55 protein-coding genes (2 of these 55 running past the window's edge) are annotated in these 55692 nt (G+C 62.1%); 35 read left to right on the forward strand and 20 right to left on the reverse strand.

Annotated features, from left to right (window positions below; translation table 11 throughout):
* The 3 genes from AC1DIJ_RS25575 to AC1DIJ_RS25585 form a co-directional block, all read left to right on the forward strand.
* Positions 1–192, forward strand: partial view of a nitrate reductase gene (locus AC1DIJ_RS25575; RefSeq protein ID WP_112388221.1) — the 3' portion only. It extends 2463 nt beyond the left edge of the window; the window shows 192 of its 2655 coding nt (coding positions 2464–2655); its start codon lies off the left edge, out of view; the stop codon is at positions 190–192.
* Positions 193–337: 145 nt separating this feature from the next.
* Positions 338–1369, forward strand: coding sequence for a CorA family divalent cation transporter (locus AC1DIJ_RS25580; protein WP_112388222.1), 1032 nt, complete (start codon positions 338–340; stop codon positions 1367–1369).
* A 69-nt stretch (positions 1370–1438) separates the two neighbouring features.
* Positions 1439–1945 carry a hypothetical protein gene (locus AC1DIJ_RS25585; RefSeq protein ID WP_112388987.1) on the forward strand — a complete coding sequence of 169 codons (507 nt, stop codon included), beginning with the start codon at positions 1439–1441 and terminating at the stop codon, positions 1943–1945.
* A 3-nt stretch (positions 1946–1948) separates the two neighbouring features.
* On the opposite strand, the gene AC1DIJ_RS25590 is transcribed toward AC1DIJ_RS25585, so the two are convergent.
* Positions 1949–2272, reverse strand: coding sequence for a DUF6074 family protein (locus AC1DIJ_RS25590; RefSeq protein ID WP_112388988.1), 324 nt, complete (start codon positions 2270–2272; stop codon positions 1949–1951).
* 194 nt (positions 2273–2466) lie between these two features.
* Between AC1DIJ_RS25590 and AC1DIJ_RS25595 the strand changes: the two genes are divergently transcribed.
* The 5 genes from AC1DIJ_RS25595 to AC1DIJ_RS25615 all read left to right on the forward strand — a co-directional run bounded on the left by AC1DIJ_RS25595 (position 2467) and on the right by AC1DIJ_RS25615 (position 6964).
* The gene (locus AC1DIJ_RS25595) at positions 2467–2961 is read left to right on the forward strand and encodes an Lrp/AsnC family transcriptional regulator (protein ID WP_112388989.1); all 495 of its coding nucleotides are present in this window, start codon (positions 2467–2469) and stop codon (positions 2959–2961) included.
* Between the two features lie 118 nt (positions 2962–3079).
* The gene (locus AC1DIJ_RS25600; protein ID WP_112388223.1) at positions 3080–4576 is read left to right on the forward strand and encodes an NAD-dependent succinate-semialdehyde dehydrogenase; all 1497 of its coding nucleotides are present in this window, start codon (positions 3080–3082) and stop codon (positions 4574–4576) included.
* 37 nt (positions 4577–4613) lie between these two features.
* Positions 4614–5993 (forward strand): aspartate aminotransferase family protein, encoded by a 1380-nt coding sequence (locus tag AC1DIJ_RS25605; protein ID WP_112388224.1) that lies wholly within the window; start codon positions 4614–4616, stop codon positions 5991–5993.
* 94 nt (positions 5994–6087) lie between these two features.
* Positions 6088–6285 (forward strand): hypothetical protein, encoded by a 198-nt coding sequence (locus AC1DIJ_RS25610; RefSeq protein ID WP_112388225.1) that lies wholly within the window; start codon positions 6088–6090, stop codon positions 6283–6285.
* A 40-nt stretch (positions 6286–6325) separates the two neighbouring features.
* Positions 6326–6964: an alpha/beta hydrolase family protein gene (locus AC1DIJ_RS25615; RefSeq protein ID WP_112388226.1), complete on the forward strand. Its 639-nt coding sequence runs from the start codon at positions 6326–6328 to the stop codon at positions 6962–6964.
* Positions 6965–7630: 666 nt separating this feature from the next.
* Here AC1DIJ_RS25615 and AC1DIJ_RS25620 read toward each other — a convergent pair.
* Positions 7631–9682 carry an FAD-binding oxidoreductase gene (locus AC1DIJ_RS25620; RefSeq protein ID WP_112388227.1) on the reverse strand — a complete coding sequence of 684 codons (2052 nt, stop codon included), beginning with the start codon at positions 9680–9682 and terminating at the stop codon, positions 7631–7633.
* A 50-nt stretch (positions 9683–9732) separates the two neighbouring features.
* Positions 9733–10344 carry a glutathione S-transferase family protein gene (locus tag AC1DIJ_RS25625; protein WP_112388228.1) on the reverse strand — a complete coding sequence of 204 codons (612 nt, stop codon included), beginning with the start codon at positions 10342–10344 and terminating at the stop codon, positions 9733–9735.
* A 126-nt stretch (positions 10345–10470) separates the two neighbouring features.
* Between AC1DIJ_RS25625 and AC1DIJ_RS25630 the strand changes: the two genes are divergently transcribed.
* The 9 genes from AC1DIJ_RS25630 to AC1DIJ_RS25670 all read left to right on the forward strand — a co-directional run bounded on the left by AC1DIJ_RS25630 (position 10471) and on the right by AC1DIJ_RS25670 (position 20408).
* Complete coding sequence (locus tag AC1DIJ_RS25630) at positions 10471–11364, forward strand: LysR family transcriptional regulator (RefSeq protein WP_112388229.1); 894 nt, start codon at positions 10471–10473, stop codon at positions 11362–11364.
* 75 nt (positions 11365–11439) lie between these two features.
* Positions 11440–12672 carry a peptidase T gene (gene pepT / locus AC1DIJ_RS25635; RefSeq protein ID WP_112388230.1) on the forward strand — a complete coding sequence of 411 codons (1233 nt, stop codon included), beginning with the start codon at positions 11440–11442 and terminating at the stop codon, positions 12670–12672.
* A gap of 193 nt (positions 12673–12865) precedes the next feature.
* The gene (glpD, locus tag AC1DIJ_RS25640; protein ID WP_112388231.1) at positions 12866–14395 is read left to right on the forward strand and encodes a glycerol-3-phosphate dehydrogenase; all 1530 of its coding nucleotides are present in this window, start codon (positions 12866–12868) and stop codon (positions 14393–14395) included.
* Between the two features lie 42 nt (positions 14396–14437).
* Positions 14438–15517, forward strand: a complete 1080-nt coding sequence (locus tag AC1DIJ_RS25645; protein ID WP_112388232.1) for an ABC transporter ATP-binding protein — start codon at positions 14438–14440, stop codon at positions 15515–15517.
* A 9-nt stretch (positions 15518–15526) separates the two neighbouring features.
* On the forward strand, positions 15527–16597 hold the full coding sequence (locus AC1DIJ_RS25650) for an ABC transporter ATP-binding protein (protein ID WP_112388233.1): 1071 nt from the start codon (positions 15527–15529) through the stop codon (positions 16595–16597).
* Positions 16598–16600: 3 nt separating this feature from the next.
* Complete coding sequence (locus tag AC1DIJ_RS25655; protein ID WP_112388234.1) at positions 16601–17467, forward strand: carbohydrate ABC transporter permease; 867 nt, start codon at positions 16601–16603, stop codon at positions 17465–17467.
* Positions 17468–17481: 14 nt separating this feature from the next.
* Entirely contained in the window at positions 17482–18309 is an 828-nt protein-coding gene (locus AC1DIJ_RS25660) for a carbohydrate ABC transporter permease (protein WP_112388235.1), read from the forward strand.
* A gap of 13 nt (positions 18310–18322) precedes the next feature.
* Positions 18323–18604, forward strand: coding sequence for a DUF2160 domain-containing protein (locus tag AC1DIJ_RS25665; RefSeq protein WP_112388236.1), 282 nt, complete (start codon positions 18323–18325; stop codon positions 18602–18604).
* A gap of 79 nt (positions 18605–18683) precedes the next feature.
* The gene (locus AC1DIJ_RS25670) at positions 18684–20408 is read left to right on the forward strand and encodes an ABC transporter substrate-binding protein (RefSeq protein WP_112388237.1); all 1725 of its coding nucleotides are present in this window, start codon (positions 18684–18686) and stop codon (positions 20406–20408) included.
* A 49-nt stretch (positions 20409–20457) separates the two neighbouring features.
* On the opposite strand, the gene AC1DIJ_RS25675 is transcribed toward AC1DIJ_RS25670, so the two are convergent.
* On the reverse strand, positions 20458–21093 hold the full coding sequence (locus AC1DIJ_RS25675; protein ID WP_112388238.1) for a GntR family transcriptional regulator: 636 nt from the start codon (positions 21091–21093) through the stop codon (positions 20458–20460).
* Positions 21094–21268: 175 nt separating this feature from the next.
* On the opposite strand from AC1DIJ_RS25675, the gene AC1DIJ_RS25680 reads away from it, so the two are divergent.
* The 6 genes from AC1DIJ_RS25680 (at position 21269) to AC1DIJ_RS25705 (ending at position 27780) form a co-directional block, all read left to right on the forward strand.
* Positions 21269–22690, forward strand: a complete 1422-nt coding sequence (locus tag AC1DIJ_RS25680; RefSeq protein WP_112388239.1) for a M20 family metallopeptidase — start codon at positions 21269–21271, stop codon at positions 22688–22690.
* The gene (locus tag AC1DIJ_RS25685) at positions 22690–23409 is read left to right on the forward strand and encodes an ABC transporter permease (protein ID WP_112388990.1); all 720 of its coding nucleotides are present in this window, start codon (positions 22690–22692) and stop codon (positions 23407–23409) included. The genes AC1DIJ_RS25680 and AC1DIJ_RS25685 overlap by 1 nt, the downstream gene beginning before the upstream one ends.
* A complete protein-coding gene (locus AC1DIJ_RS25690; RefSeq protein WP_112388240.1) occupies positions 23409–24149 on the forward strand; it encodes an ABC transporter permease in 741 nt (246 codons plus the stop codon). The genes AC1DIJ_RS25685 and AC1DIJ_RS25690 overlap by 1 nt, the downstream gene beginning before the upstream one ends.
* A complete protein-coding gene (locus AC1DIJ_RS25695) occupies positions 24146–24919 on the forward strand; it encodes an ABC transporter ATP-binding protein (protein ID WP_112388241.1) in 774 nt (257 codons plus the stop codon). Before AC1DIJ_RS25690 ends, AC1DIJ_RS25695 begins: the two co-directional genes overlap by 4 nt.
* 34 nt (positions 24920–24953) lie before the next feature.
* Positions 24954–25811, forward strand: a complete 858-nt coding sequence (locus AC1DIJ_RS25700) for a transporter substrate-binding domain-containing protein (RefSeq protein ID WP_112388242.1) — start codon at positions 24954–24956, stop codon at positions 25809–25811.
* Between the two features lie 247 nt (positions 25812–26058).
* On the forward strand, positions 26059–27780 hold the full coding sequence (locus AC1DIJ_RS25705; protein WP_112388243.1) for an ABC transporter ATP-binding protein: 1722 nt from the start codon (positions 26059–26061) through the stop codon (positions 27778–27780).
* 18 nt (positions 27781–27798) lie between these two features.
* Here the strand turns inward: AC1DIJ_RS25705 and AC1DIJ_RS25710 are convergent, their stop codons facing one another.
* A complete protein-coding gene (locus AC1DIJ_RS25710) occupies positions 27799–28713 on the reverse strand; it encodes an AraC family transcriptional regulator (protein ID WP_112388244.1) in 915 nt (304 codons plus the stop codon).
* Between the two features lie 116 nt (positions 28714–28829).
* Here AC1DIJ_RS25710 and AC1DIJ_RS25715 point away from each other — a divergent pair, with 116 nt between their 5' ends.
* The 5 genes from AC1DIJ_RS25715 (at position 28830) to AC1DIJ_RS25735 (ending at position 33555) form a co-directional block, all read left to right on the forward strand.
* Entirely contained in the window at positions 28830–29168 is a 339-nt protein-coding gene (locus tag AC1DIJ_RS25715) for a carboxymuconolactone decarboxylase family protein (protein WP_112388245.1), read from the forward strand.
* Positions 29169–29224: 56 nt separating this feature from the next.
* Positions 29225–30226, forward strand: coding sequence for a dicarboxylate transporter/tellurite-resistance protein TehA (tehA, locus tag AC1DIJ_RS25720; protein WP_112388246.1), 1002 nt, complete (start codon positions 29225–29227; stop codon positions 30224–30226).
* A gap of 125 nt (positions 30227–30351) precedes the next feature.
* Positions 30352–31314, forward strand: a complete 963-nt coding sequence (locus AC1DIJ_RS25725; protein WP_112388247.1) for a helix-turn-helix domain-containing protein — start codon at positions 30352–30354, stop codon at positions 31312–31314.
* Positions 31315–31449: 135 nt separating this feature from the next.
* Entirely contained in the window at positions 31450–32958 is a 1509-nt protein-coding gene (gene adh, locus AC1DIJ_RS25730; protein ID WP_112388248.1) for an aldehyde dehydrogenase, read from the forward strand.
* A gap of 204 nt (positions 32959–33162) precedes the next feature.
* Positions 33163–33555 carry a DUF779 domain-containing protein gene (locus AC1DIJ_RS25735; RefSeq protein WP_112388249.1) on the forward strand — a complete coding sequence of 131 codons (393 nt, stop codon included), beginning with the start codon at positions 33163–33165 and terminating at the stop codon, positions 33553–33555.
* Here AC1DIJ_RS25735 and AC1DIJ_RS25740 read toward each other — a convergent pair.
* From AC1DIJ_RS25740 to AC1DIJ_RS25770, 7 genes are all read right to left on the reverse strand, one after another.
* Entirely contained in the window at positions 33548–34315 is a 768-nt protein-coding gene (locus AC1DIJ_RS25740; protein ID WP_310291159.1) for a FadR/GntR family transcriptional regulator, read from the reverse strand. The two genes, AC1DIJ_RS25735 and AC1DIJ_RS25740, sit on opposite strands and share 8 nt — an antisense overlap.
* 26 nt (positions 34316–34341) lie before the next feature.
* Positions 34342–35403: a four-carbon acid sugar kinase family protein gene (locus AC1DIJ_RS25745; protein ID WP_477831664.1), complete on the reverse strand. Its 1062-nt coding sequence runs from the start codon at positions 35401–35403 to the stop codon at positions 34342–34344.
* The gene (locus AC1DIJ_RS25750) at positions 35400–36392 is read right to left on the reverse strand and encodes an ABC transporter ATP-binding protein (protein WP_112388252.1); all 993 of its coding nucleotides are present in this window, start codon (positions 36390–36392) and stop codon (positions 35400–35402) included. Before AC1DIJ_RS25750 ends, AC1DIJ_RS25745 begins: the two co-directional genes overlap by 4 nt.
* On the reverse strand, positions 36392–37396 hold the full coding sequence (locus AC1DIJ_RS25755) for an ABC transporter ATP-binding protein (protein ID WP_112388253.1): 1005 nt from the start codon (positions 37394–37396) through the stop codon (positions 36392–36394). Before AC1DIJ_RS25755 ends, AC1DIJ_RS25750 begins: the two co-directional genes overlap by 1 nt.
* Positions 37396–38355, reverse strand: coding sequence for an ABC transporter permease (locus AC1DIJ_RS25760; RefSeq protein WP_112388254.1), 960 nt, complete (start codon positions 38353–38355; stop codon positions 37396–37398). The genes AC1DIJ_RS25755 and AC1DIJ_RS25760 overlap by 1 nt, the downstream gene beginning before the upstream one ends.
* A gap of 2 nt (positions 38356–38357) precedes the next feature.
* Positions 38358–39314 (reverse strand): ABC transporter permease, encoded by a 957-nt coding sequence (locus tag AC1DIJ_RS25765; RefSeq protein WP_112388991.1) that lies wholly within the window; start codon positions 39312–39314, stop codon positions 38358–38360.
* A gap of 136 nt (positions 39315–39450) precedes the next feature.
* Complete coding sequence (locus AC1DIJ_RS25770) at positions 39451–41091, reverse strand: ABC transporter substrate-binding protein (protein WP_112388255.1); 1641 nt, start codon at positions 41089–41091, stop codon at positions 39451–39453.
* Positions 41092–41374: 283 nt separating this feature from the next.
* Between AC1DIJ_RS25770 and AC1DIJ_RS25775 the strand changes: the two genes are divergently transcribed.
* The 6 genes from AC1DIJ_RS25775 (at position 41375) to AC1DIJ_RS25800 (ending at position 47997) form a co-directional block, all read left to right on the forward strand.
* The gene (locus AC1DIJ_RS25775; RefSeq protein ID WP_112388256.1) at positions 41375–42280 is read left to right on the forward strand and encodes a dihydrodipicolinate synthase family protein; all 906 of its coding nucleotides are present in this window, start codon (positions 41375–41377) and stop codon (positions 42278–42280) included.
* 10 nt (positions 42281–42290) lie between these two features.
* Entirely contained in the window at positions 42291–43481 is a 1191-nt protein-coding gene (locus tag AC1DIJ_RS25780) for a sialidase family protein (RefSeq protein WP_477831665.1), read from the forward strand.
* A gap of 297 nt (positions 43482–43778) precedes the next feature.
* Entirely contained in the window at positions 43779–44912 is a 1134-nt protein-coding gene (locus AC1DIJ_RS25785) for an iron-containing alcohol dehydrogenase (RefSeq protein ID WP_112388258.1), read from the forward strand.
* Between the two features lie 12 nt (positions 44913–44924).
* Positions 44925–45911: a 4-hydroxythreonine-4-phosphate dehydrogenase PdxA gene (pdxA, locus tag AC1DIJ_RS25790; protein WP_112388259.1), complete on the forward strand. Its 987-nt coding sequence runs from the start codon at positions 44925–44927 to the stop codon at positions 45909–45911.
* A 52-nt stretch (positions 45912–45963) separates the two neighbouring features.
* Positions 45964–46926, forward strand: a complete 963-nt coding sequence (locus AC1DIJ_RS25795; RefSeq protein ID WP_112388260.1) for a hydroxyacid dehydrogenase — start codon at positions 45964–45966, stop codon at positions 46924–46926.
* Positions 46927–46944: 18 nt separating this feature from the next.
* A complete protein-coding gene (locus AC1DIJ_RS25800; protein WP_112388261.1) occupies positions 46945–47997 on the forward strand; it encodes an Ldh family oxidoreductase in 1053 nt (350 codons plus the stop codon).
* Here AC1DIJ_RS25800 and AC1DIJ_RS25805 read toward each other — a convergent pair.
* From AC1DIJ_RS25805 to AC1DIJ_RS25840, 8 genes are all read right to left on the reverse strand, one after another.
* Entirely contained in the window at positions 47994–49028 is a 1035-nt protein-coding gene (locus AC1DIJ_RS25805; protein WP_112388262.1) for an L-idonate 5-dehydrogenase, read from the reverse strand. The genes AC1DIJ_RS25800 and AC1DIJ_RS25805 overlap by 4 nt on opposite strands.
* Before the next feature lie 10 nt (positions 49029–49038).
* The gene (locus tag AC1DIJ_RS25810) at positions 49039–50445 is read right to left on the reverse strand and encodes a TRAP transporter large permease (protein ID WP_112388263.1); all 1407 of its coding nucleotides are present in this window, start codon (positions 50443–50445) and stop codon (positions 49039–49041) included.
* Between the two features lie 4 nt (positions 50446–50449).
* The gene (locus tag AC1DIJ_RS25815; protein ID WP_112388264.1) at positions 50450–51022 is read right to left on the reverse strand and encodes a TRAP transporter small permease; all 573 of its coding nucleotides are present in this window, start codon (positions 51020–51022) and stop codon (positions 50450–50452) included.
* A gap of 63 nt (positions 51023–51085) precedes the next feature.
* Complete coding sequence (locus AC1DIJ_RS25820) at positions 51086–52060, reverse strand: sialic acid TRAP transporter substrate-binding protein SiaP (RefSeq protein ID WP_112446004.1); 975 nt, start codon at positions 52058–52060, stop codon at positions 51086–51088.
* 23 nt (positions 52061–52083) lie between these two features.
* Positions 52084–52842, reverse strand: a complete 759-nt coding sequence (locus tag AC1DIJ_RS25825) for a FadR/GntR family transcriptional regulator (protein WP_112388266.1) — start codon at positions 52840–52842, stop codon at positions 52084–52086.
* Between the two features lie 109 nt (positions 52843–52951).
* Entirely contained in the window at positions 52952–54022 is a 1071-nt protein-coding gene (locus tag AC1DIJ_RS25830; protein ID WP_112388267.1) for an Ldh family oxidoreductase, read from the reverse strand.
* An 86-nt stretch (positions 54023–54108) separates the two neighbouring features.
* Positions 54109–54420, reverse strand: a complete 312-nt coding sequence (locus AC1DIJ_RS25835) for a hypothetical protein (protein ID WP_148654897.1) — start codon at positions 54418–54420, stop codon at positions 54109–54111.
* A gap of 145 nt (positions 54421–54565) precedes the next feature.
* Positions 54566–55114, reverse strand: coding sequence for a carboxymuconolactone decarboxylase family protein (locus AC1DIJ_RS25840; protein ID WP_112388269.1), 549 nt, complete (start codon positions 55112–55114; stop codon positions 54566–54568).
* A gap of 132 nt (positions 55115–55246) precedes the next feature.
* Here AC1DIJ_RS25840 and AC1DIJ_RS25845 point away from each other — a divergent pair, with 132 nt between their 5' ends.
* On the forward strand, positions 55247–55692 hold the 5' portion of the coding sequence (locus AC1DIJ_RS25845) for a cupin domain-containing protein (RefSeq protein ID WP_112388270.1). The gene runs 49 nt beyond the window's last position; only the first 446 of its 495 coding nucleotides appear in the window; its start codon is at positions 55247–55249; the stop codon falls past the right edge of the window.

Raw genomic sequence — 55692 nt, forward strand, 5'->3', positions numbered from 1 at the left:
AAGCCGGATCCGGGCGCCACCGTCTGCTCCTGCTTCGGCGTCGGGGTCAACCAGATCATCGGCGCGATCCGCGGCGGCTGTCACAGCGTCGAAGCGGTCGGCAAGGAGCTGAATGCTGGAACCAATTGCGGCTCCTGCCGCGCCGAAATCCGCACGATCATCGACGGATGTCTTGCGGCTGCAGCGGAGTGATCGGCTCGGCCGAACAGGCCGTAAAGCATGCGATCATTGATCAGAAACTGTAGTTCCGCCGCCCTTCGCGAAGTGCTAAACCATGCCGAAATAGCCGCATGATTTCGCTTTCTTTTTTGCACTTTCGACGGGAGGATGGGCACGGATGGAGGTCGCAGGCCAGAAGATCCAGCTAAGCTATGGCGTGGAACCCGGCATACGTTTTGCCGTCATTCTCGATGGCAAGGGCGGCTGCCGCGAAATCGGCGCGGCCGGTCTTCGTGACTGGAAGCCTGCTGATGGCATTCTCTGGGTCCACCTGGAACGCGATCACGACGCCGCAGCCGCCTGGGTCGCCAGCAACGGTGGCTTCGATCCGCTCGTTGCCGATGCCTTGCTGGAGGACGAATCCCGTCCACGCGTCGAGCCCGTCGACGACGGTCTGCTGATCATCCTGCGCGGCGTCTGCGCGGCGCCACCCGAGGAAGCCGGGGACGCCACCATCGAGATCGATCTCGTTCCCCTCCATGCCTGGGTGGATGAAAATCGCGTCGTGACGCTACGCGACAGCGGCCACTACATCACAGCGCTGCGCGATATCCGGCAGGCGCTCGAAAAGGGCAAAGGGCCGAAGCGGACAGGCGAGTTGCTCGCCCTCGTCAGCGACAAGCTTGTCAGGGACCTGGAGCCGGTTCTTGACCAGATGGACGAGGAAGTCGACGAACTCGACGAATTGATCTTTCATGGTGAGGCCGCCGAGGTCCGGGAGCGTCTGAAGCTGTTGCGCCGGCGGTCCGTACAGTTGCGCCGCTACCTCGCACCACAGCGCGACGCGCTGAACCGCATCGAGCATGACGACGCGCCCTGGCTTGCCGAGCGCGACAAGCTCCGGATGCGCGAGGTCATCGACAAGCTGATGCGCTTCATCGAATATCTGGATGCGATCCGCGACCGCACCGGCATCCTGCATGACGACTTGTCGACCGTGATCAGTGAGCGCATCGCCCGCAATTCCAACCGGCTTGCCGCCCTTGCGGCGCTACTGCTGCCGCCGAGCGTCGTCGCCGGCCTGTTCGGCATGAATGTCGGCGGCATTCCTGGCGTCAACGACACCTGGGCCTTCATCATCATCGTCGCCTTCGTGGCGGCAACCTCGATCGCGACCCTCTATATCCTCAAACGCATCAACTGGCTCTGATGCCATTGGGCGGAACCGTCGCCGCTTTCACTGCGTTCTGTGTCAATTCCGCTCATGGGGATTGAGATCATGCGTATTCAGGCACGCCTCTTTGCAATTCTTGCCGGACTTTGCGTTGCGGCACCGGCCGCCGCTGACGAAGCGGGCTTCCTGCAGCCGCTCAGCGGCAACTGGACCGGGACCGGCAAGGTCACCCGCAAGATCGGCAGCTCGCCGATCAATGTCTCTTGCAAGTTCAATATCAACGCGCCGGGCGCTTCGATCTCTATGCGCGGAAATTGCCGCGGGCTTCTGGTGATCAACCGCGCCATATCAGCCGACCTGACGGCACGGGGCACGCGCTATTCCGGAACCTATGTCGGCCCGTCAGGGGCGCCCTCGCAGCTTTCGGGAAGTCGTCAGGGCGATGTGATCAATCTCGCGGTCCGCTGGGCGCGTCTGATCAATGGCGACCGCAATGCCAACATGACGATCAGCAAGCGCGGTAATAGCCAGTTGTCGATCCAGACGGTCGACAGGGATCCGGCATCCGGCAAGACCGTGGTCACCAGCGAGATCAGCCTGCGCCGGCTCTGACAATCAGGCGATACGGCGCTTCTTCTGCTGTTCGGCGCGCGTTGCGGCCAAGGCCCGGGCCTGGTGGCGCTGGACGAGTACCGTCTGGACGGTTGCCTGAAAATCGAGAACGCGCTCGCTGATCGCTTCGCTTGCCAGTCCGCACTGTGCCAATTCATCCGCCAGCCGGCGGCACTCAGCCTTCCAGAATGTCACGGCTGCCTCGCCATGCAGGTTGTCGAGCGTTTCGGCGCAACGATCGACATCGCCTGCCTTGCTCACATCGCGCACGATCAAAAGTTCACTGTTCTTAAGAGCGGCAAGAAGCGCCGCAGGAGAGGCATCCATCGAATCATCCCGGTTCACGAACTCAATCGTTAGACCGGCGATGGTTAACGACTGCTTGCGCATCGAAGAGATCGCGTCCCGATCTGCCTTGCGGCGTTATTCAGGTATCCTGGAGGTCACCTCGATTGACGCCAGCCAAATGCGCTTCCATTGTCGCGCTCGCTTTTGAAATGATTTGGACGGCCGGAACGATCATGAAACTTGATGCCATCGACCTCAGAATTCTCGATGCGATTCAGCGGGATGGCCGCATTACCAAACTTGCTTTGGCAGAAAAGGCCGGGCTTTCGCCGACGCCCTGCTGGATGCGGCTGCGCAAGCTGGAAAAGGCAGGCATCGTCACCGGTTATCATGCGCGCATCGCCCTGCGCAAAATCGCCCCGGTCGCCAGCGTGATGGTAGAAGTGACGCTCGCCAATCACCGGCAGAGCGATTTCGAACGCTTCGAGCGGGCGGTCACCGGCGTCCCGGAAATCGTCGGCTGCTGGTCGGTTGGTGGTGGCGTCGATTACTTCCTCAAGGTCGCAGCTCCTGACATCGATGCCTACCAGCGGCTGATCGATGGTCTGCTCGATCGCGAGCTCGGGATCGAGCGCTATTTCACCTATATCGTCACCAAGACCGTCAAGGATGAGACGGTCTTGCCGGTCGCAGCCCTGGTGCAGACAGAGACCCCATCCGCGCCATAGACAGATCGTGTGGCCTGCCGCGAAGCCTTAGACAATCTCTCTCTTTAAAGCGCCCTCAAAGGACAAAATCTCGCCTCCTCCCGTGAAAGACTTCGCCGTCGGTAACGAGGAGACAGACATGACTGCGGTTTTTGCCCGCCCCGATTTTCATCAGGCGCTGTCGCGCCTCAAGGACAGGCATCTGCTGCGCGACCTCGCCTATTGCGATGGCCGCTGGTCTGCAGGCACCGACGGCAAAAGCTTCGAGGTTGCCGATCCCGCAAGCGGCGCGACCATCGCCTGGGTGGCGAGCCTTGGCGCTGAAGAGACCACGGCGACCATCGATTCCGCTGCCCGCGCCATGCCCGCCTGGCGGGCGATGCTGCCGCAGGAGCGGGCCCGGATTCTTCGCAAATGGCACGACCTGATGCTGGAAGCCAAGGACGATCTGGCTCTGATCATGACGCTGGAGCAAGGCAAGCCGCTGTCGGAATCGCTCGGCGAAATCGACTATGCCGCCTCCTTCGTCGAATGGTATGCCGAAGAGGGCAAGCGGCTGAATGCCGAAAACGTCACCAGCCATCTGCCGGGCGCCGAGATGATCGTTCGCCGCGAAGCGCTTGGTGTCGTCGGCATCGTCACGCCTTGGAATTTTCCGTCCGCGATGATCACCCGCAAGGCGGCCGCCGCCCTTGCCGCCGGCTGCAGCGTCGTTGCCCACCCCTCTTCCGAAACGCCGCTCTCTGCGCTGGCTCTTGCCGAACTCGGCGAGCGTGCCGGGCTTCCCGCCGGGGTCTTCAACGTCGTGACCGGCGATGCTGCGACCATCGTCGGCCGCCTTTGCGAAGACGAGCGCATCCGGGCAATCAGCTTTACCGGCTCGACCGGTATCGGTAGGCTGATCGCGGGCCAATGCGCGCCAACCATGAAGCGGCTCGTCATGGAGCTCGGCGGCCACGCCCCTCTGATCATCTTCGATGATGCCGATGTCGCGCAGGCGGTGAAGATCGCCATCGATGCGAAGTTTGCGACCTCCGGCCAGGACTGCCTCGCCGCCAACCGCATCTTCGTGCATCGCTCGATCGCCGCCCGGTTTGAAGCGTCATTTGCCGAGCGTATCCGCGAACTGAAGGTCGGCGACGGCCTGTCCACCGGTGCCGAAATCGGCCCGCTGATGCATGAGCGGGCTATCGCCAAGGTCGAGGAGCAGGTCGAGGATGCGCTGAAGCGCGGCGCCAGGCTCGTCACCGGCGGCAAGCGGCACAAGGCGGGCAAACTGTTTTTCGAGCCGACGCTGCTCTCCAATGTTCCCGCCGATGCGCTGATCATGCGCGAGGAAACCTTCGGCCCGGTCGCGGGCATCACCGTCTTCGATACCGAAGAGGAAGTCGTCGCCAAGGCGAACGACACCGAATACGGGCTCGTCGCCTATGTCGTGACCGCCAATGGTGCGCGGCAGATGCGGCTCGGACGGGCGCTCGAATACGGCATGGTGGCGATCAACCGCGTCAAGATCACGGGCGGTCCGATCCCCTTCGGCGGCTGGAAGCAATCCGGCCTCGGCCGCGAAGGTTCGCGCCACGGCATCGAGGCCTTCACCGAGCTCAAATATCTCTGCATCGACACCGCCGCCTGACGCGGCACTCACACTCACCACATCAAGGACATCTGCCATGCTCGACAGAAGCAACGAACTCAACGCCTGGGACCGCGACCACTTCTTCCATCCCTCGACGCACATGGGCATGCATGCCCGCGGCGAAACGCCGACCCGCGTCATCTCGTCGGGCGAAGGCGCCTACATCACCGACACCAACGGCCGCACCAGCCTGGATGCCTTTGCCGGTCTCTACTGCGTCAATGTCGGCTACGGTCGGCAGAAGATCGCCGACGCGATCGCCAATCAGGCGAAGAACCTCGCCTACTACCATTCTTATGTCGGTCACGGCACGGAAGCCTCCATCACGCTGTCGAAGATGATCATCGACCGGGCACCCGAAGGCATGAGCCGCGTCTATTTCGGCCTGTCCGGCTCGGATGCGAACGAGACCAACATCAAGCTGATCTGGTACTACAACAACATTCTCGGCCGCCCGGAAAAGAAGAAGATCATCTCGCGCTGGCGCGGCTATCACGGCTCCGGTGTCATGACCGGCTCGCTGACCGGGCTTGAGCTCTTCCACAAGGCCTTCGACCTGCCGCGAGCGCCCGTCCTCCACACCGAGGCACCGTACTATTTCCGCCGCCCGGACCGCTCGATGGACGAGGAGCAGTTCTCGCAATATTGCGCCGACAAGCTGGAGGAGATGATTCTCGCCGAAGGCCCGGATACGGTTGCAGCCTTCATCGGCGAGCCGATCCTCGGGACCGGTGGCATCGTGCCGCCGCCGAAGGGATACTGGCAGAAGATTCAAGCCGTGCTCGACAAGTATGACGTCATGCTTGTCGCCGACGAAGTGGTCACCGGCTTCGGCCGCCTCGGCACCATGTTCGGCTCCGATCACTACGGCATGAAGCCGGGTCTCATCACCATCGCCAAGGGCCTGACCTCGGCCTACGCGCCGCTCTCCGGCACCATCGTCTCCGACAAAGTCTGGCAGGTGCTGGTTCAGGGGTCGGATCAAATGGGCGCGATAGGTCATGGCTGGACCTATGCGGCGCACCCCATTTGCGCGGCAGCCGGCATTGCCAATCTCGAACTGATCGACGAGCTGGATCTCGTCAAGAATGCCGGCGAGACCGGCGCCTATTTCCGCAGCGAGCTTGCCAAGGCTGTCGGCTCCCACAAGCATGTCGGCGAAGTGCGCGGCGACGGCCTCATGGCGGCGATCGAATTTGTCGAGGACAAGGACGACCGCAAATTCTTCGACGTTTCCCGCAAGATCGGCCCGCAGATCTCTGCTGCCCTTCTCGAGCGCGGCGTCATCGGCCGGGCCATGCCGCAGGGTGATATCCTCGGCTTTGCGCCGCCGCTCTGCCTCACCCGCGAAGAGGCCGATATCGTTGTCAAGGCGGCCGCCGGCGCCATCGATACGGTGTTCAAGTCGGTTTGATGGATCAGGGAGCCCGCAATAGCGGGCTCCCCTCCACCGGTTGCGGAACCAATTGTTTGCTCGCCAGTTTGCCTTGTGCAGAAGGAGCAAAACCATGCTGACACTTGAAGACGCACTGATGGTCTCCGCCGAGCGCGTCGCTCATTGCCGTGGAGAGGTCGAACTCGACATCGTCGATATCATCGACAGGTTCGAGGCAGTCGGCTTTTCCCGCAAGGAAGTGCTGGTGGCGCTCAGCGAAATTCTGACGGAGCAATTCGCCGGTCTGCCGGATCTGCCGCGTTTCCATTAAGGCGCTGGCGGCAACCGCGGTCAGCCTGTAGAAAGCAGCGATGGACAGCCGCTTCCTGATAACAGGCGCCGATGACGCCGGAACCACTATTCTTCTCGCCCATGGCGCGGGCGCCCCAATGGATTCCAAATCGATGAATGCTGTATCTGCAGCACTCGCCGACGCGGGTTTCCGCGTCGCCCGGTTCGAATTCGGCTATATGTCTGCCCGCCGGACATCCGGCCAGCGCCGCCCTCCACCGAAGGCCGAGACGCTGCAGTCGGAATATCGTGACGCCGTCGAGGCTCTCAATTGCCAAGGCAGGCTGATCATCGGCGGCAAGTCGATGGGCGGGCGGGTCGCCAGCATGGTGGCCGATGACCTTTTCGCGGCCGGTCAGATCGCCGGGCTTCTCTGCCTCGGCTATCCCTTCCATCCGCCGGAGAAACCAGCGCAGCTGCGCACCGCCCATCTGGAAGGATTACGCACGCCAACCTTGATCGTGCAGGGTACGCGCGACGAATTCGGCACCCGGCCCGAGGTCGAGGGCTATAGGCTTTCGGCAGCGATCCGGATCCTGTGGCTGGAAGACGGCGACCATGACCTGGTCCCGCGCAAGAAGCTTTCCGGCTTCTCGGCGTCCGACCATCTGAAGACAACAGGCACAAAAGTCGCAGCCTGGGCTGCAACGCTGACATAGAGCCGAAAAAGAAAAAGGTGCTCTACCCTTTCGGGGAGCACCTTTTCTTTATTGCCCGGACGGCAAACGCTTGGCTGACCAGAGGTCGGCTTCGCAGGCCATCGATACGGGTGGTGAGCGCTAAATAGCTTCACGCCCCCGCGATTTCAAGGGTTCGATGGGCATTTTCTGCAATTTATTGATCGGCGTCCCCACGACGCTTAAAGGACACCCGCCTCCCATCAGGGCTGGGAGGCGGGCGTACTAGAAAGCCGGTACGCAATACTTGAACCGGCTCGTGTGGCCACGGCCGGAGAATGCCTTGAAATGGGGCGTATTCAAGTGAATGCTGATGTGGTGGTTACGGGGTAAGCTTAACGAGGCCGGGGAGAAGCCTTCGCCAAGCGCCTTATGAGATTTGGCGCGATATGACATGGTCTGTCTGACTCACGCGGCGTAAGTCAAAACGGCGGCAGCTATAACGATCATTGTTACGCTGACCAGACCTATCAGACCGTAATTTGGTGCAGCGTTCATGCTGTCCCTCCTGTTTGATAGTGGGACAGATTTTCCTATAAGGTGTGCCACTTGGTAAAGAACGCAAAACGAGCATCATATTTCATGGTATAGGCGCCGTTAACGGCTGTATTCAGCCAGTTTTTCCGCCTGTTCGACGCCCATTTTGCATCAGATGTCGAGTAGCAGATCGCCACCTTCTGCAGGCACCGAACAGCAGATCAACGCCTCGCCGCCTTCGACTGGATAGCTGGGCTCCGAGATGTAGCTGACAGCGCCTTTGACGATGCGCGTTCTGCAGTCGCCGCAGTTCCCGGCACGGCAGCCATATGCCGGGGAAAGCCCGCGTGCTTCGGCAAATTCAAGCAGTGAACCATCCCCCGGCTTCCATCGCGCTTCCTTGGCAGACTGCGTGAAGATTACCTTCGCAGGCGTTGTCGCAGCAGGAACCGACGGCGGTGTGTTGGGTTGTCCTGCCAAGGTATCGCGCTTCAGGGCCGAGGGACCGAAGGCTTCGGCATGGATGCGCTCTTCCGCGATGTTCAATCCACGCAAACCATCATGAATCGATTGCATGAAGGCGCCGGGGCCGCAGAGATAGAAGTCATAGTCGCCGAATGGCAGATGCGCCTTCAGGAGATTCATGTCGATGCGGCCCGCCGCATCGTAATTTCCCGCATCTTCGGCAGCCGGGGAACTCAGCACTCGGATATCGTGGACCGAGCCATTTGCGCGCTCGACCAGCCCGGCAATTTCCTGATCGAAGGCGCGCTCGCCCACTGTGCGTGACGACCGGAACAGCCAGATCGGCCGGCGGTGACGTGTGCGGTCGCCTTCATGAACCACATGGCGTAGCATCGATAGCATGGGCGTGATGCCGATGCCGGCGGCCAGCAGAACCGCGGGCCGCTTGCGCTCCATCGCCTCGATGGTGAAGGCACCGCCAGGCGCACGTGCCTCGATCTCGTCGCCAGGCTGCATCCGGTGCAGCAGGTTCGATGCCTTGCCCTCCCGCTTGACGCTCAGCCGGTAGTGGCCGTCCGATGGCGCGCTCGATATCGTATAGCTCCGGCGGATATGCTGATCGCCGTCGGCGATGCGGATCGGCAGGTGCTGACCCGCAAGATGCGGGATGAGCGCCTCGCCATCGACGGGTGCCAGTGTCAGCGAACGGATCGTCTCGCTCTCATCGACAGCCTTCTCGATGCGGAAACGCCGCCAGTTGTTGGCCCTTTCGGCGGCCTGCAGGCGGCGCTCCGCCTGCGCCCAGCTGCCGGTCATCAGGCTGCTCGGAGAGAAGCCGTTTTCGGCAAAGGTCCAGCGCAGCGGCAAGGCCTCCGGCCGCAGCACGATCTTCTCCGGTGTGAAGCGCCAGAGGCGCTCGGCACCATCGAACGCTGCGATCTCCGGCGAATCCAGGACGACCTCGACCGCTCCCGTCAACTGCAGCAGGCCGCCGCTTTCGTGATCGACGAACACCAGCCCTGCACGCGGGTTGATCATGAAATTGCCAAGTGTGCTGAAGAACAGGTTGCCGTTGAAATCCGGCACGGTCAGGCTGCCATCGGCATTGATGCGAACGAAGCTCGGCTTGCCGCCGCGGTGGGAAACGTCCACTTCCCGGCCCGCACCGCGATCGGCATAAGAGGCGACGAAGAACGTATCGGCTTCCTCGATGATCTTCCGTGCCTCGCCTTCCAGCCGGTCCGAGACGATTGCCGCGGGAGTGGAGCTTGCAGCCGGATCACGGATGAACGCAAACTGGCGGTTCTGGATATAGCGCGGGCAGTTGCCGAAGCTCTGGCCGACGGTGACGGAAAAGCGGTCATCTGCGCTGCGGCTGACCGTGCCGTTCAGCCGGTTTCTGCGGCGGGTGATCAGATCGACACCAACCATACCGATCGGATCGCCGTCCTCCATGCCGCGCTCGGCCGGATCACTACGATCACGCGCCGCCTCGACATCGAGCGTCAGCGGGTCCGGAGAATGCAGGAAACCGGGCTGCCCGGCGCGGATCGTCGCCCAAGGGGCGCCATCCGGATCGACCGCGCCGATGACGATGAACGGCAGCAGCGGGTAGAACTCGCGATGCTGGTCGAGCAGATAGGTGCGCAGCACCTTGCGGCCGACAGGATCCATCTGCTCGGCCATCCCGACGCTGCGCTGCAGTTCGAGTTCGCCTTCGTGCCAGGGCGAAGCTGGTATTTCGGCACTATCAAGCATGGGAGCCTCCAATGGAGAAGCGGCCGGATGTCTCCGGCCGCGGTTTGCCGCTAGGCGGCAAGGCCAGCCGCTGTCTTCTGGAACGGCACGAAGCCCGGAAGCGCCTCGATCCGGGCCAGCCAGTGGCGAACCTCGGGATAGGCCGCGAGGTCGACGTTCCCCTCAGGTGCGTTGACGATGTAGCTGTAGAGCGAGACGTCGGCGATCGTCGGCCGGTCGCCGATGATGAAACGATGCGTCTCAAGCTCGGCATTGATCAGCGTCAGAATGCGGTGGGCGCGGGCAATCACTTCCTCGGCGCGGAAATTGGCACCGAAGACGGTGATCAGGCGCGCCGCTGCTGGGCCGTAGGCGATTTCGCCTGCAGCCACCGAAAGCCACTTCTGCACCTTCGCCGCCGTTGCAGCATCATCCGGCAGCCAATCCTTGCGGCCAAGTTTCGTGGCGACATAAACGAGGATGGCGTTGGAATCGCTGACCGCCACGTCGCCATCTTCCAGAACCGGCACCTGGCCGAACGGATTGAGCTTTAGATAGTCAGGCGACTTATGTGCGCCGCCGGGGATATCGACTTCGACAAGCTCAGCCTTGACGCCGAGGAGCGAGAGAAACAGGACGGCGCGGTGCGCGTGGCCGGAAAGCGGGAAGTGGTGGAGTTTCATTGGGGTGCCTTTCGCAGCGGGTTGAAATCCGTTGGTCCGAAGACCTGCGAAGAAACCTAGTGATTTCCGCTTTTCTGTAGTAGATAGCGATCTTGATAGTTATCCTCTCGTTTTTCGGAAGGTCAGATGGATCGTCTTGATGCGATGAGCGTGCTTTTGGCGGTGGTCGAGAATGGCAGCCTGTCGGCGGCCTCGCGCGCCCTGCACTCGCCTCTACCGACTGTCAGCCGCAAGATATCGGAGCTGGAGGCCCATCTCGGCATCCGGCTGATCAGGCGCACCAACCGCCGCATTTCGCTGACCGAAGCAGGCGAAGGCTATGTCAGTGCGGCGCGCGAAATCCTCGGACGCGTCGAGGAGGCGGAACGGCGAGCCACCGGCGAATATCTGGCGCCCAAGGGCGACCTGACGATGACAGCGCCGATCGTATTCGGACGGCTGCACGTCCTGCCTGTCATCACCGATTTCCTGAAAGCCTTCCCTGACATCAACATGCGGCTGGTGATGAGCGACCGGCCGGTCAGCCTGGCCGACGAGCACATCGACGTGGCGCTGCGCATCCGCCACCTCTCGGAAAACAACCTGATTGCGACCCGGCTCGGCACCGTCAGGCGAACGGCCTATGCCAGCCCGGATTATCTGCGGCGGCACGGCACGCCCCTTGATCCGCAGCAGCTTGCCGATCACGCCTGCATTTCCTTCGAAGGGGTCACACCGGCCCAGTTATGGGTCTTTCGCCAGGATGGTCAGGATGTCTCCACGCCGATCCATCCCCGGCTTTCCGTCAACACCGCCGAAGCTGCGGTCGATGCGGCGGTCTCCGGTCTCGGCATCACCCGGACGCTCTCCTACCAGGCAAAACGCGCCGTCGAGGACGGGCTGCTGGTGCCGCTACTGGAAGAATTCGAACAGCCACCCTCCCCCGTCAGTCTCGTGCATCTGTCACAGGGCGTCCTGCCGCTGAAGCTCCGGGCCTTTCTCGACTTTGCCGCGCCGCGGCTTCGCGCTGTCTTGCGATAGGCGCCGAAACGCCGTTCACCTTGGCGCCGTCAGCGGCTATACCGGTCTTTTCGCCACGCCATACCGGATGATCCCATGACCCCCACCGTTCTCGACCGCTTCCTGCGCTACGCCGTCATCGACACCCAGTCAGACCCGGCATCGAAAAGCCAGCCCTCGACCGAGAAGCAGAAGAATCTCGGCCGGGTCCTCGTTGAAGAGCTGCTGGAGATCGGCCTTGCCGACGCGCATCTCGACGAGCACGGCTATGTCTACACGACCATTCCCGCAAACACCGCCAAGACCGTTCCGGTGATCTGCTTCTGCTCGCATATGGACACCGCGCCCGACTTTACCGGGACGAACGTCAAGCCGCAGATCGTCAGGAATTACCAGGGCGGCGATATCAGGCTGACGGGCGATCCGCAGCAGGTGATCCGTGTCGCGGATCATCCCGAGCTGAAGAACCAGATCGGCAACGACATCATCACCACCGACGGAACGACGCTGCTCGGCGCCGACGACAAGGCGGGGCTCGCCGAAATCATGACGGCGGCGAAATTCCTGATCGATAATCCCGATATCAAGCACGGGACGATCAAACTGCTGCTTACACCAGACGAGGAAATCGGCCGCGGCGTCGACAAGGCGGATCTCAAGAAGCTTGGCGCCGAGTTCGCCTACACGGTCGACGGCTCGACGGCCGGCGAAATCGAGGACGAGACCTTTTCCGCCGACGGCGTCGAGATCGTCATCCAGGGCCTCGCCATGCATCCGGGCTTTGCCAAGGGCAAGATGGAGAACGCCATCAAGATCGCCGGCGATATCATCGCCCGGCTGCCGAAAGAGATCGCGCCGGAAACGACCTCAGGGCGCGACGGCTTCATTCACCCGACCGGCGTCAGCGGTTCGATGGAGAAGGCCGAGCTCGGCTTCATCATCCGCGATTTCGTCGATGACGGCCTTGCCGCCAAGGAAGCCCTGCTCGAGGGGATCGTCAAGGATGTCATGAAAGCCTATCCCGGCTCCTCCTACACATTCAGCGTCAAGCACCAGTACCGTAACATGAAGGCCGTGCTCGACCGCAATCCGGAGATCGTCGACCACGCGATCGAGGCGATCAGGCGTGCAGGCATGACCCCGCTGCGCGGCAGCATCCGTGGCGGGACGGACGGTTCGCGGCTTTCCTTCATGGGCCTGCCGACCGCCAACATCTTCGACGGCGGACATGCCTTCCACTCGCCGCTGGAGTGGGTGAGCCTGCAGGATATGGAAAAGGCCGTGGCGACGATCGTCGAAATCGCCAGGATCTGGGAGGAGCGGGCTTGAGCCACCGCATGCGGCGGCAAAGCGAAAGTGCGGTTTTCAGTCATTGCACAGCTGAGCAATGATTTGCCTCTGATCTTCCGGTTTTAGATGCCCGAAACATTCGTTTGACATTCGCTTCGTCTTCACTTCTAGTCTGCGTAGTTTCGGTTTGCCGGGGAGGGTAACCGAGACAAAAGGCACACGGGAGGGGAATGTGGGCCAGGCACTTCACGACCTATTCGTGATCGGCGGCGGTATCAACGGCTGCGGGATCGCCCGGGATGCGGCTGGACGCGGCTATTCGGTGGCGCTGGCCGAGATGAACGACTTCGCCTCCGGCACGTCGTCGGGTGCCACCAAGCTGATCCATGGCGGTCTGCGCTATCTCGAACATTACGAATTCCGCCTGGTGCGTGAATCGCTAATGGAGCGCGAGGTGCTCTGGGCAATGGCCCCGCACATCATCTGGCCGATGCGCTTCGTGCTACCCTATCACAAGGGCGGCATCCGGCCTGCCTGGCTGATCCGTCTCGGGCTGTTCCTCTATGATCACCTCGGTGGCCGCAAGCTGCTGCCGCCGACGGCGACGCTCGACATGCGAACCGATCCGGCCGGCAAGCCGCTGAAGGCGCTGTTTACGAAAGCCTTCGAATATTCCGACGGCTGGGTCGACGACGCCCGCATGGTGGTGCTCAATGCCAGGGATGCCAGCGACCGCGGCGCGCTGATCATGCCGCGCACGAAAGTCGTCTCCGCACGGCGCGAGAATGGCCTCTGGACCATCGAGACGGTCGATACGCTGTCGGGACGCAGTTCAACGCATCAGGCCCGCATGCTGGTCAATGCCGCCGGTCCCTGGGTCGATCATGTGATCCGCGCCGCCTTCGGCGAGAACGAGGCACGCCATGTCCGCCTCGTCCAGGGCAGCCATATCATCGTCCGGAAGAAGTTCGAGGGGCCGAAGGCCTATTTCTTCCAGAACCCCGACAACCGCATCATCTTCGCCATTCCCTATGAGAGCGACTTCACGCTGATCGGCACCACCGACCGCGATTACACCGGCGACCCCAAGGATGTCAGAATCTCCGGCGAAGAGACCACCTATCTCTGCAACGCGGCCTCCGAGTATTTCAAGGAGCCGGTGAAGCCCGAGGATATCGTCTGGACCTATTCGGCGGTTCGCCCGCTGTTCGACGATGGCGCCTCGAAGGCGCAGGAGGCGACCCGCGATTACGTGCTGAAGCTCGAAGGCAAGGACGGGACCGAAGTCAACAACGCACCACTGCTGAACGTCTTCGGCGGCAAGCTCACCACCTACCGGCGTCTGTCGGAACATGCGCTGGATAAGATCGGCGAGGCGATCGGCGTCAAGGGCCGTCCGTGGACGGCGAAAAGCCATATGCCCGGCGGAGATTTTCCGGTGAAGGGATATGAGGGCGAGGTTGGCAAGCTGAAGGCAGCCTATCCGTTCCTCGCCGACAGCCATGCCCGCCGGCTGACGCGACGCTATGGCACCAAGGCCAATGTGCTGCTCGGCAAGGCCGCGTCCACGGCTGATCTCGGCAGGCATTTCGGATCGGATCTCTATGAGGCCGAGGTGCGCTATCTCATGCAGAATGAATGGGCCTTCACCGCCGAGGATGTTCTCTGGCGGAGAACGAAGGCCGGATTGCACATGACGACGGAACAGATGCAGACACTGGAGGAGTACATCGCCGCCCTGCCCGCGCAAATGGCCGGATAGAGCGGCATGTGGTCCCCGTCTTGAGGAGGCACGGGAGCCGGAATGCTGGAACTGCGCAATGCCGCAAAGATGGTCGGCGGTGAGTATCACATTCACCCGACCAACCTGACTTTCGAACGGGGAACGCTGAACGTCCTGCTGGGGCCGACGCTGTCAGGCAAGACGTCGCTGATGCGCCTGATGGCCGGCCTCGACAAGCCGACCAGCGGCTCCGTCTATTTCGACGGCGCCGACGTCACCGGCATGCCGGTGCAGAAGCGCCAGGTGGCGATGGTCTACCAGCAGTTCATCAATTACCCGGCGCTCTCGGTCTATGAGAACATCGCCTCGCCGATGCGCATTGCAGGTCACGACGCCAAGACCATCGACGCCGAGGTGCGCAAGGCGGCCGAGCTGATGAAGCTGACGCCGTATCTCGATCGCACGCCGCTCAATCTCTCCGGTGGCCAGCAGCAGCGCACGGCCCTTGCCCGAGCCCTCGTCAAGAACGCCAGCCTGGTGCTGCTCGACGAGCCGCTCGCCAACCTGGACTACAAGCTGCGCGAAGAACTGCGCGAGGAACTGCCGCGCATCTTCGCCGCCTCGGGCGCGATCTTCGTCTATGCTACGACGGAGCCCTCGGAAGCGCTGCTTCTCGGCGGCAACACGGTTACCCTCAGCGAAGGCCGCGTCACTCAGTTCGGCAAGACGATCGAGGTCTATCGCCGCCCAGCCGATCTGATCACCGCCAAGACCTTCGCCGACCCGCCGCTGAACTTCATCGAGGTGACCAAGCGCGCAGCAAGCTTCCAGCATGCAAGCGGTGCGGAGATACCCGTGCCCCGGCATCTCGCCGGCATGGCGGATGGCGTCGTGACCATCGCCTTCCACCCTCACCATCTGGCGCTTTCGCAGCAGACCGGCGCCTCGCCGAAGCTTTCGGCACGCACGCTGATATCTGAGATCACCGGGTCGGAGAGCTTCGTCCATCTGGATTTCAACGGCGTGCGCTGGGTGATGCTGGCGCATGGCATTCACGACATCGACCCGGACACTGAGGTCGCTGTCTTCCTCGATACCCGCCATCTGATGGCCTTCGGGCCGGGTGGACGAGCGATCGCAACCGGCAACCACGCGGCTTAGGAGGCTCACATGGCACGCATCACGCTCGACCATATCCGCCACGCCTACGGGCCGGATCCGAAATCCGACAAGGATTACGCCCTGAAGGAAGTCGATCACGAATGGACCGATGGCGGCGCCTATGCGCTGCTCGGCCCTTCCGGCTGTGGAAAGACCACGCTTCTCAACATCATATCCGGGCTTCTTCAGCCATCGCATGGACGCATCCTGTTCGACGGCAAGGATGTCACCAACCTGTCGACGCAAGCGCGAAACATCGCCCAGGTATTCCAGTTCCCGGTCATCTACGACACGATGACCGTCTACGACAATCTGGCCTTCCCGCTACGCAACCGCGGCGTCGCCGAGCCCGAAGTCGACAGGCGCGTCCGCGAAATCCTCGAGATGATCGATCTCTCGGACTGGGCGAAGCGCAAGGCGCAGCGTCTGACCGCCGACCAGAAGCAGAAGATCTCGCTCGGCCGCGGCCTCGTTCGCAACGACGTCAACGCCATCCTGTTCGACGAACCGCTGACCGTCATCGATCCGCATATGAAATGGGTGCTGCGCTCGCAGCTGAAACGGCTGCACAAGCAGTTCGGCTTCACCATGGTCTATGTCACCCACGACCAGACCGAGGCGCTGACCTTCGCGGAAAAAGTCGTCGTCATGTATGAGGGCGAGATCGTCCAGATCGGCACGCCGGCCGAACTGTTCGAACGGCCGAGCCACACCTTTGTCGGCTATTTCATCGGCTCGCCGGGCATGAACGTCATGCCGGCCAAAGTTTCCGGAAACGCGGTCAGCGTCGGCGAACAGACCATCAATCTCGACTACGCGCCACGCACTGACGGGGCATCGAAGGTGGAGCTCGGCATCCGCCCCGAATTCGTCAGGCTCGGCCGCGAGGGCATGCCGGTCACGATCTCGAAGGTCGAGGATATCGGCCGTCAGAAGATCGTCCGCGCCCGCTTCGCCGGGCAGCCGCTGGCGATCGTCGTGCCCGAAGATGGGGAAATTCCGGAGGATGCCCGGGTCAATTTCGATCCCGCGGCCATCAGCATCTACGCCAATTCCTGGCGCGTCGGCAGGGAGGCCTGATCCATGGAAAAGACCTTGAACAACAAAGCCTGGTTTCTCGTCCTGCCGGTGCTGGTGCTCGTCGCCTTTTCGGCCGTCATCCCGCTGATGACCGTCGTCAACTATTCGGTTCAGGACACGTTCGGCAACAACGAGTTCTTCTGGGCCGGAACCGACTGGTTCGTGCAGACGCTGGAATCGGATCGGTTTTGGGCGGCGCTGCAGCGCAACCTCGCCTTCTCGCTGATCATTCTGGCGATCGAGATCCCGCTCGGCATCTTCATCGCGCTCAACATGCCGAAGAAGGGGCTCGGCGTCCCGGTCTGCCTGGTGCTGATGTCGCTACCGCTGCTCATTCCGTGGAACGTCGTCGGCACCATCTGGCAGGTCTTCGGCCGCGTCGATATCGGTCTGCTCGGCCATACGCTGGAGGCGATCGGGCTCGATTATAACTACGTCCGTGATCCCGCCGATGCCTGGATCACCGTTATCGTCATGGATGTCTGGCACTGGACGAGCCTCGTCGTGCTGCTCTGCTATGCCGGCCTCGTCTCGATCCCCGACGCCTATTATCAGGCGGCGAAGATCGACGGCGCCTCTCGCTGGTCCGTCTTCCGCTACATCCAGCTGCCGAAGATGAAGCGCGTGCTTCTGATCGCCGTGCTGCTGCGCTTCATGGACAGCTTCATGATCTACACCGAACCCTTTGTCGTGACAGGCGGCGGGCCTGGCAATTCGACGACGTTCCTGTCGATCGATCTTGTGAAGACGGCGGTCGGCCAGTTCGACCTCGGCCCGGCCGCGGCCATGTCGATCATCTACTTCCTGATCATCCTGCTGCTCTCGTGGATCTTCTACACCGTGATGACCAGCAGCGACGAAAACGCCTGAGAAAGGAGAGGACCATGGCTCAGACAATGAAATACAAGCCCGCCGGAAACTTCTCCTGGGTGGTTTCGACGCTCTATATCGTCTTCCTGCTCCTGCCGATCTACTGGCTGGTCAACATGAGCTTCAAGGAGAACTCGGAAATCACCGGGGCCTTCTCGCTCTGGCCGCAGAATCCGACGCTCGCCAACTACGCGGTGATTTTCACCGATCCGTCCTGGTATAACGGCTACATCAACTCGATCATCTATGTGGCCATGAATACGGTGATTTCGGTTCTGGCGGCCCTGCCTGCGGCCTATGCGTTTTCGCGCTACCGGTTCCTCGGCGACAAGCACCTGTTCTTCTGGCTCTTGACCAACCGCATGGCACCGCCCGCAGTTTTTGCCCTGCCCTTCTTCCAGCTCTATTCGGCCTTCGGGCTGATCGACACCCATATCGCCGTGGCGCTGGCGCATTGCCTGTTCAACGTGCCACTGGCGGTCTGGATCCTTGAAGGCTTCATGTCCGGCGTGCCGAAGGAAATCGACGAGACGGCCTATATCGACGGCTATTCCTTCCCCCGCTTCTTCGTGAAGATCTTCATGCCGCTGATCGCCAGCGGCGTCGGGGTCGCGGCCTTCTTCTGCTTCATGTTCTCGTGGGTGGAGCTGCTGCTCGCCCGCACGCTGACCACAACCGCGGCAAAGCCGATCTCGGCGATCATGACGCGAACGGTCTCGGCGGCCGGCATGGACTGGGGTGTGCTTGCGGCGGCCGGGGTGCTGACCATCGTGCCCGGCGCACTCGTCATCTATTTCGTTCGAAACTACATCGCAAAGGGCTTTGCCCTGGGCCGCGTCTGAGGAGGAGACGGAAATGAGCTTTTCCTGGATGGCCTGGACACTGCCGACGGCGCTGTTCTTCCTGACGATCCTCGTGCTGCTCGCAGGCATGAGCGTCTGGGAATATTTCGTGCCGGGGGGCTCTCCGCGCACCGGCCTGCTGCGCTTCGAGACCACGCGCGGCGACCGTCTCTTCATCTCGCTGCTGGGGGCAGCGTTCATTCATCTCGCATGGCTGGGCCTTGTCGGACCCGGCCTGTGGTGGGCTCTTGGCATCTCCGTGATCTACGCGATCGGCGTGTTCCGTTACGTGTGATGCCAAGTTTAGACAGATGGCCGGGGGTACTGGCCGCCTGAAACGTGAAGACTGCAATCGCTAACCCTGGGAGGATATTATGCGACGGCATCTATTTGCGACGACAGCAGGCATTTTGCTGGCAATGACAGGCTCTGCCTATGCCGGGATGGACGAGGCGAAAGCCTTTCTCGACAAGGAAATCGGCGATCTCTCGTCGCTTCCGCGCGCCGACCAAGAAAAGGAAATGCAGTGGTTCATCGATGCGGGCAAGCCTTTTGCCGGCATGGACATCAAGGTCGTTTCCGAAACGCTGACGACCCACGAATATGAATCGAAGGTCCTGGCGCCCGCCTTCACGGCAATCACCGGCATCAAGATCACCCACGACCTGATCGGCGAAGGCGACGTCGTCGAAAAGCTGCAGACGCAGATGCAGTCGGGCGAGAACATCTACGACGCCTATGTCAACGACTCGGACCTGATCGGCACCCATTGGCGCTACCAGCAGGCCCGTTCGCTCACCGACTGGATGGCCAACGAAGGCAAGGACGTTACCAATCCCGGCCTCGACATCGACGACTTTATCGGCACCAAGTTCACGACTGCGCCCGACAAGAAGCTCTATCAGCTTCCCGACCAGCAGTTCGCGAACCTCTACTGGTTCCGCTACGACTGGTTCAACGACGAGAAGAACAAGGCCGACTTCAAGGCGAAGTACGGCTACGATCTCGGCGTTCCGGTCAACTGGTCAGCCTATGAGGACATCGCCGAATTCTTCACCGGCCGCGACATCGGCGGCAAGAAGGTCTTCGGCCATATGGACTACGGCAAGAAGGACCCGTCGCTCGGATGGCGCTTCACCGATGCCTGGCTGTCGATGGCCGGCAATGGTGACAAGGGCCTGCCGAACGGTCTTCCTGTCGACGAATGGGGCATCAAGGTCGACGAGAATTCACGTCCTGTCGGTTCGTGCGTTGCCCGTGGCGGCGACACGAACGGCCCGGCTGCCGTCTATTCGATCCAGAAATATCTGGATTGGCTGAAGGCCTATGCACCGCCGGCAGCACAGGGCATGAACTTCTCCGAATCCGGCCCCGTGCCGGCGCAGGGCGAAGTAGCTCAGCAGATCTTCTGGTATACGGCTTTCACGGCTGACGCCGTCAAGCCAGGCCTGCCTGTCGTCAACGAGGACGGCACGCCGAAATGGCGCATGGCGCCTTCACCGCATGGCGTCTACTGGAAGGACGGCATGAAGCTCGGCTATCAGGATGTCGGTTCCTGGACGCTGATGAAATCGACCCCCGATGACCGCGCCAAGGCCGCATGGCTCTACGCGCAGTTCGTGACGTCGAAGACCGTGGACGTGAAGAAGAGCCATGTCGGCCTCACCTTCATCCGCGAGTCGACCATTCGCGACAAGAGCTTCACGGAGCGCGCTCCGAAGCTCGGCGGCCTGATCGAGTTCTACCGCTCGCCGGCCCGCGTTCAGTGGTCTCCGACCGGCACCAACGTTCCCGATTATCCGAAGCTGGCACAGCTTTGGTGGCAGGCCGTGGGTGACGCTTCTTCCGGCGCCAAGACCGCGCAGGAAGCCATGGACTCGCTTTGCTCCGAGCAGGAAAAGGTGCTCCAACGCCTCGAACGCGCCAAGGTGCAGGGTGATATCGGTCCGAAGCTCGCCGAAGAGCATGATCTTGAGTATTGGAACAAGGATGCCGTCGCCAAGGGCAACCTCGCTCCGCAGTTGAAGATCGAGAACGAGAAGGAAAAGCCGGTGACGGTCAATTACGACGAGCTGGTCAAGAGCTGGCAGTCCAACTGATCATGACCAAAGGCAGGCCGGGAGATACGAGTATCCCGGCCTGTTTGATTCAGCGCTGCAGGATATGCTGGCGGACCAGCGCCTTCAGGCTTTCGACATCCCCGGCCGCAATCGCATCGATCATCTGATGATGCTCGCGGCCGGATTGTTCGACACGGGCGCGGGTGCGCCATTGCGAGACCGGCGCCGAGGAGGTCCTCTGGCGGATTTCGGTAATGAGGTCGACAAGTTCGAGATTGCCGCCGAGCGTCAGCAGCTGGCGATGGAAGGCCAGATTGGCTTCGTAGAGCTCCAGCATCGTTCCATTCAGCACCATCAGGTCGAAATGATCGGCAAGCTTCCGAAGCTTGGCGATCTCGTCTGCCGCAGCATTTGAAACGATCGTTGCCGCGATCGCGGTTTCGAGAATGATGCGGATTTCGCTGACTTCCTGGGCGCGGCGGCCATCCGGCTCATAAACGTGGTAGCCGCGGTTCGGAACGTGCTCGACAAGGCGCTTCTGTGCCAGGCGGTCCAGCGCACGGCGCACTTCGGGGCGCGTGCATTTGTAGCGGCGCTCGAGATCGATCTGCTTCAGCCACGTCCCGGGCAAAAGCACGCCGGCGAGAATGTCCTGCAGGATGAAGTCCGTGACGTCGCGTGCTTCTGCCGCTTCCGGCCCCTCTTCCATCACGACGTCTGCCATTCGCAATCCCCTGTTTTGCATCATCGATAGCACGCCTGTTCCAAATTCTGTAGGCGTGGCAACCGCTTGAGTTTGTCCAAAATTTATTCATGCACATGGATTGCGCAAAGAATTTTTGTAACCTAAATTGGCGCCAATTTTGGATACTATGCGAAACGAAGCCGTTTTGAAAGTCATGAAAAACATCGAAGCCGTTTGGGATATCGTCGAAGCCAAGAGCGCATCCTTCGCTGCGCTCAGTGACCGCATCTGGGATATGCCGGAGACGAATTACGAGGAATACCGCTCGGCCGACGAGCATGCGCGCCAGCTGGAAGCCGAGGGCTTCCGCGTCGAGCGCGGCATTGCCGGGTTGCCGACCGCCGTCATGGGCGAGGCTGGCGAGGGCGGACCCGTGATCGCCATTCTCGGTGAGTTCGATGCACTTCCAGGCCTCAGCCAGGTGGCCGGGCTTGCCGAAAAGCGCGAGGCCGAAGTGAACGGTCACGGCCATGGCTGCGGCCACAACATGCTGGGTGCCGGCTCCATGCTGGCAGCCTCCGCCGTCAAGGATTTCCTTGCTGCGAATGGTCTCAAGGGACGCATCCGCTATTACGGTTGCCCGGCTGAAGAGGGCGGCTCCTCCAAGGGTTTCATGGTTCGCGCCGGCGTCTTCGATGACGTCGATATCGCCATCTGCTGGCATCCGGCAGCCTTTGCCGGCGTCAACAATCCGCTGTCGCTTGCCTGCAACGAGCTAAACTTCCATTTCTCCGGCCGCGCCTCGCACGCTTCGGCCACCCCGCATCTCGGCCGCAGCGCGCTTGACGCCGTCGAGCTGATGAATGTCGGCGTCAACTACATGCGCGAGCATATGCCGTCGAGCGCCCGCATCCATTACGCCGTCACCGATACCGGTGGCTCGGCGCCGAACGTGGTTCAGGCCAAGGCGACCGTCCGTTATCTGGTCCGCGCCCGCAACCTGCCGGAACTTCTATCACTCGTTGCCCGCGTCAAGAAGGTTGCCGAGGGTGCCGCGCTGATGACGGAAACATCGGTGCGCAGCGAAGTGATCAGCGGCGACGCCAATCTGGTTGGCAACGTGCCGCTCGAAGATCTTATGTTTGCCAATCTCCAGCGCCTCGGCCCGCCTGTCTTCGACGATGCCGACCGCGAGACCGCCCGCAAGTTCCAGGCGACGATGAGCCCTGAGGATATCGCCTCGTCCTACGCCCGTTTCGGTCTGAAGCCAAAGAAGGATCAGCCGCTCTGCGAAGAGATCTTCCCGCTCTATGCCGGCGACAGCTCGATCGTCGGTTCCACCGATGTCGGCAGCGTGAGCTGGGTAGTACCAACAGTGCAGATGCGCGGCGCCACCTATGCGATCGGTACGCCCGGTCATTCCTGGCAACTTGTTGCCCAGGGCAAACTTCCGGCTGCCCACAAGGGCACGGAACACGCGGCGAAGGTCATGGCGAGCACCGCCATCGATCTGATCCGCAACCCTGATCTCATCGAGGCGGCCAAGGCGGACCTTAAGGCCCGCCTCGATGGGACGCCGTTCGTCAATCCGATCCCCGACGACGTGCAGCCGCCGCTTCCCGAAAGGTCGGCATGATGAATCAGCCGGGCATCCTAGAGCTCATCAGCTTCGGCCCCGATGGATGGGGCAAGGCGCTGCTTGCAGGCGCGTGGATGACCGTTCTCGTCGCGCTCGCCGGCTATTCGACCGGCGCCGTCATCGGTTCCTTCGGCGCTTGGGCGAAGATATCAGGCGGACGCGGCCTCAGGATCGCTGCCGACACCTACACCACGGTGTTGCGCGGCATTCCCGATCTGCTCGTCATCTACCTCTTCTATTTCGGCGGCAGTGCCGCCGTGACGGCGATCGGCCAGCTCTTCGGGGCCGAAGGCTTTCTCGGGTTTCCGGGCTTCCTCGCCGGCTCGCTCGCCGTTGGCATCACCTCTGGCGCCCAATTCACCGAAGTCTTCCGCGGCGCCTTCAAGGCGGTACATCCCGGTGAGATCGAGGCGGCGATCGCCTGCGGCATGGGCCGCTGGCTGCGTTTCCGCCGCATCATCGCGCCGCTGACCTTGCGCCACGCCCTTCCCGGTCTCGGCAATGTCTGGCAGGTGGTGCTGAAAGAATCCGCCCTCGTCTCGATCACCGGCGTCGCCGAACTCTTGCGCCAGACGCAGATCGCCGCCGGTTCGACCGGCCTGCCCTTCGACTTCTACGTCATTGCCGGTGCAATCTACCTCGTCATTTCCACCGGCTCTGGCCTGTTCCTGAGACGTGCCGAAAAGCACTTCTCGCGCGGCGTGAGGAGAGGCTGATGGACTGGCAATTTCTTTCCGAGACCTTCGTCAACCTGATTTCAGCCATCCCGCTGACGCTCGAACTTGCAGCCACCTCGATCGCACTTGGCGCCGTTCTGGCACTGGCGATCGCGCTCTGCCGCCTGTCCGGCAACAAGGGGCTTGAGTGGTTTGCCCGCGCCTACGTCTTCGTCTTTCGCGGCACGCCGCTGCTCGTCCAGATTTTCCTGCTCTATTACGGTCTCAGCCAGTTTCCAGCCGTCCGCCACAGCATATTCTGGCCGTTCCTGCGCGACCCCTACTGGTGCGCGGTGCTGGCACTGACGATGAATACCGCGGCCTACGCCAGCGAAATCATCCGCGGCGGTCTGCTTTCGGTTCCCTTCGGCCAGATCGAGGCGGCACGCGCCTGCGGGATGCCGCGGCTAATGCAGTTCCGACGCATCGTGCTGCCGCTGGCGATCCGCCAGGCTCTGCCCGGCTACAGCAACGAGATGATCTCGATGGTCAAGGCGACCTCGCTGGCATCGATCATCACGCTGATGGAAGTCACCGGCGTTGCCGCGCGCATCATCTCCGAGAGCTACCGGGCGATCGAGGTCTTCATCGTCGCCGGTGCGATCTATCTGGCGATCAACTTCCTGCTGACGCGCCTCGTCCATCTCGTCGAATACTGGTTGAGCCCGCATCTGCGCCAGCCCGTGCCCTATCATCCGGCAGACGTGTCTGCTCCCGCACTTGAAGGAGAGGCCCGATGACCCCCACCCCTTCCCCGATCGCGCTCAGCGTCAAAAAACTGCACAAGAGCTTCGGCAATGTCGAAGTGCTCAAAGGCATCTCGCTCGACGCGCATGAAGGCGACGTCGTGTCGATCCTCGGCTCGTCAGGCTCTGGAAAATCGACATTCCTGCGCTGCATCAACCTGCTGGAAACGCCGAATTCCGGCGAAGTGACCGTTGCCGGCGAAACAATCCGGATGGTCCCTGACGCCAAGGGCGCAAGCCGCCCGGCCGATCGCAAACAGGTCGATCGCATTCGCTCGCAGCTCGGCATGGTGTTTCAGAGCTTCAATCTCTGGTCCCACAAGACCGTGCTGGAGAATGTCATCGAGGCGCCGGTTCACGTGCAGAGGCGCAATCGCGCCGAATGCATCGAGGAGGCCGAGGCACTGCTTGCCAAGGTCGGCATTGCCGAGAAGCGCAATTTCTATCCGGCCCACCTTTCGGGTGGTCAGCAGCAGCGTGCGGCGATCGCCCGGGCGCTGGCGATGCGTCCGAAAGTGATGTTGTTCGATGAGCCGACATCGGCGCTCGATCCTGAACTGGTCGGCGAAGTTCTCCGCGTCATGCGCGCGCTCGCCGAAGAAGGCCGCACCATGCTGGTCGTAACCCACGAGATGAGCTTCGCCCGCGACGTCTCAAGCCGCGTCGTCTTCCTGCATCAGGGACTCGTCGAAGAAGACGGCAAGCCGCAGGACGTTTTTGCCAATTCACGCTCGGAACGCTTCAAGCAGTTCATCAGCAAGTAATTTCTCAGCCCAAACCAAGAAAAGGGGAGCTACAATGACAATTCTTTCGCGGGTTTTGACTGCGGCCGCCGCGACGGCCGTTCTCGCCACGGCAGGCATCGCCCATGCCGACGACAAGAAGTGGACGACGGTGACGATCGCCACCGAAGGTTCGTTCAAGCCTTACAATTTCACCAAGCCTGATGGCACGCTCGACGGCTACGAGATCGAGCTCACCAAGTATCTTTGCGCCCACATGAAGGTCGAGTGCAAGGTCGTCGTCCAGAACTTCGACGGCATGATCCCGGCACTCAACGCCGGCAAGTTCGACGCCATCATCTCCGGCATGTCGGCGACCGCCAAGCGCGAGGAAGTGATCGCTTTCAGCGATTCCTACGGCTCGACCGGTCAGGCCTTTGCCACCTCGAAGCAGAGCGATCTGGCAAACCTGCCGGAAAAGGGCCAGGTCTTCTCGCTCGCCAGCGATGAGTCCGGCGCCGCCGCCGAAATCGACAAGATCAAGCCTGCGCTGCAGGGCAAGACGATCGGCGTCCAGACAGCCTCCACCGCTGCCGCCTTCGTCGACAAGTACCTCAAGGGCGTCGTCGAAGTCCGCGAATACAAGACCACCGAAGAGCACGATCTCGACCTCAAGGCCGGTCGCGTCGATCTGGTCATGGCTTCGATGGCCTACCTGACGACCGCTTCGCAGAAGCCGGGCAACGAAGACATGACGACGACGGGTCCGCGCTTCCAGGGCGGCTTCCTCGGCCGTGGCAGCTCGGTTGGCCTGCGCAAGGACGACGCCGCACTGAAGGCGATGTTCAACGACGCGATCGCCGCCGCCAAGGCTGACGGCACCATCAAGACGCTGTCGGAAAAGTGGTTCGGCTTCGACGTCACACCGAAGTGAGCCTCTGATCACGGTCATTCTTGAAGCCCGGCGGACAATAGCTCGCCGGGCTTTTCGTTTTCCACCCACAAGCTGTAGTGACTTATACAGCAGCTCATACTATAAGGCTTCAGCGACTCATGAAGGAGGATCGTCCGATGAGAAATTTCGGCACATTTCAACGCTGAGCAGCGGTGCCGATCTGGCGCGTCTGCTTGACCCGCTTCCCATCCAACGATCCTGACAAATATTGCCCCGGAGGGCATTCATGTTTCGTCGCTTCTTTTCCTATTATGGCCGCTACAAGCGGTTGTTCTTCCTCGACTTCGGCTGCGCCGTTCTGGCAGGCCTGCTGGAGCTCGGCTTTCCGCTGGCCGTCAAGCTCTTCGTCGACGAGCTGCTGCCCGGCCGCGACTGGGGACTGATTGCTGCCGTCGCCGCGGCACTGCTCGCCATCTACGCGATCAACACGGCTCTATCGGCCGTGGTCAACTATTGGGGCCATGCGCTCGGCATCTCGATCGAGTCGGATATGCGCCGCCAGGCTTTCGATCACATCCAGAAGCTGTCGTTCCGCTATTTCGACAACAACAAGACCGGCCACCTGATCACCCACGTCACCAAGGACCTCGAAGAGGTCGGCGAGGTCGCGCATCACGGCCCCGAGGACGTGTTCATCGCCATCATGACCTTCATCGGCGCCTTCCTGCTGATGTTCTCGGTCCACTGGAAGCTGGCGCTGATCACCACCGCGATCGTGCCGTTCATGACCTGGCTCGTCAGCCGTTACGGCGCCAAGATGACGGTGACCTGGCGCAATCTGTTCCGCAAGGTCGGTGACTTCAACACCCGCGTCCAGGAAAGCGTCGGCGGTATCCGCGTCGTCAAGGCGTTCGGCAATGAAGGCTACGAAAGCGAGCTCTTTGCCCGCAACAACGAAGGCTACAAGGAAACCAAGCTCAACGCCTATGCCTACATGACCGCAAGCATCGCGCTCAGCTATTTCAGCACGCGCCTGGTGCAGCTGATCATCATGGTGGCCGGCACCTGGTATGTCGTGTCAGGCGAGCTGACCTATGGCGGCTTCGTCGGCTTCCTGCTGTTGGTCAATGTCTTCTTCCACCCGATCGACAAGATCACCTCGGTGCTGGAGATGTATCCGAAGGGCATTGCCGGCTTTAAGCGCTTCATTTCGCTGATCGACACCGAGCCGGATCTCGCCGACCGGCCGAATGCAATGACGGTCAACTCGTTGCGGGGCGACATCGTCTATAACGACGTCTCCTTCGGCTATTCGGACGACGGCAAGGTCTTCGAGCATCTGAACCTGAAGATATCGGCAGGCGAGACCGTCGCTTTTGTCGGCCCCTCGGGTGCGGGAAAGACCACCATCTGCTCGCTGTTGCCGCGCTTCTACGATGTCACGTCGGGCGCCATCACCATCGATGGCATTGATATCCGCGACATGACGCAGGCGTCGCTGCGCAGCCAGATCGGCATCGTCCAGCAGGATGTGTTCCTGTTCGGCTCGACCATCCGCGAGAATATCGCTTACGGCCGTCTTGGCGCGTCCGATGCCGAGATCATGGAGGCCTTGCGCCGCTCGTCGCTGGATGAATTCGTACGCTCCCTACCGTCAGGGCTGGACACGCCGACCGGCGAGCGGGGTGTGAAGCTCTCGGGTGGCCAGAAGCAGCGTTTGGCGATCGCCCGCATCTTCCTGAAGAACCCGCCGATCCTGATCCTTGACGAGGCCACGTCGGCGCTCGACACGGCGACCGAGTATCAGATCCAGCAGGCGCTTTCGGAACTTTCGGAGGGACGCACGACGCTCGTCGTCGCCCACCGTCTGGCCACGATCCGCAATGCCGACCGCATCGTGGTGATGGGGCGCGATGGCATCGACGAGGAAGGCACCCACAAGGAGCTTCTCTCCCGCAACGGTGCCTATGCCCGCCTGCACGACGCCCAGTTCGGCGCCGTCGCCTGAGAAAATGCCCGGCGCGCTTCAGGCCATCTGCTGCCTGAAGCGCGCCGGTGGCACTCCACGCCTTGCCTTGAATGCCTTGCCGAAGGCCGCCTCGGAGTCATAGCCGACCTCCACTGCGATATCGGCGACCGTCCGGCGCGTGCGGATCAAGAGGTCGCTGGCAAGCGTCATACGGAGGTCGGTCAGAAAGCCCGCCACGGTCATTCCCGACGTTTCCTTGAACTGTCTGGCATAAGTGGCGCGTGACATGGCGCTGAGCGACGCCAGCCGCTCGATCGTCCAATCTTCCGCCGGGTTCGCGATCACAGCCTTCAGCGCGCGCGAGAAGCGCGGATTGGCAATCAGCGCCACGAGACCGGCGGTGCCGAGCGCTGCATTGTTTAGCGCCCGCAGCGCCATCGCCAGCAGTGCGAGGCAGATTGCCGTGGCAACCGTCAACGCACCGGCTTCCTGATGCATCGCCTCGTCACGCAGGATTCCGACCAGCAGCTTCAGGGTCTCCTGCGACTGCGCTCCGGCCAGCGAAGCATGAAAGACATCAGGCAGGGTGTCGAGCAGCAGCGATGACAAACCCGCTGCCGCATCGAAATGCCCGCAGAGCAGATCGACATCGGGCGGTCCATCGCCATTCGCCCGCACCGGAAGCATACCGTCATGTGAGACCCTGACGGGCGATGGCCGGGCACCGGTGTCGCGGCCGACAATCAGATGCGCCTCGCCGCGCGGTAGCAGGAGGAAATCTCCTGCCACCATTTCGAAGGTTCGCCGATCAGGTAGCCGCAGACGGCAGCTACCGGAAAGGACGACATGAAACGGGATCACGCCGCGACCGGCCGGTTCGTGGTCGATCGCGAAAGAGCCCTCAAGACGGCAGCGAATGTCCAGGCTGGTGCGCAGCCCGGCAAGGTCGATAAGGCGGCTGAGGATATCCATGAGACGATCACGCTAGAATTTGACTTTCTCAAACATTCATCGGATCGCCTGAAAAGTCCATATTCCATCCCAACAGACAGCGACGGCGCTGCTGAAGATGATGGAAAGGCAAGACCATGTTGAACTGGAAAGAATACCGCAGCCAGCTGATCGCCCGGATCGGCGAATTCGGCAAGACCGTGCCTGAGACGGTGAAGGGTTACCAGACCCTCTCGACGGCCGGGCAGAAGACCAATTATCTTGACGCCAAGCAGCGCGAACTGATCGCGCTCGCCGTTGCGGTGACGGTGCGTTGTGACGGCTGTATTGCCGTCCACACGACGGAAGCCCTGAAGCAGGGTGCGACCAAGGAGGAAATCTCCGAGGCGCTCGGTGTTGCGGTGGCTATCAATGCCGGCGCCGCCATGGTCTATTCGGCCCGCGTCCTCGACGCCGCCGAGGCGATCGCCGGTTAAGTACATTCTGCGACGCGGAAGGCGCGCGCCTTCCGCTCCCCTGTTGAAGCGAGGTCATGGCAATGCAAGCTGCAGACATGCCGGCAAGGGCCGGTTTCCAGATGCCGCGTGTCCCGGCATCCTTCTTCGGCATGGTTCTCGGCATTGCCGGGCTCGGCAACAGTTGGCGGGCGGCGGCCTCGGTCTGGGGCTTGCCCGCCGCGCCGGGCGAGATCCTCAGCCTGCTGGCAGTGGCCGTCTGGCTCGTCGTCAGCGTCCTCTACGGCCTGAAATGGCTGAATGCCCGGAGCGAGGCACTGGCCGAGCTGGAGCATGCCGTTCAATGCTGCTTCGTCGGCCTCGCCGGTGTCGCCACCATGCTGGCTGGCCTCGCTCTCTTGCCCTATTCGCGGGCAGCGACCGAACTCCTCTTCGGTGTCGGCGTCGTCTTCACCTTCGCCTTCGCCCTGTGGCGGACCGGAGGATTGTGGCAGGGCGGCCGTGATGTGACCGCCACGACACCCGTCCTTTATCTGCCGACGGTCGCCGGCTCCTTCGTCTCCGCCATCGTTCTCGGTGCACTCGGACACCATGAGCTCGGCCAGCTTGCCTTCGGCGCCGGCTTCTTCGCCTGGCTGGCGATCGACTCGGTGTTGCTGCATCGCCTGCTGACGGCGCCGGAACTCGCCGTGCAACTGCGCCCGACACTGGGTATCCAGCTCGCCCCTCCGGCGGTCGGCAGTGTCGCCTATCTCAGTGTCAACGGCGGGACGCCCGACATGCTGGTTCATGCGATGCTCGGCTACGCCATCCTGGAGGCGGCTATCCTGCTGCGTCTCCTGCCCTGGATCATGGAGCAGCCCTTCGCTGGTTCCTACTGGGCCTTCACCTTCGGTGCGACCGCCCTTGCCACCGCCACGATCCGCGTTGCCAGCCATAGCGACGACGCGGCGCTCCAAGGTCTGGCCGTGGTAATCTTCATCGCTGTCAATGCCGTGGTCGGCCTGATCGCGATCGGCACGCTCTGGCTGATTGCCCGCGGCAAGCTTCTGCCCGCCACACAGCCAAAGACCAGCTGAAACAGCGAACTGTCGCAGATCTGCGACAGTTCCCCTGAGACATGGAACAGGCTGCTTCCTTAAGCAGAATTGCAATGAGACGGCATTTGCCCCAGACTGCTGTCTACGTTCCGTGGGAGGAGCAGATGCACGAAACCACAGCGCATGCCGACCATGTCTACACGTGGGCGCAGCAGAACTCTGCTGCAGCCAGCTCCCCGATCGTTGCCTCCTGGCGCCGCTGCATGGACAAGCATCAGCTGACTCCGGAAGAGAAGCGCACCCCCTTGCGCTTGACCGAGCAGGAATTCCGGCTTGCCCGCGAACAATCCGAACAACTGATCCGCGACGCGAGCGATGAGCTCGACCGGCTGTTCCTGACGGTCGGCAAGGCAGGCTGCTGCCTGCTTCTGACCTGCCGCGAAGGGGTGGCACTGGAGCGCCGCGGCGCCAGTGCCGACGACAAGGAGTTCAACGACCTCGGCCTCTGGACCGGCTCGGTCTGGACAGAAGCGAGCGTCGGTACGAACGGCATCGGCACGGCGCTGGCCGACGAGCGCTCCGTCTCGATCTTTCGCGACCAGCACTTCCTCTCTTCGAACATCAAGCTCAGCTGCACGACCGCGCCGATCCGCGACCATCGCGGCCAGCTGGCCGCCGCTCTCGACATCTCCACCTGCCGCGACGACGTCAACGAGATGACCCTGTCGATCCTGGCGCAGGCGGTGCGTGACGCGGCGATGCGTATCGAGCTCAATATCTTCCGCAGCGCCTTTGCAGGCTCCCGTTTCCTGATGGTGCCTTCAGGCTCCAATTCCGCTGCCGCCCTGCTTGCCGTCGACCGTCACGATCTGGTGCTTGGCGCCACGCGTGCCGCCCGGCTGGCGCTGAAACTCGACGACCGCCGGATCGCCGCCGGCATCCCCGCGGCCGATGCCCTGCAGGAAAGCCGCCCGGCCGACGGCGAGGAGGCGCTGATGGACGCGGAGCGCGCTGCGCTGATGCGGGCGCTGACACGCACCAACGGCAATGTCTCGCAGGCCGCTGCCAATCTTGGCATGAGCCGCGCCACGCTTCACCGCAAGATGAAGCGGCTCAACCTGCACTGAGCTCTCAAGCCTGTCGCAGCGCTGCGACAGTGTGCAGTGCGGCATTGCCCCGGGCGGGTATTTCGAAAGCCAAAAGACGCGCAGATTTCCTCCACTGGTTCGTTCCCGAACCTGGCATCATCAAGGGAGGATGACATGCTGCATCAGAAGATCGTCGAATCTCCGTTCAAGCTGAAATACGGCAACTATATCGGTGGCGAGTGGCGCGAACCGATCGGCGGGAAATATTTCGACAACATCACGCCCGTCACCGGCGGCAAGCTCTGCGAAATCCCCCGCTCCGACGAAAAGGACATCAACGCGGCGATCGACGCGGCCCATGCCGCCAAGGACAAGTGGGGCAGAACGGCGCCTGCCGAGCGCTCCAATATCCTGATGAAGATCGCCCAGCGCATGGAAGACAAGCTGGAGCTTCTGGCACAGGCCGAAACCTGGGACAACGGCAAGCCGATCCGCGAAACCATGGCCGCCGATATTCCGCTGGCAATCGACCACTTCCGCTATTTCGCATCCTGCATTCGCGCCCAGGAAGGCTCGATCGGCGAGATCGACAACGACACCGTCGCCTATCATTTCCATGAACCGCTCGGCGTCGTTGGCCAGATCATTCCCTGGAACTTCCCGATCCTGATGGCCGCATGGAAGCTTGCTCCGGCGCTCGCCGCCGGCAACTGCGTCGTCATCAAGCCGGCCGAACAGACGCCCGCATCGCTGCTCGTCTGGGCGGAAATCATCGGCGATCTTCTGCCCCCCGGCGTCCTCAACATCGTCAACGGTTTCGGTCTCGAAGCCGGCAAGCCGCTCGCCACCAGCCCGCGCATTGCCAAGATCGCCTTTACCGGCGAAACCTCTACGGGCAGGCTGATCATGCAATATGCCAGCCAGAACCTCATTCCGGTGACGCTTGAGCTCGGCGGCAAGTCGCCCAACATCTTCTTCGCCGATGTGATGGCCGAGGATGACGACTTCCTCGACAAGGCGCTCGAAGGCTTTGCAATGTTTGCGCTGAACCAGGGCGAGGTCTGCACCTGCCCGAGCCGCGCGCTCATCCAGGAATCCGTCTATGACCGTTTCATGGAAAAGGCCGTCAAGCGCGTCGAAGCGATCAAGCAGGGCAACCCGTTGGACAGCGCGACGATGATCGGCGCTCAGGCATCGAGCGAGCAGCTGGAAAAGATCCTCGCCTACCTCGATATCGGCCGCCAGGAAGGCGCCGAGGTTCTGACCGGCGGCGCCCGCAACGATCTCGGTGGCGAGCTTGCGAGCGGCTACTACGTCAAGCCGACGATCTTCAAGGGCCACAACAAGATGCGCATCTTCCAGGAGGAAATCTTCGGGCCGGTGGTCTCGGTGACGACCTTCAAGGATGAGAAGGAAGCGCTGGAGATCGCCAACGACACGCTCTATGGCCTCGGCGCCGGCGTCTGGACCCGCGACGGCAACCGCGCCTACCGCTTCGGCCGTGAAATCCAGGCCGGCCGCGTCTGGACGAATTGCTACCACGCCTACCCGGCGCATGCGGCCTTCGGCGGCTACAAGCAATCCGGTATCGGCCGCGAGACCCACAAGATGATGCTCGATCACTATCAGCAGACCAAGAACATGCTGGTGAGCTACAGCCCGAAGTCGCTTGGGTTCTTCTGAGAGTAGCGTTTGGAGGGAGAGTCCCCTCCCCAACCCCTCCCCACAAGGGGGAGGGGCTTACCTTGAGGCACCCGCTCGTTCTTCGGCAACATCAATGCGGATGAGACGGTGTTGCGGACAGGAAGGGCGCAACAGACTAGCCCCTCCCCCTTGTGGGGAGGGGTTGGGGAGGGGTTTCCTCTCCTCAACCACGGGAGGAACCAAATGGAAGAAACAATCGAAGGCGAGCCTCGCGTGCTGGCCACAGACGCAGCTCTCGAACTGATCGGTGAAATCCGTGCCGATCATCCGAATATCCTGTTCCACCAATCCGGCGGCTGTTGCGACGGCTCGTCGCCGATGTGCTACCCCGCAAGCGAATTCATGATCGGCGACAACGACGTCAAGCTCGGCGAGATCGGCGGCGTGCCGGTCTATATCAGCGCCAGCCAGTTCGAAGCGTGGAAACACACGCAACTGATCATCGACGTTGTACCCGGACGCGGGGGCATGTTCTCGCTGGACAATGGACGCGAGAAACGCTTCCTCACCCGCTCGCGCATTTTCGGCGGCGGCGAGGCTTGCGCTATCGCCGATATCGGCAAACGCGCTATTTGAACGACAGATCGAGCGCCCTGCCCTCGAACAAGCGGTCACGCGACCCTTCGAGGTGGGTCTGCATCAGGTTCCGCGCATCGTCGGCGCGCCCCTCGGCGACAGCCCTGTAGATTTCGTTGTGCTCTTCGTAGACCTGCTCGAGACCCTGGCGCGGGCCGAGCAGCGACAGGCCGTGCAGATGCATGCCGACCGCGATATGCGGCTTCAGCGCATCGAGCGAGGCAGTGTAATAGTGATTGTTTGCCGCCTCGGCGACGCAGCGGTGGAAGACGAAATCCGCATCGCTGCGATGCAGCTGGTGGCTCGTCGCTTCGCGCAGATCCGACAGCGCCGAGGCGATCTTCTGGATCGCCGGCTCATCGCGCCGCTTGGCCGCGAAATAGGCCGCCGCAGGCTCGATCGTCAGGCGGAATTCATAGCAGCGCTGGATATCGGCGATCGTCTTGACCGGCGAGTAGGCAAGCTGCGTCGTCGGCGAGCCGTGGGCGCTGACAAAGGTGCCGGCGCCTTGGCGCGCATAAACGGTGCCCTGCTCGCGCAGCTTCGCCAGCGCATCGCGAACGATCGGGCGCGAGACGCCGAGCATCGAGGCGAGTTCATGTTCGCCAGGCAGGCGCGAATCCGGCGGATAGTTGCCGGCGCGGATGCGCTCGAGGATCTGGTCGAAGACGCGATCGACGAGCTTCACGGCCTTGCCGCGTTCCGGCTTTGCTGCCGGACCGTTCCCCGCATTCAGCGATGCGCCATTTGCTTCATCCACGCCCATTCTCCCCGTCGGTCTCATGCTCAAGCCGCCTGATTCCGTGGAACCAGTCTTAGCAGACTCTCGGAATTGCCGAAGCCCCCGGATTTCACCGCACACCGGAAATGCCGTCCATCAGCAGCCGCAACGTCGAACCACGGCACGCCAGCCTCGATCTCGCCCTTCGGCATCAATGTGCGGATGCCGAGTTCGCGAAAGACCGCAAGCGCCGTGTCGCCGCCGCCGACCATCAGCATGTCGGGCTTGGTGTCGTCGATGACGGCCTTGACGCCGCCGGCGAAACGCCGGGCGACGGCAGCGCCGTCTCCCGAGATTTCGCCACTGCAGCGGAGCAGCACGGGAAGGGCAAGGCCCTCGCCGCATTCGACGGTGCCCATCGGCGCATCGATTGCGGCGCRCAGCGTGCCGGAGGCTTCCAGCCGGTTCATCTGTGCCGAGGTGATCGGGTCACGCGAACCAAAGGCAAAGAGCGTGCGGCGCGATGCCTCGAACGGCAGTGGCTGGCCACCGCTCCGGCCAAGCTTTCGGGCAAGCGCCGAGCCGAGGCCGCGTGCACCGACCCCCAGGACCAAAGCCCAATCGTTGGCGAGAACGATATCGTCGAGATCATAATCGCTTTCGGCGTCGGCAACCGAGACGTCCAGTTCGCGTCCGGCGAAGAGATCGGCAACCGGGATCGGCTTTTCGACGCCGCGGCCGACGACAAAGCCGCGATAGGTGGTCCGGTCCTGATCGGGAATGGCAGGAGCGACAACGATCCTGGCAAGGCCGAGCGCGTCCGCAAGAGCTGCGGACTCCGCAGCGACATTGCCCTTCAGCCGAGAGTCGATCTTTTTCATCACGATACCGGGTTGCCTGGCGCTCAGCGCCTTGGCAGCTAGCCGGACACGTCCGGCCGCCTCGTCCGCGGACAAAGCCCGCGACGCCGTGTTGATGACCACAACATCCGTTCCGGCGGCAAGCGCCTCATCGGCGGTCTCGACATCGATTGCCACCGCCACCGAAAGCCCGGCGTCCACGAAGGGCGTGCCGGTATCCAGCGCGCCCGTCAGGTCGTCGGCAATGATGGCAGCTTTCAACGTCATGCAGTCTGTCCCGTGTTGACGGCGTGGCAGGCGACCAGATGGCCTGGTTTGGCTTCCTTCCATTCCGGAATGACTTTCGAACAGACGTCCATCGCCACTGGGCAGCGCGTGTGGAAACGGCAGCCAGACGGCGGGTTGAGCGGGCTCGGAACATCACCCTGCAGGATCTGCCGCTGACGGGTGCGTTCATGCTCCGGATCGGTTTCCGGAACCGCGGAAAGCAGCGCCTTGGTATAGGGATGGAGCGGGTTGTCGAACAGCTCCTCGCGGCTCGCGAGCTCGGCCAGACGGCCGAGATACATGACGCCGACGCGGGTGCTGATGTGGCGCACGACGGCAAGGTCGTGGGCGATGAAGAGGTAGGTCAGTCCGTATTTGTCCTGCAGGTCGAGAAGCAGGTTGATGATCTGCGCCTGGATCGACACGTCGAGCGCCGAAATTGCCTCGTCGCAGACGATGAATTTCGGCTGGCAGGCGAGAGCGCGGGCAATGACGACGCGCTGGCGCTGGCCGCCGGACAGTTCGTGCGGGTAGCGCTGGGCAAAGCGGGTCGGCAGGCCGACATCGGTCAGCAGCGCGGCGATCCTGTCCTTCAGCTCAGCTTTGGTGCAGAGCTTGTGGAAGAGGATCGGTTCGCCGATCGCCTCGCCGATGGTCATGCGCGGGTTGAGCGTCGAATACGGGTCCTGGAAGACGATCTGCAGGTCGCGGCGGAAGGGCCGCATCTGCTTTTCGTCGAGCGTCGCCAGATCCTGGCCCTTATAGACCACGCGGCCCGAAGTCGCCTTGTAGAGGTTGAGAATGGTGAAACCGGTCGTGGACTTGCCGCAGCCGGACTCTCCAACGAGGCTCAGCGTCTCACCTTCCATGATGTCGAGGTTGACATTGTCGAGCGCATAAACCGTCGCCGAGCGGTCGCCGAAGGCGCCGAGCTTGACGTGGAAATGCTTGACGAGGTTTTCGACCTTCAGAAGCGGTTGAGCACCCATCACGCAGCCTCCTGCATTTTCTGGACGACGAAGCATGCGGCGCGGTGATTTCCGGCACCGGCGACGGGCTCGAGCTTCGGCACCCGCTCGTGGCAGATGGCTTCCGCCAGCGGACAGCGCGGCGCAAACGGGCAGCCCTTGGGGCGGCGGCCGGGCTCCGGTGGCGTTCCACCGATCGAGGAAAGCCGACTCGTCGGCGCGTCCGAGAGCTTCGGGATCGAGGCCAAAAGGCCGCGCGTATACGGATGGCTCGGACGGGCATAGAGCTCGTCGACAGGCGCGTCTTCGACAACGGTGCCGGCATAAAGCACGGCAACGCGATCGACCAGACCGGCGATCAGCGCCAGATCGTGGGTGATCCAGACGACAGACATGCCGAGCTTGGCGCGCAGATCCTTCACCAGATCGACGATCTGGGCCTGGATGGTGACGTCGAGCGCCGTCGTCGGCTCGTCGGCGATCAGGAGCTTCGGATTGCAGGCCAACCCGATGGCGATCATCACGCGCTGGCGCATGCCGCCCGAAAGCTCGTGCGGATAGGCCATCAGCCGCTCTTCCGGGCCGGGAATGCCGACGAGCCGCAGCAGTTCGATGGCGCGGGTACGTGCCTCCGCCTTGCTCATCTTGCGATGATAGATCAGCGGCTCGCATATTTGCGCTCCAACACGCATGACCGGGTTCAGCGAGGTCATCGGATCCTGGAAGACGAAGCCGATATCGCCGCCGCGCACCTTGCGCAGTTCGGAATTCGACATCTTCTGCAAGTCGCGGCCATCGAAGGCGGCGCTGCCCTTGGTGACCTTGATCTTGTTCGGCAGCAATCGCATGAGCGAGAGCATCGTCAGGCTCTTGCCGCAACCGGATTCGCCGACGACGCCGAGCGTCTCGCCCTTGTTGACATAGAGATCGATGCCATCGACGACGACGGCGGGGCCGTTGCGGCCATCGATCTCGACGGTGAGATCGCGGACGTCGAGAAGGCGTTCTGATGTCTTCGTGTTCATCACTTGTTGCCCCGCGGGTTGAGCGCGTCGTTGAGACCGTCGCCGAGGAAGCTGAAGGCAACCGAGGCAAGGCCGAGCACGGCCGCCGGAGCGGCAAGAAGATGCGGATAATGCTGCCAGACGCGCAGACCATCCGAGATCATGTTGCCCCAGCTGGGGGTCGGCGGGTTGACGCCGACGCCGAGGAACGAGAACGCGCTTTCCAGAACCATCGCGGTGCCGAGACCAGCGCTGACCGAGACGATCAGCGGACCGAGCGCGTTCGGGATCACGTAGCGCTTGATGATGACCCAGTTGGAAAGACCGAGTGCCTGTGCGGCGGTAATATAGGGCCGGCTGCGGATCGACAGCACCTGGGCGCGGACGAGGCGTGCATAGGGCGGCCAGGAAATCAACGCCATCGAACCGAAGACCAGCAGGAAGTCGACCCAGATCGTCTGGCGATAGAAGGGATTGAGGGTCGCCTGATACTGCGCCTCCATCCAGTTGGTGATCGGCGACTTCAGCGATGCGTTGATGACGACGACGAGCAGCAGGTTGGGTACCGACATGGTGACATCAGTCAGCCACATGATGACGCGGTCGAACGGATTGCCGAAGAAGCCCGCGACCGCGCCGAGCGTCAGGCCAATCAGCACGGCGATGAAGGTGACGACCACGGCGACGAGAAACGCCGTACGCGTGCCGAAGACGACGCGGCTGAAGACATCGCGACCGAGATCATCGGTTCCGAACAGATGCGCCATGGACGGGGCGGCGTTACGCGCCTGCAGATCCTGGCTGAGGTAGTCGTAAGGCGTCAGATAGGGACCGAAGATCGCGGCGAATGCCAGGATCAGGACGACAGCCAGGCCGAAAACAGCAAGCTTGTTGCGCTTCAGGCGGAACCAGGCGTCACGCCACAGGCTGACCGGCGGTTCATCGGCAGTTTCGATTGTCGAGAGAGGGATGGCGGACATGGTCAGCGGCTCCTTCTTGCGTCGTTGGCACGCGGATCAAGCATCGGATAGAGCACATCGACAAGCAGGTTCGAGACCATGACGAGGAAGGATCCGATCAGCGTGATCGCGAGGATGACGGGGTAGTCCGAGTTGGTCAGCGCCTGCACGGTCAGGCGTCCAAGGCCGGGCAGACCGAAGACCAGCTCGACGAAGATCGCGCCGTTGACGATGGTGATCATGATGAGGCCGAGCTGGGTGACGACGGGCGTCAGGACGGGCCGCAGAATATGCTTCAGCGCCACGACCAGTTCAGGAACGCCCTTGGCGCGGGCGGTGCGGACGAAATCTTCCGACAGCACCTCGATGACGGCGGCGCGTGTCTGGCGCACGATCAGCGCGATCGGCTGGAAGGACAAGACGATCAGCGGCAGGATGATGCGCACGTCGAAGACGCCGCCCCAGCCATAGGGCACCTTGATCATCGGCAGGAGCACGATGAGGCCGACCATCAGCAGCGGACCGGCGACATAGGCCGGGATCGCCCAGAGGAACAGCGCCGAGCCGATGATCGTGTAGTCGATGCGGGAATTCTGGTTCAGCGCGGCGATCATCCCGAGCGGGATCGCAACAACCGCCGTCAGGATGATGGAACAGAGCGCCAGCTTGAAGGACACAGGCGCGGCAGCCGAGACCATGGCCCAGACCGAACGGCCTGAGGTCAGCGAATTGCCGAACTGGCCATGCAGCAGGTTCCAGATGTAATAGCCGAACTGCTCGATGAAGGGCTTGTTGAGGCCAGCACTTTCGCGGATGGCTTCGATGCGCTCCGGATTATAGGCGACGTCGCCTGGCGCACGAAGAAAGATCAGCTTGATCGGATCGCCGGCGCCGTAGAATGCCATCGCATAGACGGCAAGCATGACGACGAGAACCGACGGAATCCAGATGGCAAATCGCGTTAACACGTAGCGAAGCAAGGCCACCTCCCACCTGTTGTCAGGAACGTTCTCCGCAAACTGACGCGGACCGCACCTTTTCTTGAAACTTGCGCGAAGACCCTGAGGCCTTCGCGCGGTTGCTTGGGGGCTGGAGAGACCGGCTTTGCCGTCTCAATCAGCCAACCGATACGTCCCAGGGAGCGACGACCTGCCAGTCGAGGTTCTTCTCCATGCCCTTGACGTCCTTGGTTGCCCAGCGGGACATGGCCTGAGAATACCACGGAATGAACGCCCAATCGTCACGGAATGCCTTCTGGGCATCCTGGGCGAGCTTGATGCGATCAGGATCGTCAGCAGCCTTGGTGGCCGCTTCTGCGAGAGCCGCATCCACCTTGTCGTTCTTGTAACCGCCGAGCTTGTTCTGGGCGTTGGACGACGTGGAGGCGATGCAGCCCGAGAGATAGGACACGGCATCCGGAACGCGGGTGCCGACGTCGTCGCGGAAGATCTGGACCGAGTTCTGGTCCGGACCGGCATAGGAGTCCTGCTGCGGCTTCATATCGACGGCGGTGATGCCGAGGTTCTGGCGCCACTGCTCAGCAATGAACTGGGCAGCTGCCTGAATGGCCGGAGCCGAGATGCCGACGAACATGATCTTCGGCAGGCGATCGGGACCGCCGTAGCTGGATTCGGCGAGCAGCTTCTTGGCGCCCTCAGGATCGTAGGGATAGGGCTCGAAGCCGGAATTGTCGGCACCCGGGACCGAGTTCAGGATCTGATCGGCCTTCTTGTGCGGGCCATCCGGATAGGATGCCTTGAAGAGACCGTCGCGGTCGATCGCCATGATCAGCGCCTGGCGAACCTTCGGATCGTCCATCGGCGCGCGCTTGACGTTGAACCAGAAGTGCTGGCTGGTCGGGATGATCGGGCCGGCGGAGAATTCCGGGCCGAGGTCCTGGATGATGGTCGAGGTGACCAGCTCGGTATGGGCATTGTATTCGCCCGACTTGATGAGCTGCGTTGCCGTGACGTTGTCTTCGATCGAGGCGATCTCGATGCGGGCAAGCTTCGGCTTGGTGCCGAAGAAGTTCTCGTTCGGCTCGAAGGTCAGCGTGCCAGCGTCGATATCGAGCGCGGTCAGCTTGAACGGGCCGGAATAGACGGCGCTGTTGTCGGGCTTGTACCAGTCAGCCACTTCCTCGCCATCGCTGCCCTTGGACTGCGAAGCCTTGGTGATCGGGATGATGTGGTTGGCAAGGCGCATGAAGAAGATCGGGTCGGCTTCCGTCAGCGTGACGACGACGGTACCTTCGTCAGGCGTGGCAACGCCCGAGATCTCGGTGGCCGAACCGCCGGCGACGTCCTTGTAACCGTCAACCTTGCCCATGACCTGATCGGCGCGCTGGCTCTTGGTGTTCGGGCGGGAAGCGACTTCCCAGGAGCCCTTGACGTCGGCCGCGGTGATCTTGCTGCCGTCGGAGAACACAGCCTTCGGATCGATCTTGAAGGTCCAGACCTTCTTGTCCGGGGATTCCCAGCTGGTGAAGACGTAGGGATTGAGCTTGCCTTCGGCGTCGAAATACATCGGCGAGGCCCACCAGAATGAATTCCAGCGGAACGTACGGCCACCGCCGCGCAGCGGCGACCAGTCCTGATCGAAGGCCGGATTGATGGCCTTCAGCACCTGGCCGTCGTCAGCCATGACGATGCGGGCGCTCATGCCAAACAGCGTGAAGCCGACGCCGGCGGCGAGACCGAGCTTCAGCGCGTCGCGGCGCGAAACCGTGGAAGCATTCTTGTCATTGCGGTCTGTCATACATTCCTCCCATGGGCAAAACAGCGCGTACTCGAAAACCCTCCCCGAGCCGGACGCCTTACAATGCCCCTGAGATTTGCGCGATAATGTAAATCTGTCAATCCAAATTTGCCGTTTTCAACTTTCAAATCCACGCAAAAAATTTTTATCATTTAATTTCATATAGATAAAATACCAACGTCATTCTGACGCAGCTTGTAAGATTGACAACAACTTATCATTTCGAGGAAAAGTCACGCACGGCAAGTGCCAGGAGCAGCATCACGCTGCAGAGGAGGATGCTTTGAGCAATCACAAGATCACCGGCGTTTTCAGCGCCGCCACCACGCCCTTGAACGCCGACGGCAGCCCCGACGTTGCGCTCTTCACCGAGCATTGCAAGCGCCTGCTTGATGAAGGCTGCCACGGCGTTGCCCTGCTCGGCACGACAGGCGAAGCGAACTCCTTTTCGATTGCCGAGCGCCGGATGCTGCTCGAAGCCGCGCTGAAGGCCGGCATCTCGCCTGACAAGCTCCTTCCGGGCACCGGCGTTGCCGCCATTCCCGAAACGATCGAGCTGACAAAGCATGCGCTTTCGCTTGGCGTCACCAACGTCGTGATGCTGCCGCCCTTCTACTACAAGGGCGTGACCGACGACGGTCTCTTCAACGCCTATTCGGCGATTTTCGAAGGCATCAACGACAGCCGCCTGCAGGTGATCCTTTATCACATCCCGCAGGTCTCCGGCATTCCGCTGTCCGTTCCGCTGATCGGCCGCCTGATCGAGGCTTTCCCTGACACGGTCGTCGGCATCAAGGAATCTGCAGGCGATTTCAACAACATGCAGGCGATCATCGCCGCCTATCCGGATTTTTCGGTTCTCTGCGGCGCCGATCCGCTGCTGCTGCCGCTCCTCAAGGCCGGCGGCGCCGGCTGCATCACGGCGACCTCCAACCTCGTCGCCGACTCGCTGCGCGCCGTTTACGATCACGTCCATGACGAAGCGCAGGCAGACAAGGTCGAGAAGGCCCAGGCCCGCATCAATGCCTACCGTACGCTCTCCAACTCCTACGTCCAGATCCCGACGATCAAGGCGATGGTCGGCCTGAAGACCGGCAATGCCGCCTGGAAGCGCACCCGCCCGCCGCTCGTCGCCCTCAGCGACGCCGACTATGCCGCCCTTTCCGAAGGTTACGCGCAGCTGCCGTGAGGAGGATGTCATGRGCTTTACCGCGCTGCCGCCGGAAGCCGTTCCGGCGCTGATGAACGGGAAAATCGGCCCCAATCCGGCGCAGCCCGGCCGGGCCGACGCCTACCTGCCGTCACCCTGCATCCAGAACCATGCCGCCAACCTGGCCTTTCTGGCCGATGGCACGCTGACCTGCGTCTGGTTCGGCGGAACGATGGAGGGAATGGGCGACATTTCCGTTTACATGTCGCGCCTCGCGCCGGGGTCGGATCAATGGTCGGAAGCCGAAAAGCTCTCCGACGATCCGGCAAAATCCGAGCAGAATCCGCTGATTTTCAAGGCCCCCGACGGAAACGTCTGGCTGCTTTACACGTCACAGACATCTGGTGACCAGGATGGGTCAATTGTAAAGTGCCGCATCTCCGAAGATGGTTGCAAGACGTTCGGATCCGTCCGTGTTCTCTGCGATCTGCCCGGCACCTTCGTTCGCCAGCCTGTCATCGTCAACTCCGCGGGAACCTGGCTTCTGCCGGCATTCCGCTGTGTGAGCCTGCCCGGCCAGCGCTGGAGCGGCGATGCAGACACGGCAGGCGTTCTCGTATCGCGCGATCAGGGCGAGAGCTGGACGATGATCGACGTGCCCGACAGCCTCGGCGCCGTCCACATGAACATCATTCCGCTCAACGGAAGTAAAATGGTCGCTTTCTTCCGCAACCGTTTTTCCGAACATGTTCTCTCCTCGGAATCGGATGACAATGGCGAGAGCTGGTCGGCGCCGAAGCCGGTCAACCTGCCGAACAACAACTCGTCGATCCAGGCAACCAAGCTGGCGGACGGGCGGATTGCGATGGTTTACAACCACAGCAATGCCGAGACATCGGATGCGCGCCGCGAGTCGCTCTACGACGAGATCGAAAGCGATAAGGGCGAGGCGAAAGCCACAGAAAGCGCAGCAGAAACAAGGCGAAAGGCCGTGTGGGGTGTTCCGCGCGCACCGCTCAGCCTGGCAATCTCCACCAATAGCGGCAAGAGCTTCGATAGCCATATCGATCTCGATACCGGCGACGGCTATTGCCTCAGCAACAACTCTAAGGACTCGCTCAACCGCGAATTCTCCTATCCGTCGATCACCGAGGGGCCGGATGGAGCATTGCACATCGCCTACACCTATTATCGCCGGGCGATCAAATATGTTCGCCTGCCAAGCGATGTAGCCGTATGAAGGATCAAGTCGGCCGATTCCGCGCGCTTTGACGCGGGATCGACTCGTCTATTTACAAGTGATTTCGCAGCTGCCGGGCATAGCTTGGATTTGCGACATCACAGTTGACGGCACAAGATGAAAGCCATCAACATCCTGATTTATAGGCTATTTTCTCGATTTTATCGGATGCGCTTCAGAACGTTTCCGCAAAACTGCTGAAAAACCATCGCCTCGCTTATTGCCAGAAACGTGAAGTTGATATAACAACTTTACATCAATAACGGCTTTGGCCGCATTTATGGAGGAGCCGTGTTCATGGTCAGTCTGGATTCGCCCATCACGGTTGTCAGGCCTGAAGTCATCGAGTTTGGCGTCGGCACCGCCGACAAGCTCGGCAAGTGGGCGGAAAGCAAGGGCTATACGCGCACGCTCGTCATCTCCGATGCGTTCAACGCGTCGCGTGTCGATGTGTTGGAACTGCCGGGCCACGTCTCCGTGTTCGCCGATGTCACTCCCGAGCCCGACATTGCCAATCTCGACAAGGTGCTGGCCGCCGCGAATGCGGCCAATGCCGAGCTGATCGTCGGTTTCGGCGGTGGCAGCGCCATGGATCTTGCCAAGCTCGCCGCCGTTCTCGCCGGTTCGCCGCAAACGCTGCGCGAGGTCGTCGGCCCCCACAAAGTGACCGGCCCGCGCAAGGTGGCGCTGGCGCAGGTTCCGACGACATCCGGAACCGGCAGCGAGGCTGGCACCCGCGCCCTCGTCACCGATCCCGCGACGCAGGTGAAGCTTGCCGTCGAAAGCCTTTACATGCTGGCCGATATCGCGGTCATCGATCCCGGTCTGACCTTTACCGTTCCCGCCCGCACGACGGCTGCAACGGGTGTCGATGCCATGGCTCATTGCGTTGAGGCCTTCACCAATCGCAAGGCCCATCCGATGATCGATATTTATGCGATAGAAGGCGCCCGCCTCGTCGGCAAGTATCTTGCCCGCGCCGTCAAGGATGGTGCCGATGCCGAAGCGCGTGCCGGTCTGTCGCTTGCCTCGCTCTATGGCGGCTTCTGCCTCGGTCCGGTCAATACCGCCGGTGGGCATGCACTGGCCTATCCGCTCGGCACCCGCTGGCATGTGGCGCATGGCGCCGCCAACGCGCTGATCTTCCCGCATGTGCTGGCCTTCAACACGCCTTCCGTTCCGGAAAAGACCCGCGCCGTGATGGCCGCCCTCGGCCACCAGACATCCGATGACGTCAGCTCGGTCTTCGATGCGGCCTATGCCTTCTGCGCCGATCTCGGCATCGAGATGAAGCTCTCGGGCCTTGGCGTTCCCTCCGATGATCTCGATGCCATGGCGGACGATGCCTTTGCGATCCGCCGCCTGCTCGACAATAATCCCCGCGAACTCGCGCGTGACGATATCCGCGCCATCTACCAGGCTGCTTTTTAAGGGAATTTGACGATGACGAAGAATGCAAAAGTGGCGGTAACGCTCGGTGATCCCGCTGGTGTTGGCCCTGAAGTGATCGTCAAGGCGCTGGCGGCAATGCCGGCTGGCGAGCGTAAGGATTTCGTCATCGTCGGCAATACGGAAGCGCTCGTTCGCGCCGACCGCGCCACCGGCACCAGCCTGCGCTTCGGCCCCACTGCCTCGGAAGACGGCTCGACGATCGCCGTCGACGAAGTGGAGCTTGGCGCGCCACTGCCTGAAATCGGCAAGGTCAGCCCGGTTGCAGGCGATGCCTCGGTGAAATACATCAGCCGCGCCGTCGATCTCGCCATGTCGGGCGAAGCCGACGTCATCGTCACCGCGCCGATCAACAAGGAAGCGATGAATCTTGCCGGTCATCATTTCGATGGCCATACCGGCCTGCTCGCGCATCTGACGGGCTCGAAGAGCTCCTTCATGCTGCTCGCCTCAGAGCGGCTGAACACCATTCACGTCTCCACCCACGTCTCGCTGCGCGGCGCCATCGAGCGCGCCAAGACGGAGCGCGTGCTGGCGACGATCCAGGCTGGCCATAATCACTTCATGCGTCTCGGGATGAAGCCGCGGATCGCCGTCGCCGGCATCAATCCGCACTGCGGCGAAAACGGCCTCTTCGGCACCGAGGACAGCGAATTCCTGGCCCCAGCGGTCGAGCTGGCGCAGGCCAAGGGCATCGATGTCGTTGGCCCGATCTCGGCCGATACCGTATTCGCCCGCGCCTATAACGGCGCTTTCGATCTGGTCATCGCCCAGTATCACGATCAGGGCCATATCCCGATCAAGCTCGTCGCCTTCGAGACCGCCGTCAACGTATCGCTCGGGCTGCCGATCGACCGCGTCTCGGTCGATCACGGCACGGCCTTCGACATTGCCGGAACCGGCAAGGCCAATCACGTCAACATGCTCTCGGCCATCGCTTATGCCCGGCTGATGGCGCGCTCGCCGCGCAAGGCGGCGTAGCACCCGGCGGCGCAGACTGCGCCGCTTTCCGGGAGGAAATGAGGAGGCAGGCATGCAGAGAACCGTTCTCGTTCTCGGAGGAGAACTTGCGCCCGAAGGGCGCGAAGTCCTGGAGAAGGAAGGCGTCAAGGTCGTCCAGACCAAGCCCTATATCGACCGCGCTACGGTGATTGCCCTGATGAAGGAGCACCAGCCCCAGGGTGCCATCATCCGCCTGCTTGCCGATGTCCTCGGCCCCGAAGAAATGACATCAGGCGGCAACCTCCGCCATATCGCCAAACACGGCGTCGGCACCAACGATATCGACGTCAAGGCGGCCGCCGAGCTCGGCATTCCCGTTTCGATGACGACAGGCAGCAATGGCATTTCTGTCGCCGAGCACGCGCTGGCGCTTATCATGGCGCTGGTGAAGGATTTTTCCCGGCAGGATGCGCTGATCCGCGATGGCACTTGGGACAAGGGCCAGTATCAGGGCCGCGAGCTGCGCGGCCAGCGCCTCGGCATCGTCGGCTTCGGCTTTATCGGCCAGACGCTGGGCAAGATGGCGAAGGCGCTCGGCATGGAAATTTCCGCCTTCGATCCGCATACGCCTGCCGAAGCCTTCGAAGACGTCACCCGCGAGACCGATCTCGACAAACTGCTGGCAAACGCCGACATCGTCAGCCTGCACTGCCCTCTGACGCCTGAGACGCGCGACCTGATCGACTCCAGACGGCTCGGCCTGATGAAGCGCGGCGCTTACCTCGTGAATACGGCGCGCGGCGAAGTCGTCGACGAAGCGGCACTGATTGCGGCGTTGAAAAGCGGCCACCTCGCAGGAGCCGGACTCGATAGTTTTGCCGTCGAGCCGCCGGATAAGGACAACCCGCTTTTCTCGCTGCCGAACACCATCGTCACGCCGCATGTCGCCGGCGTCACGCTCGACGCCAAGCGCGCCATGTCGGTCATCGCGGCCGAACATGTGTTGGCGACCTTGCGCGGCGAGACCCTGCATCCGCGCTTCCTCGCCCGCTGAACACCAACGGAGGCTGACATGGCCGATACGACAGACAAACGCTATCCGGCGGAGGCACTGCGCGCCTTCGCAACGTCGCTGTTCTCGGCGGCTGGTCTTGAGGATGACAAGGCGGACGCCGTCTCGCGATTTCTTGTCGAAGCCGACCTGCTCGGCCATACGACACACGGTCTGGCGCTTGCAGGCTGGTATCTGCAGAGCGTTGCCGACGGTGTGATGACGGTTTCGGGCGCCCCCGATGTCATCTCGGATCGCGGTCCGGCCATTGCTTGGAAGGGCAAGCGCCTGCCCGGCGCCTGGCTGACGTCCGAAGCCGTCAAGCTCGCCAGCAATCGCGCCGCGCAATATGGAACGGCCACCGTGACGATTGCCGACAGCCATCATATCGGCTGCCTCGCCGCCTACCTGACGCTCGCCACAGACCGCGGCTACATGGTCAGCATCGCCAGTTCCAGCCCTTCGGGCGCGCAAGTCGCCCCCTTCGGCGGCACCAAGGGCGTCTATACGCCGAACCCGGTCGCCCACGGCATCCCGACACCCGGCGATCCCATTCTCATCGATATCAGCGCCTCGATCACCACGGTGAACATGGCCCAGCGCCTGGTTCGCGAAGGCAGGCAATACGAGCACGACTGGCTGCTCGACGAGAACGGCAATCCGAGCCGTGACCCACGTGTCATCGAGCGCGGCGGCACGCTTCTTCCAACCGGCGGTCTCGACCACGGCCAGAAGGGGTATGGCATGGCGCTGCATGTCGAAGCCTTTACCCAGGGCCTCGCCGGCTATGGCCGCGTCGATCAGCCGAAGGGCACCAATGCGGCGGTCACCGTTCAGGTCTTCGATCCCGATGCCTTCGGCGGCCGTGACGCCTTCCTGCGCCAGACCGGTTGGCTCGTTGACGCCTGCCACAGCAATCCGCCCCGCCCCGGCGTGGCGCGTGTGCGCCTTCCCGGCGAGAATGGCCTTGCCCGCAAGCGCAAGGCGCTCGAGGACGGCGTCGTGCTGTTTCCGGGCATCATGGACTCACTGAAGCCTCATGCCGAACGGCTGGGTGTTGCGCTACCCGTCTAAAAGGTCAGCTGCACCTTGCAGGCGGCGCTCCTGTCGCCCGCCAGCAGGAAGGCAGCATCTGCCTGCGCAAGCGGCAGGCTGTGGCTGATGATCGGGCGGACATCGATCGCCCGGCTTGAGATCAGCGCGACGGCGGTCGCGAATTCCTCGTGGAACCGCTGCGTTCCGTGGATATGCAGCTCCTTGGCAACGATGGCATTGAGCGGCACCGGAACTTCGCCCGATACACCCACCTGCACGATCGTCCCGCGCGGCTTCACCGTCGCGATCGCGCCGCGGATCGCCGGGGCTGCCGCGGAGCATTCGAAGACGAGATCGAAATAGCCCTTGCCGGCCTCGAATTCCGCGAGTGCCCCGGCGCCCTGGGAGACATTGACCGCACGCGTTGCACCCATCGCCACAGCACGCTCCAGCGCGGCATCCGCAAGGTCGGTGACGACGATCTCCGCCGCGCCATGATGTTTGACAACGGCAACCATCAAGGAGCCGATCGGCCCGGCGCCGGTGACCAGAACCCGCTTGCCCCTGATCTCTCCCGCCCGCGAGGCGGCATGCAGGCAGACAGACAAGGGTTCGCTGCAGGCAGCCTCCGCCGCACTTGTTTCCGGCCCGGCTTCGAAGCACTGCTTGGCGGGAACCACCAGCCACTCGCGGAACATCCCCTGCTCGTGCGGCAGCCGCATGGCACTGCCCATGAAGCGCATTTCCAGGCAATGGATCGGCATGCCCTTCTGGCAATATTCGCAATGGCCGCAGGGTTGGCTCGGATTGACCGCGACGAGCGTACCCGCCTTCAGGGGAACACCCTCGCCCGCCTTTTCGACAATCCCCGCCGCTTCATGTCCCGGAATGATCGGCTCGCGAACCCTGACGGGGCCGAAGCCACCGTCCTGATAATAATGCAAGTCGGAGCCGCAGATACCTGCGGCCGCCATCTTCAGCAAAACCTCTCCCGGTCCGGGTTCAAGAACCTCAGCCGCCTCGATCCTCAAGTCACCCTTGGCATAAAGCCGTGCCAGACGCGTCTGCATTCCCATCCTCCTAGCGCAACAGGCCAAGCTGCTGCGGCAGCCAGAGAGATATAGACGGCACAAAGGTGATCAAGATCAATGCGACGAAGAGCGGCACCAGCCATGGCAGAATGGCGATCGTCGTCCGCTCCACCGAGAGCTTGGCCACGCGCGAGAGCACGAACAGCACCATGCCGAGCGGCGGATGCAGCAGCCCGATCATCAAGTTCAACGTCATGATCAGGCCAAACTGCACCGGATCGATCCCGAACTTGGCAACAATCGGCAGCAGGATCGGCACCAGAATGGTGATCGCCGCGATCGTATCGAGGAAGCAGCCGACGAAGAGCATCAGCAAGTTGACCAGGATCAGGAACACCCACTTGTTGTCGGTGATCGACAGGATCGCGTCCGACAGCAGCTGCGCCGCCTGACTGACGGTCAGAAGCCAGGCGAAGACCGAGGCGGCCGTGACGATGAAGAGCACCGAAGCCGTGGTCTCGATCGTATCGAAGCTTGCCTTCGCCAGTGTCGAGAATGTCATCGTCCGGTAGCGCACCAGGCCGAGGAAAAGCGACCAGAGAACGGCCGCGACGGCCGCTTCTGTCGGCGTGAACCAGCCCATCGTCATGCCGCCGATCAGGATGACGGGGGTCATCAGCGCCATGACGGCGGAGAAGCCGAAATACCAGTCGAGCCCGAGCAGCGTCGAGAGCGCGATACCGGCAGCGGCATTCATCGATAGTCCGGCAAGCATCATCAGATAGATCGACAGCGGCACCAAGAGAACCACGACGATTTCCATACCGGCCGAAAGCAGCTGTTTGACGTCGAACGGCGCGTCCGAACCCCAGCGTTTGACATAGGCGAAACCGGCAACGGTGACCATCATCAGCAGCGTCATGACGATGCCCGGCAGAATGCCGGCCATGAACAGCGCGCCGATAGAAACATTCGCCATCATGCCGTAGATGACGAAGGGAAGCGACGGCGGGAAGATCGGGCCGAGCGTCGCCGAGGCGGCTGTGACGCCGACAGCAGCTTCAACCGGGTAGCCGTGGTCCTTCATCGCCTTGATCTCGATGGTGCCGATACCGGCGGCATCGGCGAGAGCAGTGCCGGACATGCCGGAAAAGATCACCGAACCGATGATATTGACCTGCGCCAAACCGCCCTTCATCCAGCCGACGAGGGCCACCGCGAAGGAATAAATGCGGCCGGTCACGCCTGCCGAGTTCATCAGATTGCCGGCGAGGATGAAGAAGGGCACGGCGAGCAGCGGGAAACTTTCGACGCCGGCGATCATCCGCTGCGCCACGATGATATCGGGCGCAACACCGTAGAGAACAATGTAAAGCACCGAGGCGACGGCCATCGCGATAGCAACGGGCACGCCGATCAGCATCAGCACCAGAAAAGAGCCAAGAAGCAGCAGCATTGGATCAACCCTCGACGGTCTGGAATTCTTCGGGGCGCTCGAGAACCGAGTAGCCGCGGCGCATGTTGGCGATGAAGACGATCACCGCACGGATCAGCATCAGCACGAAGGCGACGAGCACGCTGTAGAAGACGATGTTGCGGGGCAGATCGATGGTGACCATCTGCTCGTCGGCGACAACGTCCACATAGCGCCACATCAGGTGGCAGGCGTAAGCGAAGAAGCCGATGCGGACGATATCGACGACAGTCGCGAGGACGCGGGCCAGGCGTGCCGGCATATAGTGATAGAAGACGTCCACCTGAATGTGGCGCGAGGTGCGCACGCACATGATCGCGCCAAGGAAAACGACGCCAATCAGGCAGTTGATGGCAATTTCCTCGGTCCAGGCGTAGCTGTCGTTCAGCACATAGCGGGTGAAGAACTGCAGGAAGACACAGCCCGCCATCAGCCAGAAGACGATCAGCGTGATCCAGTCTTCGATGGCATAGTCGGAAATGTTGGCGGTCGGCGCGTGGCCTTCGAATTCCTGACCGATCTCTTCGGCGGTCACCTGCGTGTGAATTTCTTGCGTCATGAGCGGCGTTGATCCCCTGCGGAAAGAATGGACGCGGCGTCCGGAGACGCCGCGCCGCGGGCTTTACTGAATCGCGCGGATCGCTTCCCAATCGGCCTTGTCGTAGCCGAAGTCCTCGAACTTCACCTTGTCCATGACCGTCTTCTCGAAATCGGCCTTGTCGATCTCGGCGACGTTCAGACCCTTCTCCTTGAAGGTAGCGATCAGGCTGTTTTCCTTGCCTTCGATCGTCTTGGTGGTGCGCTCGGCGGCTTCCTGCATGACGTCACCGAAGATCTTCTTGTCTTCGTCCGAAAGGCTCGCCCACAGTGTCTTCGAGACCACCGTGTTGAGGTGGTCGACGATGTGGCCGGTCAGGATGATGTTCTTCTGAACCTCATAGAACTTCTTCGCCTCGATCGTCGTCAGCGGGTTCTCCTGGGCCTCGACCGTGCCGTTCTGGAGCGCCAGATAAACTTCCGCGAATGCGATCGGCGTCGTGTTGGCGCCGCAGGCGCGCGGCATGGCAAGATAGGCCGGCACATCGGGCACGCGGATCTTCAACCCCGCCATGTCGGCGCATTTGGCAATCGGCTTGTTGGAGGTCGTGTGGCGGGTGCCGTAGTAGCTGACGGCGGCAATGTGGTTGCCGGTCTTGTCCTCGTAGCCCTTGGCGAGGCGTTTGAAGACGTCGCTCTTGGTATAGGCGATCAGGTGTTCCGGGCTGCGGAAGATATAGGGGAAATAGGTGACGCCGATCGGCTTGTAGTCGCGGGCGGCGAAGCTTGAGCCGGAGATGATGATATCGACGGTGCCGAGCTTCAGGCCCTGATTGATGTCGGCTTCCTTGCCGAGCTGCGAAGCCGGGAAAACGTCGATCTTGTAGCGGCCATTGGTACGCTTGTTGATCTCGCCGGCGGCCCAGACCGATTCCGTGTGGAAGGGTTCCGAGGTTTCGTAGACATGGGCCCATTTCAGAACCGTCTGCGCATGTGCAATTGCCGTCGATGCCATGATCGCCGCAGCCGTGCAGACGATCGTTGCCAATTTCATTTTCATCGCTCTCTCCTCCTGAGCTCTGTTTAAGTAACTGCAATTCCCTTTTTCGGCCCGGCCTGCTGGCCGCGCCCCTCCTCCCCCGAAAACTCCTCCCCGAAGCTTTCGGAAAATCTCTTCTGCGACATGGTCAGATGTGCGCGCATCGCAGCCTTCGCGCCCGCTGCGTCGCCAGCGGCGATCGCATCGCGAATGACGCGGTGCTCGTCCACCGCAGAGCGCCAGGTGACCGGCCCCTCGAAGTGGCTAGCCAGCTTCTCGAAATAGGGCGTCAGGCGCATGTCGAACATTTCGCCGGTGACCCGGATCAGCGTGGAATTCTGTACGATTGCGGCGATGCCGGTGTGAAACGCACGGTCGGCGGCAAGCACCGCACTGGCATCGTTGACCACGCCGCTCATGCGCTGCAGTGTCTCATCGAGACGCTCGATATCCTCGGGCTTTGCAGTCCTGGCGGCCTCTTCGGCAATGGCGCATTCGATGATCGCGCGTGCCTGCAGCAGCTCGAAGGGTCCCTCGACCGGCTCCCGCTCGCTACCCGTGCTGCCGACGGCATGCTGGCGCACGACATAGATGCCAGAGCCCATGCGGATGTTGACGAGACCTTCAACCTCAAGAACGATCAGCGCTTCGCGCACCGTCGGCCGCGACACCGAGAGCTGTTCGGCAAGGTCGCGCTCGGCCGGCAACCGGTGCCCGACGGCAAGGTCGCCGCGGATTATCATAAGACGAATCTGATCCGCCACCTGCCTGTAAAGGCGGCGTGACTCCACGGCCGAAAACATGGCTGCCTCCCCCTGACGCGCCTCCTCAAGCGCGCAATCGGTCAAATGGCCTGACCAATTGAATCAGACGTACCATCGGCAAAGTTGTGCGTCAATCCGCCGCATGACGTCAAATAGGCGAGTTCACAGCATAGTCCGCGGCGAGCTTGCGGAAGGATGCCGCGGTTACCGGGTCGATCGTGACGCCTTCGCGCTCCCGGCGCTCCGCCACAGCCCACTCCCGGTCGCCGGGTGCCATGACATTGAAGCCATCGCGCGCCGGCGAATTGCGCAACGTCTCGACATAGCGCGTCATGGCGGCGTCGAAAGTTTCGACGTCGAGAAACGCCGCCGGATTGAGCGCGAGGACGAAGGCGCCAAGTCCGCGTGGCGTCGAGAAATCGGGGCCTGGCATTGGTGCGACGTCGAAACTCAACTTCATCCCCGTGAGCACGGCGCTGAGGATTTCGGAAATGCCGGCGAGCCCGGCGCCCTTGAAGCCGAATTCACCGCCAAGCGGCGCCAGCATATCGGCGATATCGGGGTTTGTCGTATCGTGGCCGCGCTCGTCCGACGCAACACCGGATGGAAGGTCGCGGCCGAGGCTGCGATAGAGCTGGACGCGATTATAAGGAACCGCGCTGGTCGCCATATCGAAAAGCCAGGGATTTTGCCCCCGAACCGGCACGGCGCAGGCGATAGGGTTGGTGCCGTGAAAACGCATCGCGCCGTCGTGAAGACGGACAAAGCTGTCGGAATTGCAGAAGGTAAAACCGATAAAGCCCCGGCTTGCCGCATCCATCGCATAGGCGCCGGCCGGGCCGAAATGCGACGAGTTACGCACCGCGACGGCGCCGATGCCGAACTCGCCCGCCAGACGGGTCGCATGCTCCATGGCGGTATAGGTCGCCAGCGCGCCATGGGCATTGTCGGCGTCCAGCGAGGCGATGGCGCCGAAGGCGCTTGCCAATTTCAGCGCCGGATTGGGATTGAGCCGCCCTTCGGTCAGTCCTTTCACGTAGTGAGCCAGCAGCCGGACGCCGTGACTGTCGATGCCGTGGCGGGTTCCGTGCATCATCGCTCTCGTGGCGGCCTCTGCCGTCGACTGGCTGGCGCCCGAGGCGGTCAGGACCCGCTCGCAAAATTCCGAGATGGCAGCAAGCGGCGCCAAGATATCAGTGGAAGCTATGTTGCCGGCCATATCGCTCGATCCGCTCCTGAACCCTGTTCAGAAGAACTAAGCGAGCTTCCGCTGCGCGTAAAGCGGCATACGGGTCATGCGAGCGGCTAGACGAGCTGCGCGCGTGCGCCCAGTCTTGCAATCATCGTTCGGAATTCGGCCGTCATTGCCAGCGCTGCGGAGGCAACGGCCGGAGACAGGTGCTCGCTGCGCCGCGCCGCCCGGCCGATCTTCAGCAGGCCTCTAAGTTCTGCACGTTCGCCGGAAAGCTGCGGAAACCGTTCGGCCAGAAGATGCGGCAACGTTTCGGCATCATCCTGAGACGGCTGCGACATATCCTGATCAAGCTGCAGTAAAGAACGAAGCTCCACCTCCAGCTCCGCCGCTGCGCGGGCGATCTGCGCGATCACATCAGACATCATCCTCAACTCCTCCTTGGAAGCAGCGACGATACCGAATCGTTGCCGCTCAACCAGGGCGGGTTATGTGCTCATTTAGGCCGCAGCGATATCCCACTTTTTGGGGATATGCGCCGGTTTCGCACAGGAGAATGCCACGCGGAGTTCAACCTGACGTAACGGGATGCGCAGCACCTTCGGCAAATGCCTCAAGTTCCGGATCGAAATCGATCTCCACGACGTTGTTGAAGACCGCCGTCGCCAGCATGATGCCTGCAAAGGCGACGAGATCGACGAGCACCTTGGCAGGATAGAGCTGCTTGAGCCGCTCCCAGATCGCCGCGGGGATCGCGTTCGAGTCGGCAACGATCGCCGTGCCGAAATCGGCAAGCAGGCGTTCCCTGTCTGAAAGAACCAGCGCATCCGGATCGAAGCCGGCATTGACAAGCGCGCGGCGGAAGAAGGTGATGGCGATCTTCGAGTTGCAGGATTTCGAGATCGCGTGCGAGAAGATCCAGATCTCCCGGTCGCTGACGGCAGGATTGAGCTCGGCGCGCAGGGTGAACCATTCGGCATAGATGCGGTGCGCGGCAGGCGAGTGCAGCAGCGTTCTCTTCATATTGGTCATCCGGCCGCGCACCCGGACTTCCTCGTCATGCGCCTGGCGGATATCGTCGGATGCGGTGTCGTAGTCGATCTGCGGGATGTGGCTCATGGCGTCATTCTCGTTTCTCCGTCGCGACGGAGATAGCAGTCCGGGCTCTCAAACTCCATCGCCGATCTCGGGCAAGTACCTCTTGCTTCGCCTGCGCTATCCCGGGCACAATTGCCGAAGAGGAGATTTACGATGAGCCATGATCACGACCATTCGGGAGATCACACGCACGGCCCGATCGATTGGCGCGCACACGGCGTGAAGGTCATTCCGGGTAATGCGCTCGATCCGAACACGGCCCAGACGCCGGGCATGAACAGGGCGACGGCGATCGACAATGCCCGCGCCGGCGCCGAGAAGATCTGGGCGGGCACCGTGACGATCCATGCCAATGCCAAGACCGGCGCTCATCACCACGGCGATCTCGAAAGCATCATCTACGTCGTCGAGGGCAAGGCCAGAATGCGATGGGGCGAAAACCTGGAATTCGTCGCCGAGGCCGGCCCCGGCGATTTCATCTTCGTCCCGCCCTACGTTCCGCACCAGGAAATCAATGCCAGCCGCGACGAGACGCTGGAATGCGTGCTCGTCCGCTCCGGCCAGGATCCGGTGGTCGTCAATCTCGATATCGAGCCGGT

Source organism: Rhizobium sp. 10N427, assembly GCF_056394605.1.

Coding starts and splice junctions, on each gene's coding strand:
- AC1DIJ_RS25840 (WP_112388269.1), bottom strand. CDS start 55,114: ATGAGCCACATCCCGCAGATCGACTACGACACCGCATCCGACGATATC.
- AC1DIJ_RS25705 (WP_112388243.1), top strand. CDS start 26,059: ATGTTTCGTCGCTTCTTTTCCTATTATGGCCGCTACAAGCGGTTGTTC.
- AC1DIJ_RS25715 (WP_112388245.1), top strand. CDS start 28,830: ATGTTGAACTGGAAAGAATACCGCAGCCAGCTGATCGCCCGGATCGGC.
- AC1DIJ_RS25815 (WP_112388264.1), bottom strand. CDS start 51,022: ATGACGCAAGAAATTCACACGCAGGTGACCGCCGAAGAGATCGGTCAG.
- AC1DIJ_RS25675 (WP_112388238.1), bottom strand. CDS start 21,093: ATGGCAGACGTCGTGATGGAAGAGGGGCCGGAAGCGGCAGAAGCACGC.
- AC1DIJ_RS25835 (WP_148654897.1), bottom strand. CDS start 54,420: ATGTCTGATGTGATCGCGCAGATCGCCCGCGCAGCGGCGGAGCTGGAG.
- AC1DIJ_RS25710 (WP_112388244.1), bottom strand. CDS start 28,713: ATGGATATCCTCAGCCGCCTTATCGACCTTGCCGGGCTGCGCACCAGC.
- AC1DIJ_RS25690 (WP_112388240.1), top strand. CDS start 23,409: ATGGACTGGCAATTTCTTTCCGAGACCTTCGTCAACCTGATTTCAGCC.
- AC1DIJ_RS25695 (WP_112388241.1), top strand. CDS start 24,146: ATGACCCCCACCCCTTCCCCGATCGCGCTCAGCGTCAAAAAACTGCAC.
- AC1DIJ_RS25610 (WP_112388225.1), top strand. CDS start 6,088: ATGCTGACACTTGAAGACGCACTGATGGTCTCCGCCGAGCGCGTCGCT.
- AC1DIJ_RS25625 (WP_112388228.1), bottom strand. CDS start 10,344: ATGAAACTCCACCACTTCCCGCTTTCCGGCCACGCGCACCGCGCCGTC.
- AC1DIJ_RS25760 (WP_112388254.1), bottom strand. CDS start 38,355: ATGTCCGCCATCCCTCTCTCGACAATCGAAACTGCCGATGAACCGCCG.
- AC1DIJ_RS25820 (WP_112446004.1), bottom strand. CDS start 52,060: ATGAAAATGAAATTGGCAACGATCGTCTGCACGGCTGCGGCGATCATG.
- AC1DIJ_RS25805 (WP_112388262.1), bottom strand. CDS start 49,028: ATGCAGACGCGTCTGGCACGGCTTTATGCCAAGGGTGACTTGAGGATC.
- AC1DIJ_RS25670 (WP_112388237.1), top strand. CDS start 18,684: ATGCGACGGCATCTATTTGCGACGACAGCAGGCATTTTGCTGGCAATG.
- AC1DIJ_RS25770 (WP_112388255.1), bottom strand. CDS start 41,091: ATGACAGACCGCAATGACAAGAATGCTTCCACGGTTTCGCGCCGCGAC.
- tehA (WP_112388246.1), top strand. CDS start 29,225: ATGGCAATGCAAGCTGCAGACATGCCGGCAAGGGCCGGTTTCCAGATG.
- AC1DIJ_RS25795 (WP_112388260.1), top strand. CDS start 45,964: ATGCAGAGAACCGTTCTCGTTCTCGGAGGAGAACTTGCGCCCGAAGGG.
- AC1DIJ_RS25725 (WP_112388247.1), top strand. CDS start 30,352: ATGCACGAAACCACAGCGCATGCCGACCATGTCTACACGTGGGCGCAG.
- AC1DIJ_RS25660 (WP_112388235.1), top strand. CDS start 17,482: ATGGCTCAGACAATGAAATACAAGCCCGCCGGAAACTTCTCCTGGGTG.
- AC1DIJ_RS25585 (WP_112388987.1), top strand. CDS start 1,439: ATGCGTATTCAGGCACGCCTCTTTGCAATTCTTGCCGGACTTTGCGTT.
- AC1DIJ_RS25825 (WP_112388266.1), bottom strand. CDS start 52,842: ATGTTTTCGGCCGTGGAGTCACGCCGCCTTTACAGGCAGGTGGCGGAT.
- AC1DIJ_RS25655 (WP_112388234.1), top strand. CDS start 16,601: ATGGAAAAGACCTTGAACAACAAAGCCTGGTTTCTCGTCCTGCCGGTG.
- AC1DIJ_RS25830 (WP_112388267.1), bottom strand. CDS start 54,022: ATGGCCGGCAACATAGCTTCCACTGATATCTTGGCGCCGCTTGCTGCC.
- AC1DIJ_RS25800 (WP_112388261.1), top strand. CDS start 46,945: ATGGCCGATACGACAGACAAACGCTATCCGGCGGAGGCACTGCGCGCC.
- AC1DIJ_RS25665 (WP_112388236.1), top strand. CDS start 18,323: ATGAGCTTTTCCTGGATGGCCTGGACACTGCCGACGGCGCTGTTCTTC.
- AC1DIJ_RS25615 (WP_112388226.1), top strand. CDS start 6,326: ATGGACAGCCGCTTCCTGATAACAGGCGCCGATGACGCCGGAACCACT.
- adh (WP_112388248.1), top strand. CDS start 31,450: ATGCTGCATCAGAAGATCGTCGAATCTCCGTTCAAGCTGAAATACGGC.
- AC1DIJ_RS25595 (WP_112388989.1), top strand. CDS start 2,467: ATGAAACTTGATGCCATCGACCTCAGAATTCTCGATGCGATTCAGCGG.
- AC1DIJ_RS25630 (WP_112388229.1), top strand. CDS start 10,471: ATGGATCGTCTTGATGCGATGAGCGTGCTTTTGGCGGTGGTCGAGAAT.
- pepT (WP_112388230.1), top strand. CDS start 11,440: ATGACCCCCACCGTTCTCGACCGCTTCCTGCGCTACGCCGTCATCGAC.
- AC1DIJ_RS25600 (WP_112388223.1), top strand. CDS start 3,080: ATGACTGCGGTTTTTGCCCGCCCCGATTTTCATCAGGCGCTGTCGCGC.
- AC1DIJ_RS25810 (WP_112388263.1), bottom strand. CDS start 50,445: ATGCTGCTGCTTCTTGGCTCTTTTCTGGTGCTGATGCTGATCGGCGTG.
- AC1DIJ_RS25700 (WP_112388242.1), top strand. CDS start 24,954: ATGACAATTCTTTCGCGGGTTTTGACTGCGGCCGCCGCGACGGCCGTT.
- AC1DIJ_RS25685 (WP_112388990.1), top strand. CDS start 22,690: ATGAATCAGCCGGGCATCCTAGAGCTCATCAGCTTCGGCCCCGATGGA.
- AC1DIJ_RS25750 (WP_112388252.1), bottom strand. CDS start 36,392: ATGGGTGCTCAACCGCTTCTGAAGGTCGAAAACCTCGTCAAGCATTTC.
- AC1DIJ_RS25605 (WP_112388224.1), top strand. CDS start 4,614: ATGCTCGACAGAAGCAACGAACTCAACGCCTGGGACCGCGACCACTTC.
- AC1DIJ_RS25645 (WP_112388232.1), top strand. CDS start 14,438: ATGCTGGAACTGCGCAATGCCGCAAAGATGGTCGGCGGTGAGTATCAC.
- pdxA (WP_112388259.1), top strand. CDS start 44,925: ATGACGAAGAATGCAAAAGTGGCGGTAACGCTCGGTGATCCCGCTGGT.
- AC1DIJ_RS25650 (WP_112388233.1), top strand. CDS start 15,527: ATGGCACGCATCACGCTCGACCATATCCGCCACGCCTACGGGCCGGAT.
- AC1DIJ_RS25785 (WP_112388258.1), top strand. CDS start 43,779: ATGGTCAGTCTGGATTCGCCCATCACGGTTGTCAGGCCTGAAGTCATC.
- AC1DIJ_RS25590 (WP_112388988.1), bottom strand. CDS start 2,272: ATGGATGCCTCTCCTGCGGCGCTTCTTGCCGCTCTTAAGAACAGTGAA.
- AC1DIJ_RS25680 (WP_112388239.1), top strand. CDS start 21,269: ATGAAAAACATCGAAGCCGTTTGGGATATCGTCGAAGCCAAGAGCGCA.
- AC1DIJ_RS25620 (WP_112388227.1), bottom strand. CDS start 9,682: ATGCTTGATAGTGCCGAAATACCAGCTTCGCCCTGGCACGAAGGCGAA.
- AC1DIJ_RS25755 (WP_112388253.1), bottom strand. CDS start 37,396: ATGAACACGAAGACATCAGAACGCCTTCTCGACGTCCGCGATCTCACC.
- AC1DIJ_RS25580 (WP_112388222.1), top strand. CDS start 338: ATGGAGGTCGCAGGCCAGAAGATCCAGCTAAGCTATGGCGTGGAACCC.
- AC1DIJ_RS25735 (WP_112388249.1), top strand. CDS start 33,163: ATGGAAGAAACAATCGAAGGCGAGCCTCGCGTGCTGGCCACAGACGCA.